Below are 55,049 nucleotides of genomic sequence, written 5' to 3' on the forward strand. Positions count from 1 at the left end.
TTGGCGGCTACCGCCGCAGTGTTCATGTTCTGGCAGCGGGAGCCCGAGGGCCTCGTGGTCGGTATCTCGAACCTGCCTGACTCGTTGAACCCCGTGCTGGAGCAGAATCTCCAGGGCATGAACGCCAATGAACTGGTGTTCGATGGTTTGGCCAACTTCGAGGTCGACGCCGCCTCGGGCAAGCTCAATGCCGAGCTGGCGCTGGCCGACTCCATCAGCCAGGACCCGGTCACCAAGACCACGTACACGGCGATCCTCAAAGACGTGAAGTGGCACGACGGCGCTGCCGTCACCGCCGCCGACGTCGCGTACTCCTTCGCCGCTTACATGGCGCCCGAGAACAAGTCGCCCAAGCGGGATTACCTGAACTCGTTCATCTCGTCGGTCAAGGCGCAGGACGCCAAGACCGTCGTCATCGAGTTCCGCAAGCCCATCCCCGAGTTCCGGGCCATCCCGGTGCTGACCTTCAAGATCATTCCCGAGAATTACAAGGGCACCAAGCTGTCGACGAATCTCCGCTCTGGTGAAAAGGAGCGTGCCTTCGCGACCGCCCCGGTGGGTACCGGGCCCTTCGTCTTCGAGAGCTGGGAAATTGGCAAGTGGCTGACCTTCAAGGCCAATGCGAGCTATCTGCGCCACCCCCCGGCCACGTCGACTCTGGTCCTGCGCAGGGTCCTCGACCCGGTGATCCGGCTCAACGAGTTCCGTGAGGCCCGCATCAACCTGATCCTAGAGACCTCGCCGGCCGATCGTCCCATGGTCGAGAAGATGGGCGGCGTCCAGTTCAGCTCCTTCATGCCCTATGCGTTCTATCAGGTCGCGATCAACAGCAAGAAGCCCACTTTCGCCTCGCCCACCGCGCGCTTTGCGCTGTCTGCCGCGGTGGACCGCAAGGCCCTGGTTCCCGGAGTCACTGACCGCGACGATCTGACCATCGTCAACGACGGCGCCTTCCCCTCGGACCTGTTCAGCCGCAACTTCGCGGAATACAACGTGCCTCCCTTCGAGGCCACCCATCCCCACAACCCGGCCACGGCAGCGTCCTTGGCCGAGAAGGCCGGCCTCAAGGGCCAGACCGCCGTCCTGCTGTTCCCCGACTCTCTGGGCGACTTGGGGCAGAAGATGGCCGACAGTCTCGTGGCCCAGTACGCCAAGATCGGCCTGACCGTGGAGGCCAAGCGCACTGGCGATCAGGTGTTCAACCGTCTGGTGTTTGGCGAGAAGAAGTACGACTTGGCCTTGGTCTACGCCGAGGGCTTCGACAACCTTTACTCTGACATGGGCAAGTGGTACCGGGGCAACGGTGCATTGAACGTGACCGGCGTCGCCGACCCGGGCCTCGATGCGCTGTTCCAGACCTGGGACAACACCGTGGTGGCCACCGACTGGATCAAGGTCACGCGTGAGCTGCAGACCAAGATCGGCTCGCTGCAGCCTTCGGTGCCGCTGGTTAGCCTCAAGAAGGATGTGTATTCCCGGGCCATCAAGAACATTGTCATCGCCTCGGACAATCCATTCCTCTCGGTTGAGGAATGGGCTCAATGAGGTTCCTACGGTTTCTGGCGCTAGAGCTGGGTCTGCGCGGGGTGGTCTTCACCCTGGTCGGGACCCTGGCCTTGGTCGGCCTCTACCTCGCCTCCATCGGAGCTCCGGCGGACCAGTACCTGAAGACTCTGGGAGCCTTCTGGTCCATGGTGACTCTGGATTCTGATTTCTCGCTCGAAACGGCGGGGTTCAGCGCGCGGGAGATCATCAGCTCGGGAGCGGCCATCACCTTTCCCCTGGCCTTGGTCTCGCTGCTGTTCCTGGTGGTCATCGCCCTGGTGGGTGCCTCGACATCGGCCTCGTCGGCTTACCTGCGCACCGTCCAGGGCGGGCGCAAGTCTGTGGGCTTTGGTGCCGTGGGCGGCTTGCTGGCTTCGCTCTTGTCGGCGGTGCCGCTCTTCGTCGGGTTCTGGTTGCTCTACGGCGCTTCTGGCATGAGCCCCTCACCCATGCTGATTGCGCTGGTGGTGGTGGCCCTTGGCGGTCTTGGCTGGGACGCTACCCGGTTCTTGACCCTCGACATGAAGCGGCAGATCGACACCACCCACACTCTGGTGTTCAGCACCCTGGGGCCGGCGGTCGGCAGAGCCTTGCCCCTGCCTGGGACGGTGACCGGTTACCTCCTGAACTCGGCGGCCCCTCGGTTCATCCCCTACGTGGCGGGCAAAGTGCCGGCCATCATCGGTGGCGTCACCATCGCCGAGATGGTCTTCAACTTTCCTGGTCTGGGGAGCACCTTGCTGGATGCCTTGGTCAACATGCACACCGACACCCTGATCGCCGCGGTGTTCGTGCTGCTCGCTGTGAACGCCATGGTCACTTTTTTGGTCAAGTCGGCCCTCTTCGTCCTGTATCCGCGGTGGTATGAAAAAGCTCTTTGAGACTCTGAGCGTCGCCGCCGTGGTGGCGATGCTGACCCCCTTCCTCTTCGCCTGGGTTCCCGGGGCCGGAGAGTGGACCGTCGGCCTGCCGGCGGCTTATTGGCACAGCTTGGTGACCAGCTTCCGACAGCTGTCCATCACCCTGACCATCACCGTGCTGGTGGCCGGCGTCGTCACCGTGGCTCTGGGCTACTGTTCGATCCTGTGGCCGGTGGTGGGCAAGACCACCGCTGCGGTCCTGGACGCCGTCGAGTCGATTCCCTCCATTCTGGTGGCGCTGTTCTGCTACGCCCCTGTGGCCGTGGCCCTGGCCAGCAACTCGGCGTCGACCTCGACCATTTTGTCGCTGAGTGTCTTCATCTTCGCCGCCACCCTGACCACCCTTCCCGAAGCGGTCCGTGGCGTGGCTCTCCCGCTCGGTGAGCTCTACCACCGCAAGTATTCCGTGTCGCTGCGGGCCTATGGGTTCACCAAGGGGCGGATCTTGGCCGTCCTGCTGAATTCGAAGGACATGCGCGACGTGCTGCGCCGCACGGCCGCCGGCATTCTGCTCAAGACCTTGGTTCTGGACTGCTCGTTCAGCTTCATCATCCAAGTGGGCATGGGCGCCAACGGCACCCCGGCCCATACCAGTCCCGGCGGCCTCATTGCCGCCTGGCGGATGGTCCTCCTGCGAAACACCGACGGCTCACAGGCTCTGTTCTGGCTCCCGGTCATCCTGCTGGTCATGGTGAGTTTCGCGTTCCTGCTCCTTTTGGGACAAGACAAGCAAAAGGAGCACCACGCATGAGCGCCTCTCCCATCCTCGTCAACAATTTCTCCGTCCACCTCAAGGACCGGCTGCTGTTCGACATCGAGCGTTTCGAGCCCGTGCCCGGCACCTCGACGGTCATCACCGGCACCACGGGCTCTGGCAAATCGGTCTTCCTCAAGACCTTGGCGGGTTTGCTCTACGGACCGTTTGCCATGGCGGGGGGCATGAAACTCCACGGCATCGACGCTTACGTCGGCGGCAAGAAGACCAGCCTCGAAACCTGGCGGAGCATTCTCCACATTGGGCTGACCTTCGTTCCCGCCGAGACAGCGCAAGCCATGAATCCGGCCCTGTCGCTGGAGCAGAACCTCAAGATCATTTGCCCCGAGGCCCAGGAACTGGTCGCGCGACGGCTCAAGGAGTACTTCAACCTCGACTTCACCCGGTACGCGAAGCAGTATCCCGATGAAGTTTCCGGCGGTGAACTCCAGCGCATCACCCTGATGATCTTGCTCTCGCGCAAGGCTGACCTGGTGTTGCTGGATGAGCCCACCGTCAACCTCGACCGGCAGCTGCGCAAGCGCTTCATCACCTTCCTTAATGACGAGATTCTGGGTAAGGGCAAGACCATCTTGATGGCCAGCCACGACATCGACTTCGTCCGGGCCTTGCATCTCGACGTCATCCTGCGCCTTGAGAAACAGAAGCTCATCACGCTCGACAAGCTCCCCGAAGACGTCGTGATCGCCAAGGAGAAAGACGACGGCGTTGGCGCCGCCGGTCTCGATCTGAGGGACGTCAGCCAGCACTACATGGTTCGCGGTGTTTTCGGCGACCGACCCAGCTGGGCCTACAAACATCTGGACGTGACCTTCCGCCGGTCCCACATCTATGGCGTCACCGGTCCCTCGGGTTGCGGCAAGACGAGCATGATCAAGGCCATCCTTCGGCTGTTGGATGGCACCAGCGGGACGATCGACCTTGGCGGCCAAGATCTGGTGGCCTTGAAGCCCTACGAGCGCGGCGGTGACCCCGAGGCCTTCAAGCCTTATCGGCGCAAGATCGCCATCGTTCAGCAGGACTCCCGCTTCTCCTTCTTCCCCGATCTGAAGGTGAGGGATTCCCTCAAGGAGATCGGCAAGGTCTACGGCAATCCGGCCCTCTACGCCGAGGACCGGGTGCAGGCGCTGATGGACAAGATCCAGCTGCGCCGCGTGCTCTTGGACAACCTGCCCCGCTCGCTCAGTTCCGGCGAGATGAAGCGCATGGACATCGTCCGCGCGCTGGCCGCCGAGCCTGACGTGATCTTGTTGGACGAGCCCTTCGCCCACATCGACTTTGAGACCCGCGCCCTGGTCATGAAGGCCATCGCCGAGTACTTGAAAGAGAAGGCCGCCATCCTCATCGTGGTCACGCACGAGGATTTCGACCTCCAGTACTTCATCCAAACGGACTACGACTTCTTGAGTCTGGTCGACAACGACCGCCCGGTCTAGTCCGACCCCGCCGCGATGGAAGGTCTCCACGGAGCGCGCCTGCGCCCAGTGGGGACCGTCAGTTCCGTCCTCACCGTCCTCACGGAAACGACGTGGGGGTCTTGCCCCGCAATCTGACCATCAAAGCGTCGTCTCTGGACGTCCGAGGCCAAGCACCTGGGTGGTTCGCTCCGAGCGATGCGACGCACGCCGAGATCAGGGTTCTGAGGTCAGGGCTCGGACGTTGGGCGCGCATCGTCGCCCAATCGGGTCTCCGCTTCGTCGCGGTTGGCGGCAGGCTCAGCCGTGCTGGCTGGAAGGGCCTTGACCACCGCGGGCGTGGAGGGCACGGCGAAACTCGTGGCGCCCCTGGGCGCCGTGGGACTGGCCGGTTTCGTCGCCGATCCGTGGGGAGCGGCCCCGCCCGCCGCTGCGGGCAGGCTGTACTCGACGGCGCGCATGGCCGCGATCTGGCCGTTCAACTGCTCGATGCGACGCTGGCGCTCGCGCAGCATCTGGGCTTGCCGTTCATTGGCGTCTTGCAGGCGTTGCTGTTCGGTGTAAAGCAAGGCGAGTTGTTCCGCAAACGCCAATTGCTGTGCATGCAGCGGTGCGTGCCCATCTTGCACGGGCAGGCTGCGCAGCCGTTCGATCTCGGCCTCCAGCTCGGCGGGGGGCAGCGCGCACAGGGCCTTGGCATAGGCCAGCGCCTCAGTGACGTTGGCGGGTGCCTTGTGCGGCGCTGCTGGCGCCGCCAGCGCCGCGGGGGCTGGCGCCGGGGCAGCGGCCGGCGCGGGCACCGGCTCGGGGGTATGCACCCAGGGCAGGTCCACCGTGACGGACCATTGCGCCGGTGGCCACAGCTGGGCCGCGCAGCCCGCTAGCTGAAGCACGGTCAGACCAGCGACCAGCGTCAGCGCCATTGCCGGGCGCGCCAGCAGCGCTCCAGCATGCCGTGGTTGGCCTGGGCCGCGGCGTGTCTCGCCACGCGCACTGGGCCACGGTGTCATCGAGATCGGGTCGGGGAACAGGACGTCGGAGTCGGCCCAGACCGTGCACGGCTTGGCGGGCATGTCACACCGAGCTTTCATGGGGCAACTCGATGCGGAACCGGGCTCCCCGTGGCGGCGCGCCGATGGTGGGGGTCGCCGTGTCGCTGGGCTGCGCATCATCGAGCAAGCTGATGCGCCCGCCGTGGGCCTCGATGTATTCCCGCACGATGGACAAGCCGATCCCGCTGCCATGCAGGGCGTGGGGCGCTTGCAATTCGGGTTGGCGCTGGCCGCGGTAGAACGGTTCGAAGATGCGTGCACGGTCGGGCTCGGCGACACCGGGGCCCTGGTCGCCGATGTCTAGCAGAACCCAGCCCGGCTGGAGATGAAAGTTGAATTCGATCACCCCTCCTGGGGGCGAGAAACGGATGGCATTGGACAACAGGTTGGCGAGGGCGATGCCCATCTTCTCCTCGTCCAGCTGCAAGGTCGGCAAGGTGCTCGAAGCAAGCCGTGATGAGTCCGAGGACGCCATGGGTTCGCCCACACGCACCCGCACCGCGAGGTTACGGCCGCGCCATTGCAGGCGCTGGGCTTCGATCTGCGCGTGGACCAGGGCCTGCAGGTCCACCGGACGGCGCTTGAGCTGCCGAGCCTCGAACGCTGCCGCGTTGAAGCGCAGCAGGGCTTCGATGCGTTGCTGCAGCGTCTGCGCGTTTTGGTGCAGGATGTGCGCGACCTCCTGCTGACGCTCGTTGAGCGGCCCCGTCACCCCGTCTTCCAGCAGCGCGACCCCCTCGCGCAGCGCGGCCAGCGGCGTCTTGAGTTCGTGCGAGACATGACGCAGGAAGCGCGCCTTGTCGGCGTCGAGTTCCGTCAGGCGCAGTCGCAGCCAATCCAGTTGCAGGCCGAGCTGGCGCACGTCGCTGGGGCCGCGGATCGCGATCGGCTGGTCGAGCCGGTTCTCTCCCAGCCCCACGATCGCGCGTTCGATCTGCCGCAGCGGGCGCGCCAGCCACAGCCCCAGCCCCACGGCCAAGGCGAGCGTGAGTCCAACCGCGACGCTGACCAGTCCACCCAGGTTGCGCTGGCTGCGTGCCAGGCGTTCGCGCAGGGCCTCGCTGTTCTTCGTGATCAGTTGTTGCACCCGCTGGCCCAGTTGCTGGGTCAGCAAGTCCATGTCGCGGAAAGCACGTGCCACCGCGCGTTCACGGGTCAGCGACTGACGCAGTGCCTGGGCCCGGCCGGCAGGGGTGTCCTTGAGCACGCCGCCTTGCGCCATCAGCGCGCGGATGCGGTCATGCTGCGCGCGCCATTGCGCCGCCGCGGCGTTCAACTGCTCAAAGGCGGCGTCCGTCGCCGCCCGTTGCGTCTCGTCGTCCGATGCGCGAGATTGCGCGGCTTCGTTCAGCAGCAGCGCCAGGGTATCTTGCGCTGCACGGGATTCCTCGGCGTGGCGCAGGCGCAGCGGTTCGTCGTTGAGGATGAGCGATTGCCGCGCCGCGCGCTCCATCGCGGTCGTGTGCGCGGCCAGGGTCTGGGTGGCGGCGTTCAGGCGCAGCGCCCGGGAGGCGCCTTCGCCGTGCTCGTTCATCAGTCGGCCCAGCGTGAACACCGCGCTGATCGCCGCGCCGCCCAGCAACAAGGCGATGAGCATGAAAGCCGCCAGCAGCCAGTGGCGGAAGGCGGCCAGACGCAGGAGTGCGGCGAGCTGCATGACGCTGCGCGACGGCGCGGGCTTGCCCGGTTTCAGGCGCCGGCCTGCGCGGCCAGACTCTGAGCCTGCGCGCTCGCCTCGCGCGCCAGCCGCGTGACGGTGGCCCAATCGCCGCGTGTCAGCACGTCGGCTGGCGTGAGCCAGGAGCCGCCGACCAAGGCCACGTTGGGCTGTTGCAGGAAGGAGCTCAGGTTCTCGGGGCTGACGCCGCCCGTGGGGCAAAAGCGCATGTCAGGCAGCGGGCCGGCCAGGGCCTTGAGCATGTTCAGTCCGCCGGCCTGCGCGGCGGGAAAGAGCTTGACCAGGCCGTAGCCCGCGTCGCGCGCGGTCATCACCTCGCCGGGCGTCATCACCCCCGGAACAAAGGGCAGTTGCGCGGCCTGCACCGCATCCAGCAAGGCGGGCGTCATGCCAGGCGAGAGGGCGAAACGCGCGCCCGCGTCCTTGACCCGCTGAGCTTCCTCGGGGCGAGTCACGGTGCCCGCGCCTACGCAGAGTCCGGGCGCGTGGCGCGCCGCAGCCTCGATGGCCGCCAGCGCGGCCGGGTGACGCAGGGTGATCTCAATCACGTCGATGCCGCCCTCGAGCAGGGCGTCGGCCAGGGGCGCGGCCTGTTTCGGGTCGGTGATGACGACCACGGGAACGATGCGGGAGCGGAAGGCGGGCAGGGACAAGGGCAGGGTCATGGTGGGGCGAGACGATAACAAAACTCAGGAACTCAACCCAGCAGGGGCGAGGCGCCGGCTTCGGCGCGGCCCGCGTGCTGGCGAAAGAGGGCGAACAGATCACGGCCCACGCCGCTGTGCTGCGCGGACAGATCAGGCGCTTGCACCGGGCGCGCCGCCAGTTCTTGATCGGGCACTTCCAGCAGCAGGCGGCCGGCTTCGCAGTCGAGGTCGATCATGTCCCCGTTGCGCACGCGGGCGATCATGCCGCCGTCCAGCGCTTCGGGACTGAGGTGGATGGCGGCGGGCACCTTGCCGGAAGCGCCGGACATGCGGCCATCCGTGACCAGGGCCACCTTGAAGCCTTTGTCCTGCAGCGTGCCCAGCGCGGGCGTGAGTTTGTGCAGCTCGGGCATGCCGTTGGCGCGCGGGCCTTGGTAACGCACCACGGCCACGAAGTCGCGTTCCAGTTGGCCTTGCTTGAACAGCTCCTGCAGTTCCTGCTGGCTGTCCACCACGACGGCGGGCGCGCGCACATGGCGGTGCTGGGGTTTGACCGCCGAGGTCTTGACCACCGCGCGGCCCAGGTTGCCCTGCAGCAGCTTGAGGCCGCCGTCGGCGCTGAAAGGGTCGGCCACGCCGCGCAGCACGTCTGTGTTGCCCGAGGTGGCGGGCACGGGCCGCCAAGCCAGGGCGGCGTAAGGGCCGCTGCCGTCCTGCCAGGGCTCCTGGGCGTAGGCCTGAAGGCCCTGGCCCATCACGGTGCGCACGTCCGGGTGCAGCAGGCCCACGGACAGCAGCTCGCGGATTAAGAAGCCCATGCCACCCGCCGCCTGGAAGTGGTTCACGTCGGCCGTGCCGTTGGGGTAGATGCGCGTGAGCAGGGGCACGTTGGCCGACAGCTCGGCGAAATCGTCCCAGTCGATCAGCACGCCCGCGGCCCGCGCCATGGCCACGAGGTGCAGTGTGTGGTTGGTCGAGCCGCCGGTGGCCAGCAGGCCCACGATGGCGTTGACGATGGTTTTCTCGCTGACCACCTCGGCCATGGTGGCGCTGTTCGCCACATCGCCGGAAGCGGCGGCCTGGGCCAGCGCCACCGCGCGTTGCACGGCCGCGCGCGTGAGCAGCGGGCGCAGCGTGGTCTGCGGGTTCACGAAGGACGCGCCGGGCAGGTGCAGGCCCATGACCTCCATCAGCATCTGGTTGGAGTTGGCCGTGCCGTAGAACGTGCAGGTTCCCGGCCCGTGGTAGGCCGCTTCCTCGGCCTTGAGCAATTCGTCACGGCTCACCTTGCCTTGGGCGTAGAGCTGGCGCACCTTGGCCTTCTCGTCGTTGGGCAGGCCCGAGCTCATGGGGCCCGAGGGGACGAAGACCACGGGCAACTGCCCGAACTGCAGCGCGCCCATCACCAAGCCGGGCACGATCTTGTCGCAGATGCCCAGGCACAGCGCCGCGTCGAACACATTGTGCGAGAGCGACACCGCCGTGGCCAGGGCGATCACGTCGCGCGAGAACAGCGAGAGTTCCATGCCTTCGTAGCCCTGGGTCACGCCGTCGCACATGGCGGGCACGCCGCCAGCCACCTGGGCCGTGGCGCCCGCGGCGCGCGCGGCCGCGCGGATTTGCTCGGGGTAGTTCTCGTAGGGCTGATGGGCCGACAGCATGTCGTTGTAGGCGGTGACGACGCCCAAATTGGGCGCGCGCGCGGCGCGCAGGGTCAGCTTGTCGTTGACCGGCATCGCGGCCCAGGCGTGGGCCGCGTTGGCGCAACCCATGCCTTCGCGGTAAGGGCCGGGCTTGCGTGAGCGCGCCACCATGGCCAGGTAGGCGGCGCGGGTCTCGCGGCTGCGTTCGACGATGCGCTCGGTGACCGTCTTGAGCGTGGGGTGCAAGGGCGTGGGGGCGTTCATGGTTCGTCTCTTTGTTCTGGGAGTCGGAATGACTCGGTCTTTTGGATCGTTGAGTCTGGTTTGTTCAATCGGCGTGCCACACCGCGACCGGTTCGGTCGCGTGGTGCAGCACCAGGGAAATGGGCAGGGTCGTGTCGGACCCGGTGCGCGCGCCTTGCAGCGCGCGTTGGTACACGGCCCACTTGGCCGGTCCCGCGATGGACAGCACGGTGTGGCGGCTGTTCAGCAGCGCGGCCAGGTTCAGGCTGACGCGCGGATGGGGCGCTTGCGTGGGCGTGAGCGCCACCAAGCCGGGCGTGGCCTCGGGCCGCAGCGCCTCGGCCACGCCGGGGGCGTCGGGGAAGAGCGACGCCGTATGACCGTCCTCGCCCATGCCCAGCACGGTCACGTCGGCCGTCAGCGCCGCGTGCGCTGGATGGGCTGCGTCCAGCGGCAGCAGGCGCGCGGCGGCGGCAGGCCCTTGCAGCAAGTGGGCGCGCAGCAGGGTTTCGTTGCGTTCGGCATGGCCATCGGGCAGTTGGCGCTCGTCCACCAGTTGCACGGACACCCGCACCCAGTCCAGCGGCTGCGCTCGCAATTGTTCAAACAGAGCCACCGGCGAGCGTCCGCCGGACACGCGCAGCAGCGCCTCGCCGCGCGCGGCCAGCGCGGACTGCAGCCGCGCGGCGATGTCGAGCGCGAGGGCTCGGGCGGTGGCATGGGGATGTTCCACGGGCAGGGGCATCAATGGTCTCTGTCGTCGGTGAAGCGCTTCGTGCGATCGGACCGCTTCATGTTTCCTCGAACCAGGCCAGGCCTTCGCGTGCCATCAGGGCCGAGCTGGCCGCCGGGCCCCAGCTGCCTGCGGGGTAGGGGCGCGCGGGTTGGTTCGAGGCTTGCCAGCCGCGTTGGATGGGGTCGATCCAGCGCCAAGCGGCTTCCAGCTCGTCGCGCCGCATGAAGTGGGTCAGTCGCCCGTGCACCACGTCCATCAGCAGGCGCTCGTAAGCTTCCGCGCGACGGCGCCGCGAGGTGGACTGCAGATCCAGGCCCAGGTCCACGCGTTGCATGCGCATGCCGCTGCCCGGCTCCTTGACCATCATTTGCAGTTGGATGGATTCTTCGGGTTGCAGCGTGATGACCAGGCGGTTGGGCTGGGCGTCGGGCTGCTCCGCGAACACCGAGAACGGAGGCTGCGCGAACTCGATGATGATCTGACTGCGCCGGTGCGGCATGCGCTTGCCGGTGCGCAGGAAGAAGGGCACGTGGGCCCAGCGCGGGTTGCGCACATGGGCCTTGAGCGCCACGAAGGTCTCGGTCTGGCTCTCGGCGGGCACGCCGTCCTCTTCCCGGTAGCCGGGCGCGGCCTGCCCCTCGGCGTGGCCGGCAGCATACTGCCCGCGCACGGTGTCGCGCAGGATGTCGGCTTGCGTCAGTGGCTGCAATGAGCGCAGCACCTTGAGCTTTTCGTCACGCACATCATCGGGGTCGAGTGAGAGCGGCGGCTCCATGGCCACGATGCACATCAGCTGCAGCAGGTGGTTCTGCACCATGTCGCGCAACGCGCCCGTCTGGTCGTAGAAACCAGCGCGGCTGCCCACACCCACCGACTCGGCGACGGTGATTTGCACGCTGCGGATGTTGGGGCCGCGCCAGAGCGGCTCGAAGATGGCGTTGCCAAAGCGCAGCACCATCAGGTTTTGCACCGTCTCTTTGCCCAGGTAGTGGTCGATGCGGTAGATTTGGCGCTCGGCGAAGTGGCGGGCCACCTCGTCGTTGATGGCGCGCGCCGATTCAAGGTCCTGCCCCAGCGGTTTTTCGAGCACCACGCGCGCGTCCGCGTTGATCAGGCCCTGTGCCGACAACTCGGCGCAGATCGGCGCGAAGAGCCCGGGCGCCGTGGCGAGGTAGTAAACCCGCACGGCCGTGCGCGCGCAGCAGGCGCGCAGCGCGGTGAAACTCTCGGGTCGGGTCGCGTCCACGGTCGCGAAGTCCAGTCGGGCCAAGAATCCGCTCCAGGCCGCGGCATCCAAGGCGTTGTCGGGGATGAAGGGGCGGGCGCGCTCAGCGACAAAGGCGGCGTAGTCCGCCGTGGTCCAGGGCTGGCGCCCGACGCCCACGATGCGCGCCTCGGCGGGCAACCGGCCGTGCAGATGGGCCATGTACAGCGCGGGGATCAGCTTGCGCAGCGCCAGGTCGCCGGCGCCGCCGAAGATGACGAGGTCCAGGGGAAGCGGGGGGTCGGTCTTGGTGTTCATGCGGGGGTTCAGGTCAGGGGCAAACCGCATCTTGGCACGGGCCGGGGCCGGCTGTCAGGAACTGGCGCGCACCACCACCTCGTAAGGCAGGTGCACGCTGTGCTGGGCCGGGAGGCCGCCGCGGATCAGTTGCAGCAGCATCTGCGCGCCGGCTTCGCCGATGGCCCAGCGCGGCGTGCGCACGGTGGTCAAGGGCGGCAGCATCTGGGCGCTGCCCGCCAGGTCGTTGAAGCCCGCGATGGCCAGCTTTTGGGGCACGGCCACACCCAGCCGCTGCGCGGCCAGCAGACCGCCCTGGGCCAGGTCGTCGTTGCAGAAGAAGACCGCGTCCACGTCCGTTTGCTCGCGCAGCAGGCGTTCCAGCAGCTCGGCGCCCAGTGCCAGCGAGGAACGCGCCGGGCTCAACAACTCCAGCGCGGGGTCATACAGACCCGCGGCCCGCAGGCAACGGCGGTAACCCTCGGCGCGTTGAAGAGTGCGCGGGTCGAGCTGGGCGGCGATGAAGGCGATGCGTTTGCGCCCGCGCGCCAGCAGGTGCTCGGTCATGGCCGCGCCCGCGTCCTGTTGCGAGAAGCCCGCGCAATAGACCTGAGGTGCGTCGGTCACTTCCATCAGGTGCACGCAAGGCACGCCGCTGGCGGCGATCAACTGGCGCGCGGTCTCGGTGCGGTCGAAACCGGTGACCAGCAGTCCGGCCGGACGCAGCGCGAGGTAGCTGCGCAGCAGCGCTTCCTCTTCCTGCGCGTCGTAGTGCGTCACCCCGATCAGCGGCTGGTAGCCCGCCGGGAAGAGTGTGCGGTGCACGGCTTCCAGCACGTCCACGAAGAGGGTGTTGGACAACAGGGGCACGAGCACGGGCACTTGGGTGCCGCGTTGGGTGGCCAGGGCGCGCGCCGCGGGGTCGGGCACGTAACCCAGGCGCTGCGCCGCTTCCTGCACGCGTGCCACCAGCTCGGGGGCGACGCCGCGTTCTCCGCGCAGTGCGCGCGAGGCGGTGATCGGACTGACTTCGGCGGCCTGGGCCACATCGTTGAGGGTGACGCGACCGCTGGAACGGCGGCGGCGCGGGTGCTGGCTCAAGGGTTATCCCTGCGAAATTGGAAAGGGCGCATGCGGTAGGATAGCGCTACCATCGCCTGATTTCAAGGCTGACCCGCCGTACAAACCGAAGTCTCAGGGTTTTCATCGAGGTTCCTCTTCACAGTTTCGTCTATCCGTGCGGCACGCCTTGGGCGTGCCGTTTTCACAGAGCATTGGACAGCGCTACCAAATCATGTCTGACACGCCATCTTTCCAACCCGGAGCAGGGTTCGCGCCGCAGCACCTCGTCGTGATGGGCGTGGCCGGCTGCGGCAAATCCAGCCTGGCCCAGGCCGTGTCCCGCCACATGGACTGGCGTTTGCACGAGGGGGACGACTACCACTCGCCCGAGAACGTGCGCAAGATGCGCGCGGGCATCGCCTTGACCGACGACGACCGCGCGGGCTGGCTGCAGCGCCTGGGGCAACTGCTCGCCGCGGAATCCGGTGTGGTGCTGACCTGTTCCGCCCTGCGCCGCGCCTACCGTGACCGCCTGCGCGCCGCCGCTCCCGATCTGCGTTTCGCCTTCATGGGCCTGAGCGAGGAGGCGGCGCGTCAGCGCGTGGCCGCGCGCCCCGGCCATATTTTTCCGGTGAGCCTGGTGGCCAGCCAGTTCCAAACCCTGGAAGACCCCCGTGGCGAGCCTGGGGTGCTGGCGCTCGACGCACTGCAACCCCTGGACCAGCTCTGCCAGCACGTGTGCGACTGGCTGCGCCAGCCGACCTCCCAGACTCAAGCACCCCAGGCATGACACAAGAATCCCTTCCTTCTTCCGCCGCCCAGAAATTCACCGGCCTGCTGATGGCCCTGTGCCTGGCCGTGATGGCGCTGGCGGTGTTCGTCAACGTGGTGCTGCGCTACGGCTTTGGCAGCGGTGTCGCGGCCAGCGAGGAGCTGTCGCGTTTGCTGTTCGTCTGGCTGGTCTGCATCGGCGCCACCGCGGCCTACCCGCGTGGCGAGCACATGGCCTTCACCGCGCTGGTTCGGCGTTTTCGACATGGCGCGGCCATGCCCTGGCTGGCGCGGCTCATCCATCTGCTCGTGGTGGTGGCCTGCGTGATGCTGGCCTGGGGCGCTTGGCAGCAGGTCGTGGTGGGCATGGGCAGCCACAGCGTGGTCTTGCGTTACCCGGCGGCCCTGCTGCCCTTGCCAGCCTTGCTGTGCAGCGTGGCCATCGGCGTCATGGCCTTGCGCGATCTGGTGCGCGGGCGTTTGCCCGATTTCGGCCATGAAGCCGAGGTGGAGTGAGTGATGAGTCTCGAAGCGCAAGCCTTCATTGTTTTTTGCCTGGGCATGGTGGTCTTCATGGGCCTGGGCGTGCCCATGGCCTTTGCCTTGGTACTGACCGGCGCGGGCATGGCCTGGACGCTGGATTTCTGGGACACCCAGTTGCTGGCCCAGAACTTGGTGGCCGGCATCGACAGCTTTCCGCTGCTGGCCGTGCCCTTCTTCATCCTGGCAGGTGAGCTGATGAACGCGGGCGGCATCAGCCGCCGCATCATTGAGATGGCGCGCGCCTGGGTGGGACACATCCGAGGCGGCCTGGGCTTCGTGACCATTGGCGCGGCCATGCTGATGGCCAGCATGAGCGGTTCGGCGTTGGCGGACACCGCGGCGCTGGCGACCATCCTGCTGCCGATGATGAAGGCGCACGGTTACCCCATGGGCCGCTCGGCCGGCCTGATGGCCGCGGGCGGCATCATCGCGCCCATCATCCCGCCGTCCATGCCCATGGTGATCTACGGCGTGACGACCAACACCTCGATCTCCCAGCTCTTCCTCTCGGGTATCGTGCCCGGCATCATCATGGGACTGGGGCTGGTGATTGCCTGGCGCATCGAAAGCGCGCGCATGACCGGTGTGCAGCGTGACGAGCCCATGCCCTACAAGGATCGCTTGCGTGTCACGGCCAAGGCTTTCTGGGCCTTGCTGATGCCCCTCATCATCATCGGCGGCATGAAGTCCGGCGTGTTCACGCCGACCGAGGCGGCGGTGGTCGCGGCGTTCTACGCCCTCATGGTGGCCCTGCTGGTGCACCGTGAAATGACCCTGGCTCAGTTGCACGGCGTGCTGACCCGCGCGGCCAAGACCACGGCCATCGTGATGTTCCTGTGCGCCGGTGCGCAGGTGGCCAGCTACATGGTCACGCTGGCCGATCTGCCGACCGTGTTGACCGGCTGGCTGGGTGGCCTGACCGAAAACCCCAAGCTGCTGATGCTGGTGATGATGGGCGTGCTGGTCGTGATCGGCACCGCGCTGGACTTGACGCCCACCATCCTGATCTTTGCCCCCGTGATGCTGCCCATCGCGGTCAAGGCGGGCATCGACCCGGTGTACTTCGGCTTGATGTTCGTGCTCAACGGCACCATCGGCCTGATCACGCCGCCCGTGGGCACGGTGCTCAACGTGGTGGCCGGCGTGGGCCGCATGCAGCTGGACGAGGTCATCCGCGGGGTCAATCCCTACCTGATCGTTTACCTGGCCATCCTGCTGCTCTTCATCGCGTTCCCGCAGATCGTCACTGCGCCGGTCCTTTGGTTGCGCTGACGACGTTCACTTTCTTTTCACTCGCTTCAAGGAGACACACCATGAAACTGATTCGACGCACTCTGCTGGCCGCCACCGCGGCCGCGCTCCTGGCCGCGCCCCTGGCCGGCCTGGCCCAAGACGTGAAGTCGCGCATCATCCGCTTCGGCTACGGCCTGAACGAACAATCCAATCAAGGCCGCGCCGTCAAGGTGTTCGCCGACGAGGTGGCCAAGGCATCGAATGGCAAGCTGCGCTTGCGCGCGATCGGCGCCGCCGCCCTGGGTTCGGACGTGCAGATGCAGCAGGCCCTGATCGGCGGCGCGCAGGAGATGATGGTGGGTTCCACCGCGACCCTGGTGGGCATCACGCAGGAAATGGCGCTGTGGGACACGCCCTTCCTCTTCAACAACACCCAGGAAGCCGACGCCGTGCTGGATGGCCCGGTCGGCCAGAAGGTGATGGACAAGCTGCAGGAAAAGGGCCTGGTGGGCCTGGTCTACTGGGAAAACGGCTTCCGCAACCTGACCAACAACAAGCGCCCGGTCACCAAGGTGGAAGACATGGACGGCATCAAGCTGCGCGTCATGCAGAACAACGTCTTCCTCGACAGCTTCAAGATGCTGGGCGCCAACGCCGTGCCGCTGCCGTTCTCCGAGCTGTTCAGCGCCCTGGAAACCAAGACGGTGGATGGCCAGGAGAACCCGTACAACACCATCCTGTCGAGCAAGTTCTACGAAGTCCAGAAGTACCTGAGCGTGACCAACCACGTCTACAGCCCCTGGATCGTGACCGTCAGCAAGAAGTGGTGGGACACCTTGTCCAAGGATGAGCAGAAGATCCTGTTGGACGCCGCGAAGAAGAGCCGTGACTTCGAGCGCAAGGACACCCGCGCCGAAGCCGCCCAGGCCCTGGCCGAGCTGCGTGCCAAGGGCATGCTGATCAACGAGTTGACGCCGGCCGAGACCGACCGCATGCGCGCGCGCCTGACCCAGGTGAACGCCAGCATCGCCACCGGCGTGGGCCAGGCCCTGTGGGACGAAACCCAGGCTGAACTCAAGCGCCTGCGCGCGAAGAAGTAAGCCGCTTTCCTAGCTTGGCCCAAACGCCCGGTGCTTGTCGCGCCGGGCGTTTTTCATTGAGCGGTGTGGTGTTCTCGCCAAGGCCAGCGCCCGAGACCTTGCAAAATTTACGCGCGGGCAATGCGCTCAAGCACGCACGCTCAATGTCATGCGCTCTTGGTATTCGCGTGGCGTGCAGTCGAGTTCTCTCCGAAAGACCGTGTACATGTACTGCAGCGAGGTGAAGCCGCTGCGCACAGCGACATCCGAACTCGATGCGTCCCGCCGCGCGAGCATTTCCTTGGCGACGTCGAGCTTGTGAGACAGGATCGCCTGGTGCACGGTGCAGCCCAGGTCGCGACGAAAGTGCTCCTCCAGCGCCGAACGCGAGATGCCCACGTACGCGGCGACTTGTTCCGTCTTGATGCCTTGGCATGCGTATTGCCGTATGAAATGGCGCGCGCGCATCACGTAGGCGTTGGACAGGGGCTGATGGCGCGAGGACGCCAGCGCGTTGACCCCCACCGGCGGAACCAGCACCCTGTGCCCGGGCAGGCGCACGCCGCCCAGCATCTGGTGCAGCAGCTGCGCGGCAGTGCGACCCATCTCTTCCGTGCTTTGGATGACCGATGACAGGGGAATGCGGCCCAGCGTTCGCGCCAAGGGGTCGTTGTCGATGCCGATGATGGCCACCTGCTCGGGCACGGCGAGATCGGCCAGCAGGCAGGCCTGCAGCAGATGGCGCGCCCGCGCGTCGGTCACGGCGATGATGCCGACCGGCTTGGGCAGCGCCCGCAGCCAGTCGATCAACTGCGCGCTGGACTGATTCCAGGACATGGCGCTGGTGGCCAGGCCTCGGTAAATTTCGTCTGGCGCGCAGGCGTTCGGTTGATCGGCCTGGCGCAACCGCAAATAAGCGCGCTCGCGTTCCAAGGCCCATCGGTGAGCCGGCGAGACAGGCACGCTGTAGAGGGCGAAGTTCTCCAGACCCGCGTCGATCAGATGCTTGTACGCCAGCGCGATCAACTGCGCGTTGTCGGTCGCGACGTAGGGATGCTGGCTCGGATAGGCCGTTTCATCCTCGTAGGAGGCGCCTATCGCGACGATGGGCAAGCGACAAGGACGCAAGGCATCGGCGACGTCGGGGTCGTCGAAGTCCGCAATGATGCCGTCGCCATCGAAGTGCTCAATGCCCGCGAGACGACAGCGGAAATCATCCTCGAGAAAGAGCTCCCAAGTGACCCGCGTCGAACGCAGATAGTCGCCGATGCCGACGATGATGTCGCGGTCATAGACTTTGTTCGCGTTGAACAGTAGCGCGATCCGGTGGATGCGCGGATGCGCGGGCGAGTGGCTGTGCATGATTCCTGACGCGGTCTCGCGTGACGCCGCCTTGTCTCCTCGGTGTTGGCCTGGGACGGCCCCATCAGGCCGCGCCCCTATCGTTAGTCATTAGGTGAAACCACCAACGCCGTTGGCGCTCCGCGCGTCCTGCGGCGAATGATAAATAAACATTAGATTCTTTGGCCGATTTCACAATCGACCGCGCGCGAAGCCAGGGCTACGATGAAAACGCCCTGCGAAATTCTTGCATGAAGGATCGCCCGCAAGAAGCGGTCGATTCGCGCATGCAGCGCGGGTTGAACCGCATGCAGTGGCCGCGCTTCAAGACACGGCGCGGCCATTCGGTTCATCGATCCCTACAAAACAGGAGTGAGACAAATGATTTTCAGCAAACGTCGTTCCGTGTTGGCTTCATTGGTTTGTGGTGCCGTCCTCGCCAGCTCGTTGCTCGGCACGCTGGCGCACGCCAGCAAGGAGCGTCCCGAGATCGGTTTCAGCATCGACGACCTGCGCGTCGAGCGCTGGGCGCGTGATCGCGATTACTTCGTGGCCGCGGCCACGCAGCTTGGCGCCAAGGTGTCGGTGCAATCGGCCGACGCCAACGAGGCGCGTCAGATCGCCCAGATCGAGAACATGATTTCGCGAGGCGTGGACGTGATCGTCATCGTGCCCTTCAATTCCAAGGCCCTGACCAATGTCGTGGCCGAGGCGAAGAAGGCGGGCATCAAAGTGCTGTCCTATGACCGCCTGATCCTCGATGCCGACGTCGATGCCTACATCTCCTTCGACAACCACAAGGTTGGAGAAATGCAGGCGCAAGGCGTCTTCAGCGCCCGTCCCAAGGGCAACTATTTCCTGCTCGGCGGCGCGCCGACCGACAACAACGCCAAGATGCTGCGCGAAGGACAGCTGAAGGTGCTGCAGCCCGCGATCGACCGAGGCGACATCAAGGTGGTCGGCTCGCAATGGGTGCCGGAATGGAGTCCGTCCACCGCGCTCTCGATCATGGAGAACGCGTTGACGGCCAATGGCAACAAGATCGACGCCGTGGTGGCTTCCAACGACGGCACGGCGGGTGGCGCCATCCAGGCGCTGGCCGCGCAGCGCCTGGCGGGCAAGGTGCCGGTCTCGGGGCAGGACGCCGACCTGGCCGCCGTCAAGCGCCTGATCGCCGGCACGCAGACGATGACGGTCTACAAGCCGCTCAAGCAGATCGCGAGCACGGCAGCCCAACTGGCGGTGGACCTCGCCAAGGGCAACAAGCCGACGTACAACTCCCAGTACGACAACGGCAAGAAGAAAGTCGATACCGTGCTGCTGCAGCCGACCGTGCTGACCAAGGAGAACATCGACCTGGTGATCAAGGACGGTCTCTACACCCAAGCGCAGATCAGCGGCAAGTGAACAGCCGCTTGCGATCGCAGGGCGGGTGCGTCGCCTGACACACCCGCCGCGCTTCACGCGTGGAGAAAAACATGACACAACCTTTGCTGGTGATGCGTGGCATCGTCAAGGCGTTCGCGGGTGTCAAGGCGCTCGATGGCATCGACCTGACGGTCATGCCGGGTGAGTGCGTCGGCCTGTGTGGCGAGAACGGCGCGGGAAAATCCACGCTGATGAAGGTGCTCTCGGGCGTCTACCCGCACGGCACCTGGGATGGAGAAATCCTCTGGGACGGCGCGCCGCTCGAAGCACGTGGCATCCGCGACACGGAACGGGCCGGCATCGTCATCATCCACCAGGAACTGATGCTGGTGCCCGAGCTTTCGGTGGCCGAGAACATTTTCCTGGGCAACGAAATCACCTTGCCAGGTGGGCGCATGAACTACGACGCGATGTACCAGCGCGCCGACGAGTTGCTGCGCGGACTGAACATCCATGGCATCAACGTGGCCCAGCCGGTGATGAACTACGGCGGCGGGCACCAGCAGCTGATCGAGATCGCCAAGGCGCTGAACAAGCAGGCCAGGCTGCTGATCCTCGATGAGCCGTCGTCTTCCTTGACTGCCACCGAGACGCGCATCCTCCTGGACATCGTGCGCGACTTGAAGAAGCGCGGCATCGCCTGCGTCTACATCTCGCACAAGCTCGACGAGGTCGAGGCCGTGTGCGACACCATCACGGTGATCCGAGATGGTCATCACGTGGTCACTGCGCCGATGAGCGGGCTGAGCACCGACCGCATCATCACGCAGATGGTGGGACGCGAAATCAGCAACATGTTTCCCCGCGAGCCGCACGACATCGGCGAGGTCATCTTCGAGGCGCGCCACGTCACCTGCCTCGATGTCAACAACCCGCGCCGCAAGCGCGTCGACGATGTGTCCTTCACGCTGCGCCGTGGCGAAATTCTGGGCGTGGCGGGACTGGTCGGCGCGGGACGAACCGAGTTGATGCAGGCCATTTTTGGCGCCTACCGTGGCGCGAGTCGCGTCCAGGTCCTGCTCGATGGCAAGCCCGTTCGAATCCGCGCGCCGCTGGACGCGATCCGCGCGGGCATCGCGATGGTGCCGGAAGACCGCAAGCATCACGGCATCGTGCCGCTGATGAGCGTCGGGCACAACATCACCCTGGCCGTGCTGCAGCGCTTCGCGCACGGCGGACGCATCGAGGCGTCGGCGGAACGGGACACGATCCGCGCCGAAATGCTGCGGCTGTCGGTGCGCGCGGCGCATCCCATGCTGCCGATCGCCAGCCTCTCGGGCGGCAATCAGCAAAAGGCCGTGCTCACGCGCATGCTGCTGACCCACCCGCGCGTGCTCATCCTCGACGAACCGACGCGCGGCGTCGACGTGGGCGCGAAGTACGAGATCTACAAGCTGATTTTTCGTCTCGCGCGCGAGGGCATGGCCATCATCGTCGTCTCGTCCGAACTGCCCGAAGTGCTCGGTCTGAGTGATCGCGTGCTGGTGATCGGCGAGGGTGAGCTGCGTGGCGATTTCATCAACGACAACCTGACGCAGGAAGACATCCTCACGGCCGCGATCCAACCGGCGCGGCCTTCCTCCCCCAGTGAAGTGATTGCAGCATGAGCTCCGAAACCCTGACTCATTCCGCCACCGCGCCGCAAGAAGCGGTCGGCGGCTCACAGCGTTACCGACAACTGTTCGTGCGCTACAAGATCCTGGCCTTGCTGATTGCGGTGGCCGTGATCTGGATCTTCTTCTCGGTGATGACCGAGGGCTCCTTCATCACGCCGCGCAATGTGTCCAATCTGCTGCGCCAGATGTCGATCACCGGCATGCTGGCCTGCGGCATGGTCTTCGTGATCATCGCGGGCGAGATCGATTTGTCGGTCGGTGCCTTGCTGGGCCTGCTGGGCGGGTTGGCCGCCATCTTGGACGTGGCCTTCGGCTGGCCGATCTGGTACACCCTGCCGACGGTGCTGCTGATCGGCACGGCGGCCGGACTGTTCAACGGCTGGCTGTCCACCTATGGCGGCATTCCCTCCTTCATCGTCGGCCTGGGTGGCATGCTGGCCTACCGCGGCATCCTGCTGGGCGCGACGGGCGGTTCAACCATCGCGCCGGTCTCGGAGGAATTCGTCTTCATCGGGCAGGGCTACTTGCCGCGCCTGCTGGGCCACGCCCTCGCGGTGCTGCTGTTTGTGCTGCTGGTTGCGCTGACCGTCACGCGCCGTCGCAGCCAGCAGCGCTATCAGCTGGCCGTCGCCCCGGTCTGGCAAGACGTCGCCAAGGTCGTCGTCATCGGCGTCCTGATCGCTGCTTTCATGACCATGCTGGACCAGTACGGCGGCATTCCGGTGCCCGTGCTGCTGCTGCTCGTGATGCTGGGGGTCTTTTCCTGGATCGCCACGCAGACGGTGTTTGGCCGGCGCATCTACGCGGTGGGTTCCAATCTGGATGCCACCCGTCTGTCGGGCATCAACACCGACCGGGTCAAGCTGGCGGTGTTTGGTCTGATGGGGCTGATGTGCGCCTTCGCCGGGATGATCAACACCGCGCGCCTGGCCGCGGGCTCGCCGTCGGCGGGGTCCCAGGGCGAGCTGGACGCCATCGCGGCCTGCTTCATCGGTGGCACCTCGATGCGTGGCGGTTCCGGCACCGTCTATGGCGCGCTGATTGGCGCGCTGGTGATGGCCAGCCTGGACAACGGCATGTCCATGCTCGACGTCGATGCTTACTGGCAGATGATCGTCAAAGGCGCCATCCTGGTGCTCGCGGTGTGGGTTGACGTGCTGTCGCGTTCGAGCCGTCTCTGAGCAGACGGTATCTCGGTTCTTTCCTGACTTCAGCTTTTGACTGACTGAAACTGAAGAGTGATCTCATGACTTACGCAATCTATCCAGCTCTGCTTGACAAGAACGTGGTGGTGACTGGCGGCGGCAGCGGCATCGGCGCGTCCATCGTGGAAGCCTACGCCCAGCAAGGCGCGCGCGTGACTTTCCTGGACGTGGCGCGCCCGGAATCCGAGGCCTTGGCCTCCTCGCTGGCGGGTTCCAGGAACGCGCCCGTGTTTCGCTTCTGCGATCTGACCGACATCAACGCGCTGAACGCGACCTTCGCCCAGATCGAGGAGCAGGCGGGTCCAGTCGAGGTGCTCGTCAACAACGCGGCCAACGACGATCGCCATCGTCCCGGCGACATCAGCGCCGCTTACTGGGACCAGCGCATTCAGGTCAACCTGCGGCATCAGTACTTCTGTGCGCAGGCGGTGATGGGCGGCATGAAACGGCTGGGGCGCGGGGTGATCCTGAACCTGGGCTCGATCTCCTGGTACCTCGCCCAAGCGAATCTGTCGATCTACATGACGGCCAAGGCGGGCATCGAGGGCATGACGCGGGGCCTGGCGCGCGATCTGGGTGGGTACGGCATCCGCGTCAACTGCATCGTGCCCGGCGCGGTCCGCACGCCCCGCCAGATGAAGCTGTGGCAAACACCCGAAAGCGAGGCCCAGCTGCTCGCCGCCCAGTGTCTGCACAAGCGCGTGGATCCACTGCATGTGGCCCGCATGGCGCTGTTCCTGTCATCCGATGACGCGGAGTGCTGCACGGCGCGCGAGTATTTCGTCGATGCCGGCTGGTACGGCGGCTGACGTGATTGCGTTGAACCCACCGCGCCCGCAATGCCTTTGGCCCGTCGCCGCCACCCTGGGTGAAGGCGTGGTCTGGCATGCCCAGGAAGCCGCTGTCTATTTCGTCGACATCAAGCAGCGCCAGCTGCATCGTTTCGACACGGTGACTGGCGCGCGGCGCGATTGGGAGGCGCCGGGCCAGATCGGTTTTGCCTTGCCGCATGCCGATGGGGGTCTGGTCTGCGGTGTGCAGGGGGGCCTGCATCGTTTCGATCCACGCAGCGGGACATTCAGCCTCTGTGTGCCAGTCGAGACCGATCGGCCGGGCAACCGACTCAACGACGGTCATGTGGACGCCGAAGGGGCACTCTGGTTCGGTTCCATGGATGACGCCGAAACCGAAGCGAGCGGGGTGCTCTACCGCATCGGCCGCGACGGCGTGCTGAGCGTGCGTGACACGGCGTATGTGATCACGAACGGCCCGGCGTTCAGTCCCGACGGTGCGACGCTCTATCACAACGACACGCTGCGGCGCGTCGTGCACGCCTTCGATGTGGGAACCGAGGGGGTGCTGAGCCGCAAGCGGGTGTTCACCCGCATCGCGGGCAGCGGGTATCCCGATGGCATGGCGGTCGATCGCGAGGGGTGCCTGTGGGTCGCGCTGTTTGGCGGCGGGCGCATCGAGCGTTTCTCGCCGGACGGCGGCCTTCTGGGCGCGGTCCACTTCCCTTGTTCCAACATCACCAAGCTTGCGTTCGGCGGCGACGACTTGCGCACGGTCTATGTCAGCACCGCGCGCAAGGGCTTGGACGAAGCGGCTTTGGCGCAGCAGCCCCTGGCGGGTGGCCTCTTCATGTTCCAAACGGATGTGCCGGGGCTGGCGCCCACCCCCTGCACCGTGCCGCTGGACTTCTGACGGTTCAGGCCTGGGCGGCGATGTCCTTCGTCAGCACTTCGCCGCGCAGCGAATGTGGGTAGGCCAGCGTGATGTTCACGTCCACCATCTGGCCGATCAGCCGCGAGGGCGCGGCCTGCATGGCCGGTCCCATCGCAAAGTTCACCGCGCGGTTGCAGACGGTCTTGCCGGTGAGTTCATTCGGGTTCTTGCGCGAAGGGCCTTCGACCAGGATGCGCTGTGTCGTGCCGACCAGCTTCTGGCTTAGCCGACGCATATTGCCCTCGATCAGGGCCTGAACTTCCTGCAAGCGCCGTAGCTTGACGTCGTGCGGCGTGTCGTCCTGCAGATTGGCCGCCGGCGTGCCGGGGCGCGGGCTGTAGATGAAGCTGAAGCTGTTGTCGAACTCCATGTCCTCGATCAGCTTCAGGGTCTTGGCGTGGTCGTCCTCGGTCTCGCCGGGGAACCCGACGATCAGGTCGGTGGCCAGCGCCAGATCCGGGCGCGCGGCGCGCAGCTTGCGCACCGTGCTCTTGTACTCCAACGCGGTGTAGCCGCGTTTCATCGCCATCAGGATGCGATCGCTGCCGTGCTGCACGGGCAGGTGCAGGTGGCTCACCAGCTTCGGGATGCGCGCGTAGGCCTCGATCAGGCGCGGCGTGAATTCCTTGGGGTGGCTGGTGGTGTAGCGGATGCGCTCGATGCCCGGCATTTCGGACACCAGCTCGATCAGACCCGCGAAGTCCAGACCGTCCTTGACCCAGGCGTTCACGTTCTGGCCCAGCAGCGTGATTTCCTTCACGCCTTGCGCGGCCAGGCCGGCCACCTCGGTCAGCACGTCGTCCAGCGGGCGATGCACTTCCTCGCCGCGCGTATAGGGCACCACGCAGTAGCTGCAGTACTTGGAGCAGCCTTCCATGATGCTGACGAAGGCACTCGCACCCTCGGTGCGCGCGGGCGGCAGGTGGTCGAACTTCTCGATTTCGGGGAAGCTGATGTCGACTTGGGGGCGACGCGTGGCCTCGCGTGCGTTGAGCAATTCAGGCAAGCGGTGCAGGGTCTGCGGGCCGAAGACCACGTCCACGTAGGGCGCGCGGGCGATGATGGCCTCGCCTTCCTGGCTGGCGACACAGCCGCCCACGCCGATCTTCACGCCCTTGGCTTTGAGGTGCTGCACCCGGCCCAGGTCGGAAAAGACCTTTTCTTGCGCCTTCTCGCGCACGGAGCAGGTGTTGAAGAGGATCAGGTCGGCCTGCTCCACGTCGTCGGTTTTTTCATATCCCTGGGCGGCGCCCAACACGTCGGCCATCTTGTCCGAGTCGTACTCGTTCATTTGGCAGCCGAAGGTCTTGATGAAGACCTTCTTGGCGGGCGCCGTCGGCGCGGGGGCAGGAGCAGGGGAGTCCGAGCGGTTCATGGTGTGTATCCAGAGGCTGGGTCATAGACGAAAGCGAACCCGCGATGATACCGGGGCGGTGGCGCGCCTGCACGGCGGCGTTTGGGATTGGGCTATAATGCTCGGCTCTTGGAGGTGTAGCTCAGTTTGGTCAGAGCGCAGGATTCATAACCCTGAGGTCGGCGGTTCAACCCCGCCCACCTCCACCAAGATAGATAAAGCCAGCCGTCGTGAGACGGCTGGCTTTTTGTTTGGGGCGCGCGGCGTTTACGGCCTTTTTAGTTCCAGTCTTAGTGCCCGTCTTAGCGCTCGTGGCTCGTGGCCCTGCCCTGTTCCTGCCGCCGCCGCTTGCACTGCTTGCTCCGTGTGGGCATCCGCGGGGTGCAAGACTTCCAGCGCGACTTCTTCCAGCGTGACATCGGCGGGGCTGCCAAACACCGTCGTGGCCCCGATGAAAGAAAGTTGGCCCAGGCGGGTTTGCACGATCAGCGGCAGGCTGGGGCTGTCGCTTCCGTTCCATGCATCGTGCTTGCCGATGGGGTAGGCCAGCGTCTCGCGCAGCAGGGCCTCCAATTGCGGGTCGGCTGTCATCTGAATCTGGCGCCGCAGCAGGTGCAGGTAGTGCGAGCGCCAAGCGGCGAGGTTGAGGATGCGCGGGGCCATACCGCCCGGGTGCAAGACCAGGCGAATCACATTCACCGGCGGGCGCAGCAGCGCCGCGTCAACCCCCTCGAACAGCGCGGGCACCGCGGCGTTGGAGCGGATGATGTTCCAGTGCCTGTCGATCAGGTAGGCGGGAAAGGGTTTGTGGCGTTCCAGCGTCAGATCCACGATGGCGCGCAGCGAGTCGAACGCGGCATCCTCGAAGTTGCGAGCCTGAAAAACGGGCGCGAAACCGGCGGCGATCAACAGGTCATTGCGCTCGCGCAGCGGGATGTCCAATTCGTCGGCCAGTCGCAGGATCAGCTCTCGCCCAGGCTGCGCGCGTCCGGTCTCGATGAAGCTCAGGTGGCGCGAGGAGACCTCCGCTTGCACCGCCAGCGCCAGTTGACTCAGGTGCCGCCGTTCCCGCCAGGTCCGCAACTGCTCGCCGATGGCGGGTGGGGCTGGGTACGTGCGGGTGTCCATGGCGCAATCATGCTAACCGAGGTCGGGCGGGGTGGCCCATTACCTGGGCGTAATCGACGCGCAGCCGTCCAAGAACCACACTGCGCAGGTGTCGACGGTTTTCCATCCAAGTCTTCCATCCAATTCAATCCATGGTCAATCCATGGTCAATCCGTCTTTCAACCCCGATTCAAGGAAAGGTCACGATACCGATGCGCGCTTACCGAATGGACGAATTTGACAGCCTTGATGGGCTTGTTCTGCACGATCAGCCTGTGCCGCAGCCAGGCCATGGCCAGGTGCTGGTCAAGATCCATGCGCGCGCGCTGAACTACCGTGATGTGCTCATCCAGCGCCAGCGCTACGCCTTCCCGGCCCTGCGCGGCGTGGTTCCGCTCTCGGACGGCGCAGGCGAAGTCGTGGCGCTGGGCGCGGGGGTGACGTCAATGAATGTCGGTGACCGCGTCGCGGCCTGTTACTTCCCACGCTGGCAAGCCGGCAGGCTTGAGATGCCGATGGCGATGGACCAGTTCGGTTGCCAGCGGGATGGCATGCTGGCCGACTGCGTGGTCGCCGATGCCTCGGCGTGGGTCCATCTGCCCGCGCACCTGAGTTACGAACAAGGTAGCACCTTGCCTTGCGCTGCGGTCACCGCCTGGAACGCGCTGACGGGAGGCCGGTCGCTCATGTCCGGTGACACAGTCTTGACCCTCGGGACCGGCGGTGTCGCGTTGTTCGCACTGCAGTTCGCCAAGACCCTGGGGGCGCGTGTGATTGGCATCACGTCGAGCTCGCAGAAGGTGGCGGTGTTGCGCAGCTTGGGCGCGGACGAGGTGGTCGATCGCACCCAGCATCCCGATTGGGCGAATGAGGTTCGCCGTCTGACGCAGGGAGCGGGCGTTGACCATGTCGTGGAGACGGGCGCCATCGATACCTTGCCGCAGTCTCTGGCCGCCTGCGCGGCCAATGCTGAAGTGGCGCTGGTGGCTGCCTTGGGAGCCGGTGCCTTGGACGCCTCGGCGCTGCGAGGTTTGGTGACGATCCGCCGCGTGTTCGTCGGCAGCCGCGCGAGCTTCGTGAGCATGAACCGCGCCATCGGCCAGCATCGGCTGGAACCCGTGATCGACCGCGCATTCAGCTTCGACGAGGCACGCCTGGCTTACGAGCACTTCGCCGCCCAGAAGCACGTGGGCAAGGTGGTCATCACCAGCGAGTGACAGCGCACAAGCCGTCTCGCACTGTCCCTGCACGATTCAAGATTCAAAGGAACACCCATGATCCATCCCCAACAGTTGGCCGAGCGCTATGCCGCCCTCTGGAATGAGATCGACCCGATGCGGCGCAAAGCAGCCATCACCCAACTTTGGACGGCCAATGGCCGCCATTTCGTCAAAGCCCAGCAGGTGTTCGGCCATGAGGCACTGGAGCGCCGCGTGCAGGCGTCCCACGAAAAAAATGTGCGCGACGCGGGCTGTCAGTTCCGCATCTCTGGCGATGCGCAGCAATTGCCGGGTGTCGTGACCTTCCATTGGGAGATGGTGCTCGCGGCGACGGGCGTGGTGATGGCCGCAGGTCTGGAGTTTTTGGCGCTCGATGCCGAGGGCCTGATCGTCAAGGACTACCAGTTCATACTGGAGTAGTTTCCTCGGGCCGTCATTGTCTAGAACCGGTAACGCAGGCCGACGAAAATGCCGTCGCCCGTGGGTAGAAGGATGAGCGGTGTTTGCCGCTGCGTGGACAGATAGCCCATGCCCGTGCCGATCGCGCCGCCGGCGAGCACATCGCTCAGCCAGTGCCCGTGCGCGGTGACGCGCCCACGCGCCATGTAGATGGGCAGGGCCACCAGTCCCCAGGCAGGTGAAACGCCGCCTTCCGGATCGGCATCGGCCCTGGCTTGCCCCGCGATGATCAAGGGAGTCACAAACGCGGCCATCAACGCAGTTTCTCCGCTGGGGAAACTTCGATGGTTCGTACCCTGCCGCCATTGGTTGGGATTGTCTGCTTCAGAGGGGCGTGAACGCTGGAAGGTGCGCTTCATCGCCTCGGTGACGACCGCGGTGGTGGCGATGCTGTCCACGGCTTGCCAGGCCACGCGGCCGTTTGGCGAGGTGTTGCCTTCCCAGAGCGCGTAACTGACCGTGCCGCCGATCACCAGCGAGTCGATCAGCAACTGGTTGCGGCGCGAGAAGATGCCACTGGCTTCGTATTCGTCGCAGCGGTCCATGCCCAGAATGCCTCCGTTGGGGCCATCGCCCTTGCAGCCAGCCGCCCGGGCATTCGGTATCAGGCTGGCGAACAGCACCAGTACCAGGGTGGGCAACACAGAACGGCGCAATCCGCCTGCGATGAAAGCGCGAGTCCGAGTGGGGGAGGGGATGGAAGAGCAGGTTGGCATGGGTTGTCCTAGGGCAAGTTCCTCAGAGTCTGCGGGTGCTTGATGAAGACGTCCTTAAAGAACCACGTGCTCAGTTGCGCCCCTGCAAGTACCTCGGTCGATTAAAGTCGAAAAGAAACAAGGCAACCAGCGCCTGCGTGGATTCGTGGCGCTTTCGCCATCACGGGTATGGAGCTTGCTTGCATGGAACGGCGCGCCCCCGGCCCACCCGAGTGACCCGAACCAATCGCATATTCAGCCATCCATGGAGAGTTTGATGAAGTTGCCACTGTTTGCGCGCCTGCTCATCTTGGCCAGCGCCATTGTTCTGGCCGGGTGTGCCAGCACCCAGGACTGTTCCAGTGCGCTGCCCAACGCCAGCTACACCGGCCCGTACAAGGGGGTGGACAACCAGTTGAGCGTGGCCGACCTGAGCCGCGATTTGCAATGTGCCCAGAACTTCAAGACCACCAAGTACCCCGGTGGTTTTGTTGCCATTTATGGCAGTTCACGCATCGGTGAGACCAGCCGATTGCCCGACCCCGTGCTGGCCCGGCAGAGCGAGGCGCTGTATGCGGACGTGATGACCTTCGCGGAGTCCTGGACCCGCAAGCATGGCAAGCAATACCCGGTGATGACGGGGGCGGGGCCAGGGCTGATGGAGGCGGGCAACCGCGGCGCTCTCAAGGCCGGGGGGCCGAGCATCGGTTACACCACCTATTACGACCCGGCGCCACGGGGCGACGCGAACGAAGTGTTTTGGAAATACAAGGGCCAGGACCTGATCACCGATGGCCTGATCTTTTCCAGCGTCGGCATCCGCGAGTACGCCATGTTCCTGCATTCCGCGGCCATCGTGATCGGTCCCGGAGGCACCGGGACCGAGTGGGAACTGTTCCAGATCCTGGAGATGACCAAGAGCGAGCAACTGCAAGCCGTGCCCATCTACCTGGTGGGGAACAAGGACGTGCACTGGAAAAGTTTCTACGACAGGCTGGATGACATGGTCCGCCGTGGAACTGTCCGCCCCGGCGAAGTGACGAAGCACTTCGAGCATGTGGAGCGCGCCGTGGACCTCATCCCATTACTGGAAAAACGCCTGGCACTGCCTTGAGCACAGCGCCCTGACGCATCCCTGCTCCTGATCCTTCGCGGTGCTGAGCAGGGGCGTCGGCGAACGGGCCAAGGCTAAGCGCCGCGCGCGGCCTGCCGCTCAGCTTGCGTGAGCACCCGGGGTGTGACGATGGGGGTGCGGCCATCGTCCTCAAAGAACGGGGAGGCCTTGGATTTCCCGAGGATCTTGCCTTTCAACATGAACGGCAGCACGGTCAACACAGCTTTGAGATTGAATTTTTCGGGGGTGCCCGCGGGGGGTGTGCCCTGGGCGTCACGTCCCATGATCCGGCTGCGAACCTGCCCGAGTGCCGGATCGAGTGCGCGTGTTTCTCCGGCCGTGTAGACGCATCGCAGAAAGCCGGCCCAAGGTTCGCCAGGGCGCGTGTTGACCACGGGTGTGTTGCAGCATGAGGTGGAAAAACGGTAAGTTCCGGTGGCCGTCAGCCGCGTGCACCGCAGATGCTCACGGCCCTGCAAGATCTCCACGTCCGCGGGATACGCGGGGATGACCTCCGTTCCACCGTTCGCGTCCAGCAGATCCGTGCGACGCAGGTGCCGCAAGTACATCTGGCAATCTTCGCAATAGCAGACGAGACGACCGGGCGTGTTGCGGGGCAAACCATGGAGCTTGGCCCGAAATTTTCCGCATTCACACTGAATTTCCATGGAGCAGTCTTTCTGTTCAGGGGCACTGAGCATGTGCAGTCGAACTCAGCTGAAAGTTTAGTTGCAGCTTCTAATTGGCTGCAGTTGATCGGGTGCCTGAGCCGCCCGGGTGATGCTCAGTGCATCGGACGGCCCAGGCGTTGGCTGGCCCACGATATCGCGTAGTTCACGAGACAGTAAAGCAGCGCCACAACGAGGTACACCGGGACCAGGGAATGGTAATTGGCGATCAGAACTTTGGCGTTCTGCAAGAGTTCACCGTAGGTAACGATGTAGCCGAAGGTGGTGTCCTTGACGACGATGACCAATTGCGCGACCAGTGCCGGGACGATGTAGCGCAGGGCCTGGAGAAAAACGACATGAAAGAAAACCTGGGTGTCGGTCAGCCCAAGGCTACGCGCGGCATCGGTCTGGCCGCGGGGAACGGCAAGCACGCCGGCGCGGTACACCTCGGCCACTACTGCGGCTGCGCTCAGACCGACGGGTAGCGTCAACATCCAGTAGGTGCTCAGCTTGATGCCGGCTTGCGGCAGCGCCAGGAAGCACACATAGATCAGCAGCAGTGTTGGCGTGCTTCGCAGAAATTCGATCACCGCAATGCTGGGCCAACGCAGGAGTCGCAGTCGCGCCAAGCGTCCTAGCAACAGCAACAAGCCGAGGGTCAAGGCGATGACGGCGGCCATCGCCGCCGATGCCAGCGTGCCCAGCAGGCCCTGGCCCAGGAAGGCCCAGGTCGTCGGCCAAGCAAAGAACTCCCAGAATCGGGCGTCGAGCTGCCCGGCGGAATGGAACCGGAACACGGTACCTGCAGCCAGCAGGATCAGCACCATCGCCGCGATGACGCTTGCCGTACGCGTGAGTGCCAGAGCCTTGGGGCTGGGCGAGGCAAAGAGGATCTCTTCCAGCGGGCGGCTCATCGCAGTATTCGCACCTTCTTTTCCAGGGTCGCGCCTGCCCAGGCGATCAGCAACCCGGTCACCACGTACATCGCGGCCGCCACCGCGAACGCGGCCAAGCCCGCCGCGGAGTCCGTCGCGATCTTGGACACGAGTGCCGTGAGTTCCCGGCCTGGAAGCGGTACCTGCGATGCCAGTGAGGTCGACAACATCAGCGCGATGAGCAGCGAGGTCATCGGCTGCACCACCGCGCGCAGTGCCTGTGGCAAGACCAAGGCAAAGATGATCTGCATGGGCCGCATACCCAGGCTGAGTGCGGCCTCGATTTGACCGCCGGGGATGGTGTTGATGCCCGAACGCAGGTAATCCGCCGTGAACGCCGAGCAGACCAGCGTCAAGGTCAGGATCACGCTGGGTTCATAGTCGATCACCACTTCGAGATCGGGCAAGGCGAACACAATGAAGATCAGCAGCGCGACACTGGGAATGTTGCGGAAGATCTCGACGTAGACGTTCAAAACGAAGCGCAGCGGCGGCAGAGGCAGGAGCCGAAGCACCGTCACGATCATGCCCAGCAAAAAGCCGGGCACGAACGAAACGATCGTGAGCTTCCATGTCAGGAAAAGGGCCTGCCCGAAGGCAGGCCCGTGGTCGGCCAGGAGCCTGGGAACATCGCCCATGGTTCACATTGCGTTCAAGGGATGGCGGGCGGCGTGGGAACGGCCGTGCTGCCGGTGCGCTGTCCGATGGAAACCGTCCAGAGTTTGGCCCAGGTGCCGTCGGCCTCCAACTTCTTCAGGAAATCATTGATGAAGGCCACGCCGTCCGAGCCCTTGGGCAGACCAACCCCATAGCTGTCCTGTGCGCCAAAGGGCGCGCCTGCGAGCTTCGCGTCCCCGGTCCCGAGGCTCAAGGCGTTGAGTAGCAGCGTGTAGTCGGTCACGTAGGCGTCCACGCGTCCCTGGCGCAGTGCGTCCAATGCCTCCTGGTGCGTTTGGAACTCTTGCACGACGCCCTTGGGCGCGTACTGCGCCAGGATCGTCGGCCCCGTGGAGCCAGCTTGCGTGGCCACCTTCTTGCCGGCCAGATCGTTGTACGACTGGATCGTCTTATTGTTGGCCTTGACCAGCACGCCGGCTTGCGAGCTGTAGTAGGGGCCTGCGAAGGAAATCTTCTCGGTGCGGGCGGGGGTGATGGAGTAGGTGGCGATCACCATGTCCACCTGATCGTTGATGAGTACCTGCTCGCGTGTGGACGAAGTCACTTGCGTGAACTGGACCTTGGCCCCATCGCCCAGGATGTAGCGCGTGATGAGCTGGGCCAGACCGGCGTCGAAGCCGCGGGTCTTGCCGTCTTTCTCGTTGAGCAGCGAGAACAGATTCGAAGTTTGCAAGCCGCCCAGCCGCAGCGTGCCAGCCTGCTTGATCTTGCTGGCCCAAGCATTTGAGCGAATGGTCGCCGCGCTGGCGACTGGCCCTTGCGCAATCAGCGCGTCGAACGCCGCGGCGTTGATCGGCGTGCCTTGTGCGTACAGCGAACCACCGGAGACGAGCACCAGCGTCACCACAGCGGTTTTCAGAATGGATTTCATCGACATGCAGTCCTCTTGAGGGGTGTGTTGCGTGAAGCAATATATCGCAGCGATGGAGGGCGCGGGTGGGTCACGGGGCGTACCTCCCATTGTCTCGCTATGGTCTTGAGCTTGATCCGCGAGAGTTCGGGGGCATCAACGTCCTTAGGTGGGCGATGCCGACCACGCCCTGGGTTTCCTTGCCGCTGCCAGGCAACCGTCGGTTTCAAACGCACTGATGTGAGCAGGTGTGAGTTGATCGCAGAAAATCCCACCCAACCATCCCCAGTGGCCCCGCAGGGCCAGGGGTTCGTGCTCTTGAGCGGTGTCACGCGCCGCCTTCATCAGTTTGCACTGAGCTAGGTTCGATCGTCATGCAAGCGCCTGTTTCTCGCTCTATCGATACCGCCATGCTGGAGGGGTTGCCGCGCAGGTCGGGTGTGTACTTCTTCTGGGGCAGTGGCACGCTTCCTTTGTACATCGGCAAGAGCGTGGATATCCGCAGCCGAGTTCTGTCTCACATCCGCGCCGAGGACGAGGCGGAGATGATGGCCCAGACCCAACGCATTGACTTCATCGAAACCGCCGGTGAGATGGGTGCATTGCTGTTGGAAGCGCATCTCATCAAGAAGCTTTGCCCGCTCTACAACATCCGCTTGCGGCGTCAAAAAACGCTGTGTTCGATCCGTTTGGACGAATCTGGCTCGGTCCTCATCCCTGAGATCGTCTCTGGCCACGACACCGAAATCGCGGGTGCGGACAATCTCTACGGTCTGTTTGGGTCTGTTCACGCGGCCAAGGAAAAGCTGCGAGAGCTGGCGCAGCAACATCGCCTGTGCATGGGCTTGCTGGGACTGGAGAAGATCAGTCGACGGGGTTGCTTTGGGCTTCAGCTCAAAACCTGTCTAGGCGCCTGCGTGGGCAAGGAGGATCGCAGTGCGCATGACCAGCGCTTGCGCTCGGCGCTTCAGGACCACAAGGTACAGGCGTGGCCTTATGCAGGCGCGGTTGATCTGGTGGAACAGACGGATGGGTGGACTCAGCGCCATCGCATCCAGGGTTGGCGGTTTCTGGGGACCTGGTGCTCCAAGACAAACACCTTCACGGCGCATGAACGCCATGGCTTTGACCTGGACACCTACAAGATCCTGGTGCGGCCCATCCTGCTCGGGACTCTCAAGATCGAGCCCGTGTGACGCAGTAGTTGGAGATGATCCAATGATCAACCGCACGGGATCAACGGTACGGGATCAACGGTACGAACGATCGGTAGGATTTCTCAATCTTCGCGCCGAGCTGAAATTCGTGGAGCGAGACCGCGTATTTGCCTCGATAGAATCAAAGATCACGCACATCGGCCCCATGCCGCGTTGCGTGAAACATTCCATTCACAACAACTGAGTTCAGAAACATGGCAACTGCAAAGAAAAAGTCTTCCTCCTCCGCTGCGAAGAAAACCGCAAAGGCTCCCGCCACAGCCGTGGTGCGTCCCATCAAGGACACCTTCACCAAGGGCGCGCTCGCCAGCCATCTGGCTGAGCAAGCGGGTGTCGAGCCCAAGGCCGTCAAGGCTGTGTTGGCCGCCTTGGAAGCCACCATGCTGGGCGCGATCAACAAGAAGGGCGCGGGCGAATTCACCTTGCCCGGACTGCTCAAGATCGGCGTGCAGAAGGTGCCCGCCAAGCCCAAGCGCAAGGGCATCAACCCCTTCACGAAGGAAGAACAAGTGTTCGCCGCCAAGCCCGCGACCGTGCGCATCAAGGCCCGCGCCTTGAAGAAGCTCAAGGACGCGGCGCTCTGATCTAACCCGCCACTTGTTCTTGGCAATTAAAGTCGAAAACAAGCCTCTCGCATTGCCGCGGTTTTGTGGACTATCGACTTCATGGACCGTTTCCGAGAAGTCGAAAACATTCCTTTCCGGGTTTCTAGCAAACAGCGCGGCGTCTGCATAGCGGCGACGGTTGCTGCCGGTCGCTATGCAATGCTGAGAGGGCTGTTGCAGCCACATAGCGGTCGCCAACTGGCAGAGGAGGTTCAGACCTTTTACGTTCGAGCTAATCCGCCCGCCGCAGCGTTTCAGTGACTCAGCGAGGTGTTAGCCATCATCGCGTTGGCATAGGGTGGCGATTTCCGAGTAGAGCTCGATCCTGGCGTGTGGCTCACGCGCGCAGTGGTCTATGAGGTGATGGCCGGAGTGTCTGACGACATGGTGCACCGTGGAGGCTCGGTCGGTACCTCCGCAGGAGTACCGCTGAGCAATCTCCGGCGGAACCACGTTGTCTTTTTCTGCTGAAACAACAAGCAGGTGTCCGGTGTAGTGGTGTATGAGCTCAAATGCATCGGAGTCAGCCCAGCTGCGAGGCGTGCGCAGTATGTGACTGAACTGTGGCCCAAACGGCACTTTGTACGCCTGCGCTGAATAGGCTGCGGGTATCGCGAGGCAAAGACGAGACACTGGCATCTCAGCAGTCGTTTTTGCGGCAATGTAGGCGCCCATACTGAAACCGATAAGCGTGAGGGTTGAGGGCGACAGTTGTTGAGAGCTGACGACTTGCAGGGCCTGCTGCACACGCTCCTCCAACGTGGTGCCCGATTGCTGCCCTCCCGTGCGGCCGTGCCCGACAAAGTCAAAACTTACTGTCTCTATGCCTTGCACATAGAGAAAGGTACGCAACTCTCGAAATCCCTCCGCTGTCGAGCTTCCACCTCCATGAAGGAGCATGGCTGTGCGAGTGGCTCTCGGCGGCGTCCAACGGTCTCCCACAACCACGGTGTGCCGGTACGCCACCTCGAATTCGAGAGTCTCTACGGACTGCATGGCCTGGTTCTTGATGCCTAACTATTGAACACGACGATGATCTACACCCATGTCCTTACGGACTTGGCCGCCCGCGCGTTGCGCGATTCCTGCCCGAAACGGGCAATTGATCCGAAAACCTCCGATTGAATAACGACCAGCAGGCGACATAAACGCCCGCTAAGCCGCACCAATGCTGGAGGGCTGTTTTCGACTTCAGCAAAAACTCGGATCATCCCCGCCAGGCCGCATAAAACCGCGGCCCTTGTTTTCGACTTTATTAACCTGTTTTCGACTTTAATTGCTCGGAACAAATCTGATCCCGTCGACCGCTCAAGCCTGCAAGAACAGTTGATAGGCCGGATTGAGGGTCTCTTCCACATGCGCGTAACCCAGCGTGGCAAGGAATTGCTTGAAGGCCTTGTCGTCTGACTTGGGCACTTGCAGTCCGACCAGCGTGCGCGCGTAGTCCGCGCCTTGGTTGCGGTAATGGAAGAGGCTGATGTTCCAGTTGGGCTGCATCAGGCTCAGGAACTTCAGCAAGGCGCCCGGTCGCTCGGGGAAGGTGAAGCGCAGCAGGCGTTCGTCCTTGGCCAGGGCCGAACGGCCGCCGACGAGATGGCGGAGGTGCTCCTGCGCCAAGTCGTCGTGCGAGATGTCCAAGGTGGTGAAGCCGTTGCGCTTGAAGTTCGCCGCGATCTTGCTGCTTTCGCCGGCCGCGCTCGTGGTCAGGCCCACGAACACATGCGCCTTCTTCGCGTCGCTGATGCGGTAGTTGAACTCGGTCACGTTGTGCGGCCCGCCGGGCAGCTGGCCCACCACTTCGCAGAAGCGGCGGAAGCTGCCGCGCTCCTCGGGCATGGTGACGGCGAACAGGGCTTCACGCGCCTCACCCACTTCGGCGCGCTCGGCGACGAAGCGCAGGCGGTCGAAGTTCATGTTCGCGCCGCAGAGGATGGCCGCGTAGGTCTGTCCCTTGGTCTTGTGTTCGGCCACGTATTGCTTGATGGCCGCCACGGCCAGCGCGCCCGCCGGTTCGACGATGGAGCGCGTGTCGACGAAAACGTCCTTGATGGCGGCGCACACGGCGTCGGTGTCCACCGTGATGTAGCCATCCACCAGTTTCCTCGCGAGGCGGAAGGTTTCCTCGCCCACCTGTTTGACCGCGGTGCCGTCCGAGAACAAGCCCACGTCGGGCAGCATCAGGCGCTTGCCCGCTTTCACGGACTGCATCATCGCGCAGGAGTCCTGCGTCTGCACGCCGATCACCTTGACCTCGGGCCGCACGGTCTTGATGTAGGCGGCCACGCCCGCGATCAGCCCGCCCCCGCCGATGGCGACGAAGACCGCGTCCAGCGGTCCCTGGTGCTGACGCAGCATCTCCATCGCCACCGTGCCCTGGCCCGCGATCACGTCCGGGTCGTCGAAGGGATGGACGAAGGTGAGGCCATTCTTCTTCTGCAGCGTCATCGCATGGGCGTAGGCGTCGGAGTAGCTGTCACCCTGCAGCACCACTTCACCGCCGAGCGCGCGCACGGCCTCGATCTTGACCTGCGGCGTGGTGGTCGGCATCACGATCACGGCACGCGCGCCCAGCTTGCTCGCCCCCAGCGCCACACCTTGCGCGTGGTTGCCGGCGGAGGCGCAGATCACGCCTTTCTTCAGCTGCTCGGGCGTGAGGTTGGCCAGCTTGTTGTAGGCGCCGCGCAACTTGAAGCTGAACACGGGTTGCTGGTCCTCGCGCTTGAGCAGCACGGTGTTGTGCAGGCGGCGGCTGAGGGTCTTGGCCTTGTCCAGCGAGGTTTCCACCGCCACGTCGTAGACGCGGGCGTTCAGGATTTTCTGCAGGTAGTCGGCGGGGGTCAGGGGGCGTGGCGCGCGGGCGGGGACTTTTACGGTTTTCATGCGTGGGGCGATTCTGCTCAGAGAGACGTCGGTGGGACCAGGGCTGTCCGCTGGGGGGTGCGCGGGCAGGGCGGTGGCGCAGGGATAATTCGCGTCAACGCAGGGCAAGGCAGGTGGCCTAAGCCCCCATTTTGACAAGGAAACAAGCAATGGAATGCACGGTGAGCTGGACGGGCGCGAGCGGCACGCGCTCGGGCATGGGTTTCGTGGCCGAAACAGGCAGCGGCCACGTCCTGATGATGGACGGCGCGCCGGATGCGGCCAAGCCCGAAAACGGCGGTCAGAACCTGGCGCCGCGCCCGATGGAGACGGTGCTGGCGGGTGCGGGCGGCTGCACCGCTTATGACGTGGTGCTGATCCTCAAGCGCGGGCGGCACGATGTGCGCGGCTGCACGGTCAAGCTGACCAGCGAACGGGCGGACACGGACCCGAAGGTGTTCACCAAGATTCACCTGCATTTCACGGTGACGGGCAAAGGCATCCCCGAAACGGCGGTGGAACGCGCGATCGCGCTGTCGCACGACAAGTACTGCTCGGCCACTATCATGCTGGGCAAGACGGCGGAGATCACGACGAGCTTCGAATTGAAGGAAGCCTGAGTTTTTGGGGCGATTTCTTTCGCCCCGGTTCCGGTGCTTCCTTGTTTGCGCACCGCAGGCTCACGGGCTGGGGCGACCGCTCCTCATGAGACGCTGCGCGTCTCCGAAATCGTCGGGTTCACCCCAGCCCGTGAGCCTGCTCGGTTGCTTGGCTTCCCAGAGTACACAAGCCTGTCGACTCCAAGCGCGTTGGAGGTGGGCCAGTCGCGCCGCCGATTTCGGAGCGCGAAGCGCTCTATGAGGCGGACGGCTGGCCCGCCTGCAACGCGCGTGCAGGCTCGTGAAGTTTAGGGCTTCAATGCCCTCGCCCTTCCCGATACCGCCCGCTGGTCTTGCGCGGCAGCGGTGACGCCTCACCCAGCCGTGCCAGCGTCAGCCCCGCATGGGCCTGTGTGATGGCCAGGCCCAGAGCGTCCGCCGCGTCCGGCCCGGGCAGGCCGGGAAGCTTCAGCAAGCGCTGCACCATGGCCTGCACTTCCGCTTTCGCGGCTCGGCCGTGGCCGGCCACGGCCTGCTTCATCTGCAAGGCGGTGTACTCGGCCACTGGCAGCTTGCAGTTCACCAGGGCTGTCAGGCAGGCGCCACGCGCCTGGCCCAGTAGCAGGGTCGATTGAGGGTTGACGTTGACGAAGACGATTTCCACCGCGGCCTGCGTGGGCTGGTAGCGCGTCACCACCTCGGTGATCCCATCGAACAGCACCTTGAGCCGCGCGGGCAGGTTGCCTTGCTCTTCCTTGGCGGTGCTGATGGTGCCGCTGGCGACGTAGCGCAGATGCTGCCCCTGAGCCTCGATCACGCCGAAACCCGTGGTGCGCAGACCCGGGTCGATGCCCAAGATACGCAGCGGTGTCGGCGTGGGTCCGGGTGGGGTTGGGGCGCTACTCATGCGAGCCGCAGGCAGTCGGGTTTCATGGCGGGAGCTGGGCGAACCATAACCGGGACTCGATGACGCCCGACCGGTCGGCGAGGTAGTTGGAGTTGGGCAGCTTCTCGAAAAAGCGCGGGCGCGGCAACATCACCGCCAAGCGAGCCGCTTCATCGGGCCCCAGCTGCCAGGCGTTCTTGCCGTAGTAACGCTGCGCCGCAGCCTGCGCGCCAAACACCCCTTCGCCCCATTCGACGTGGTTCAGGTAGATCTCCAGGATGCGGCGCTTGTCCAACAGCGTCTCGAGCATCAACGCCAGCACCAGTTCCTGCCCCTTGCGCAGCAAGGTGCGTTCGCCCGACAGAAACAGATTCTTCGCCAATTGCTGGGTGATGGTCGAGCCGCCCACCACCTTGGGCTGGCGCACCGCCTGTTGGGTGGTGCGCTGCGCGGCGGAGCGCTGGGCCTGCATTTCCGCGCGGGCCTGGGCCGCGGCGTTGCGCATCCAGGCCTCCTGCAAGGCCACCCAGTCCACGCCAGGGTGGCTGACGAAGCCGTCGTCCTCGGAGGCGATCACCGCGCGCTTGAGGTGGGAGGAAATTCGCTCGTAGCTCACCCATTGCTGTCGCCAGCGCAGCGGCTTGGGCTTGCGCACCACCGCCTTCTTTCCATTCGCGGTCACGGGCGCGGGCGGGTCCGCGCGGCTTTCCTGCCAAAGACGCCACAGCTCGGAGCGCTCGAACGCGGTGGATTGCGGATCGACGCGCGTCATCAGCGCGATGCGCGCGAAAAAAAAGAGCTGAAGCGCGAGCCCCGCGATCAGCAGCAGGAGCAGCCAGCGCCAGAGGGCTCGCAAGGGCGAGGACAGGGGAGCGCGCATGGAACGTGACGTGTGGGAGGAAGCGGAAACAGGGTGACGATGGATCGCGTGCTGGCGGTAGGCGGAATGGCCCGTCCTCTTGTCCTGGGCGCCGAGCGCTGGCGCGGGCATCGCGGCCCGATCCCCTGGCAATTCGTCCAGGGCGTGCAACAGCGACGGACTGGCTTCTGGATGCAGGTCGAATCGGCTTTCATCGAAATCCGGTTCATGGCCGCGCGCGCCCGTGCCCTTGCGTCCGTGAAACAGCCATCGCGACAGTCGCTTCAGCATGCGTGGAAATCTTGCGCGGCGCCAGGGCCATCAACGCGCGGGCGCGTTGCTCACCTGGGTTTGCAGCGTCGCGTCTTGCGCGAAACGAAAGCGCGACACGACCACGATCTGGTCGGCCTGTTTGCGCATGGCCGGCGTGAACGCGCCAAACGGCGAAGCCGCTTGGGCGATGGCCTGGGCGCGCCGGTCCAGCTCACGGTTGCCTGAACTTTGCGCCACTTCGGCGCCGACGATGCGGCCTTGCGCGTCCACCGTGAGCGCCATGGTCAGCTCGCCGTACAGCTTGCGTCCCGCCACGTTCGGGAAGTTCGCCGTGCCCTTGGCTTCGATGGCGCGGCGCAGGCGGTCGTAATACTGGGCGTAGGCCGCTTCCCGAGTGGCCGGGCCGATGTAGTGCTTGCGCGGGCGGGCGCTGTCCTGTTGGATGCGGCGCTCGATTTCCGCCAACTGCTTGAGCAGCAGGCGGCGTTTTTCTTCCTGGGCGGTGGCGGCCTGGCCCGCCGCGTCGCTCTGGGGCGCGGGCGCGGGCAGGCTGGCCAGCTGCTCCCGCACCTGGGCCAGCAGCAGGTTTTGCTGCGCTTGCAGGCGCTGCAGTTGTTCGCTGGTTTCCTGGTCCAGGGTGTCGCCCTGGAGGTCGATCTGCGTGGCGGGCAGGGGGTTGGTGGCGCGCCCCGCTTCCAGTTCGCCGCCGCCGGCCAGCTTGCTCTGGGCAATCGCCTTGGCGTCTTCGTCCCGTGCGTCCTCTTCGTCACTGCGTGCGTTGACCAGAATCACTTCCAGCGGCGTATCGCTGAAGGCGCGTTCGAAGGCCTCGGGCGCGACGAAGCGCACGGTCAGCAGCACGGCGTGCAAGCCCAGGGACACGCCCAGCGCCCATTGCAGCGTGTTGAGCTGGAAGGTGGGTAGCCGCATGGGTTTGGATGGGGGCAAATTCACGGGGCTGGATTATCGCCGCAGCGTGCCGGCGGGAGGCTCGTCAGCTCCCGCTTGCCGGAGGTGGCGCGTCCTCGGCTTCGGGCGCCTCGTTGACGTCCACTGCGATGGCAATCGGGCCCGCGGCCAGGGTGTCGTCGTCCTCGCCCTCGCCCTCCACGGCATCGGCGTTGTCCCCCACTTCGCCATTGGCGTCAGTGTCCAGCCGCGCGATCACGGTGCCGCCGACATCCAGCGCCACTTCGTCAATGGCGCCGAGCTTCACCCGCACGCGCGCGCCGCGCGGCAGGCCTTGCGTGCCCAGAACAGGCAGCACCAGAGGCAAGGTGTCGGCGCGCGCCAGGTTGTCCTTGAACACCGTGGCGTCGAGTTCGCCGATGCCTTGCTGTGCGAGGTACTTCAGCGTCCAGTAGCGCTCGATGGTGGCCTGGTAGCCGTTGTAGGCGGTGTAGGCCGCGTCGAAAGCGCTGATGATGGCGAACAGTTCGGCGTCCTTGGGGCGGAAGGGCGCGGCGAGCGCGGCCGTCTTGCCATGGCGCGCGCATGCAATGATCTGCCACTGGTTCACCAGGTCGGTGTAGCGGCGCAGGGGCGAGGTGCTCCAGGCGTAGCTGGGCACGCCGATGCCCGCGTGCGGCAGGGCCTTGACGCCCATTCGCACCTTGACGCCGGGCGCCAGGCTGGCTTGGCTGCGGTAGATGGCGGGCACGCCCAGCTCGGCCAGCCACTGGCCCCAACTGCTGTTGGCCAGGATCATGGCCTCGGCCACGATCAGGTCCAGCGCCGCGCCGCGCTGGCGCACGCTGATCTGCACCTGCTCCTGACCCTGCGGCTCGCCCGTGCTGCCATGCAGGCGAAAGTTGTAGTCCGGTCGATTGAAGGTTTCGGGTTTGCCGCGCACGATCTCGCGCTGCGCTTTGAGGTGTTTCGCCAGACGGTGCAGAAAGCCCAGCTCCGCGCGCAGCGCGGGGGTCAACAGGGCCGCATGCGAACCCGCCTCGGGGGTGATGGCGTGCGTGAAGCCGGGGTCGCTCAGCCATTGCTCCGTCACCACGCCGTCCAACTGGTCGTGGCGCAGGTTGTGGGCGATGGGCACGCGTTCCAGCTTGGTGTCGCTGTCCACCAGTTCCAGCGTGTCTTCCTTGAAGCGCGCGTAGAGCGACACCGCGGGGCAGGCCTGGCCTTCTTGCAGGGTGTAGCGCTGCACCACCTCGTCGGGCAGCATGGTGATTTTGTAGCCCGGCATGTAGACGGTGGACAAGCGGTCGCGGCCCAGCTTGTCGATGGCGTCGCCGCGTTGCACGGCCAGGCCCGGCGCGGCGATGTGCACGCCCACCGTCACCATGCCCGAGCCCAGGCCCTGCACCGACAGCGCGTCGTCGATTTCCGTGGTCTGCGAGTCGTCGATGGAATAGGCCTGCACACTGGCCGTGGGCAGTTCGTCCTTGATCTCCGGTGCCACGAGGTTCGCCGGAAAACCGTAGCCCTTGGGGAAGTTGTCGAACAGGAAACGGCGCCAGTGGAACTGGTAGGGCGAGTCGATGGCACCCGCCGCCTGCAGCAGGTCCAGCGGCGCCTTCTGCGTGGCGCGTGCCGCTTCGACCACGGCCTTGTACTCGGCGGCGTTCTTGTCCGGCTTGAATAGGATTTTGTAGAGCTGCTCGCGGATGGGCGCGGGGCAACTGCCCTGGGCGAGCTGCTGCGCCCATTCGCCGATCTGGATCTGCAACAGACGCTTTTTCTCGATGGCGGCCAGGGCCTGCTGGATGATTTCCGCCGGGGCTTTTTTGTAGCGCCCCTTGCCCGCGCGGCGGAAGTAATGCGGCGCCTCGTGCAGCCGCAGCAGGGCGGCGGCCTGCTGGGTCAAGGTGGGGGGGTCCTGGAAATACAGGGCCGCAAGTTCGGCGAAACCGAAGTCCTCCTCGGGCGCGAACTCCCAGGCCAAGTCCAGCTCGATGCCCTGGGCCAGCGGCTGGGCCTCGGCCAGCAGTGCAGCCGGCGCGGGCTTCTCAAACTTCAGCAGCACATTGGCCGCCTTGACCTTGACCCGCTTGCCGGTGTCCAACTCCACCTGGAGCGAGGCGTCGGCTTCGGAAAGGATGCGGCCGGCGAGGAACTTCCCGGCTTCGTCGAACAATGCAAACATGGGGGGATTGTCCCATGGGGGATGAAGGGTTCCGGTCAGACCGCTTGCGGCAGCGTCGCTGCCATAGACGATTGATAAAATTTCGGCGCTCGGTCTTTAGGGCAGGGCGCTTTCGATGAGTTGAAGTCAAGAAGAAGTTGCTGTGTTGGGCTCGTCAGGCAATCCGGCTCTCGTTTTGGGTCTTTGAGCCAGACCGTCCTTTTAATTCAGATATAGAGAACAGAATGAAAAAGATTTTGACTGGGGCCATGATCGGCATGACGCTGACGTGCTCTGCTTTTGCTCAATCCGTCTATGTTGGCGTGGAAGGGGGCGCAGTTGCTTTTAAAGATGAAACTGACGACATCGCAACAACATATGTCAACGACTACAACGCCTACAGTGCCCGCGTTAAGCAGGATGCTGGTACCGTGGCGTTGCGGCCCTTTGTTGGTGTGGAGCTGACGGAGAACATCGCGTTGGAGTTCGGCTTAATGAGCTTCTCGCAGGACACCTCGGTGGAGGGCTCTTACTCTGGTGGCTACTACAAAGAGTCTTGGGAAAGAGCTTGGCGAACCGTCGATTTCTCTGCCCTGCTGCGTCCGGCGGCTGATTCCGAATTGCATGGGCTTTTTGCCCGTGTTGGCGGGCATTCCACGAAATCCACTTATGAATTCAAGAGTTCATTGGGCGGCAGGGACAACGATTCGGAAACCAAATCCGGCGCACTCTTTGGCTTGGGCTATGACTGGTTCTTTGGCGAAAGCAGGGCACACCACGCCTTGCGCCTCTCGTTCACGCACTACGGCAATGTTGCGGGTCTCGAGGACGATGCCCTCAACATCCTGAGTGTTGGGTACTTCTACAAATTCTGAATGTAGACATCGACCGCACGTCGTTGCCCATCAAAGCAGGCCGCTGCCTATGTGTTAAGGCAAGCGGCCTGTTTCATCTACAGACGCTGGAGCCGCGACAAACGGCATCATCCTGCCTGCAGCAACACCACCAGCGCCCCCGCGCCGCCCTCGGCGGGCCGGGCTTGCACGAAGGCCAACACGTCCTTTTTCTGCGCCAGCCAGCCTTGCACCCTGCTCTTGAGCACCGGCGTCTTGCCGGGTGAGCCCAGGCCCTTGCCGTGCACCACGCGCACGCAGCGCAGCCCTTGTTTGCGGGCCTCGCGGATGAAGGCGGCGAGTTGTTCGCGGGCTTCCTCGGTGCGCAGACCGTGCAGGTCAACCTGGGCCTGGATGGCCCAGTCGCCCTTGCGCAGCTTGCGCGTCACGTCGGGACCGATGCCGCTGGCGCGGTAGCTCAGGTGCTCGTCCGTGTCGAGCAGGGTGGAGACGTCGAATTCGTCGCTGATCGATTCCCCCAGCACGGCGGCTTCGTCCCGTTGACGCTGGAAGGGGATGGGCGCGGGTTTGTCGGTCTGTAGTTCGGCGCGTCGGGTGCCGCCGTGCTTGGCGGCCAGCTTGGGCGGCAGCGCCTGCACCGCCCCGGCGGCGCGGCGGAACAAGTCACCGTCGCTTTGGCTCTGACGGGCGCGCTTTTTCTCCTCGGCCAGCCGCTCGGCCTCCTGCTTGGCCTGGGCGTCGAGCGCTTTTTTGACCTGCTTGAGGTCGCTCAAGCTGTGCAGCTTGGTGTTGAACTTCGCCTTCATGGCCCCGGTTGTACACCAGCGTCCGAGGCGTTTCGCGCACGCTCCACATCAGGCTTCACAGCAGCCCGCGCTCCGCCATGGACAGCGCCTGCCCGGGCGCGACGATCACATGGTCCAGCACGCGCACATCCACCAGGGCCAGGGCGCTTTGCAGACTGCGCGTCAACAGCTCGTCCGCGCGCGAGGGCGAGACGCTGCCGCTGGGATGGTTGTGCGCCAGCACCACGGCCGCCGCATGGTGGTGCAGGGCGCGCAACACCACCTCGCGAGGGTAGACGCTGGTTTGCGCCAGCGTGCCGCGAAACAGCTCTTCCAGCGCGAGCAGCCGGTGCTGGCTGTCCAGCATCAGCACGGCGAAGCATTCGTGGGGCTTGGCTGCGAGGTGCAGCTGCAGGTAATGCTTGACGGCCTCGGGCGTGTCCAGCGTGGAGCGGGCACGCAGTTGCTGGGCCAGCGCGCGGCGGGCCAGTTCCAGCACTGCCTGCAGTTCGGCGCGCTTGGCTGGCCCCAGGCCCTTGACCCGCTGCAAGGCCTCGCCGCCGCTTTGCAGCAGACCGGCGATGCCGTCAAAGCCGTCCAGCAAGTCTTGCGCGAGTTGCAGCACCCCCTTGCCCGCGATACCCGTGCGCAGCAGCAAGGCCAGCAGTTCGGCGTCGGAGAGCGCGCCTGGCCCGCGGGCCAGGAGTTTTTCGCGCGGGCGGGATTCAGTCGGCAAGTCTTTCACCATGGGGTGGGTATTCCTGGGCGGGTGGTTGGGGCTGCGCCCGCTTTCTACAATGGCGGATTCGCTCCGGCCAGGGTCTTGGCTTTTTGCGCCTGCACCGTTTCAGTTTTCCACTTTTCAACCGGCAAGTTTTTCATGAACGCCACGCCCGCGCGGGTTGTCCCCGGCTCTTTCCTGACGCTGCATTACCGCCTGGCTGGCCCGGCCGGTGACATCGTCAACACCTTTGGCGGCAAGCCCGCCACCTTGACCATCGGTTCGGGTGAACTCGCGCCCGCCATCGAGGATGCGCTGCTGGGCTTGGAGGAGGGCGTGCACACCACGCTGGACCTGCCGCCCGGTGTGTACGGCGAGAAGAACCCCGAGATGCAGCAATGGCTGTCGCGCAAGGAGTTGCGTGAGCTGGGCGACCCGAACGAGGAGTACCGGGTGGGCGACGTGGTGCAGTTCCCCACGCCAGACCGGCAGGGCCAGTTCGGCGGCGTGGTGGTGCAGACCGGCGATCAGGCGGTGCTGTTCGACTTCAACCACCCGCTGGCGGGCCAGCCGGTGACGTTCGAAGTGCAGCTGATCGGTGTGTTGTGATGGGTGCGGTGAACGTGGGGGTCATCATGGACGTGAATGCCGAAATCTTGCTCGCTGAACCGCGCGGGTTTTGCGCGGGCGTGGACCGGGCCATTGAAATCGTCGAGCGGGCACTTGCCAAGTTCGGTGCGCCAATTTATGTGCGGCACGAGATCGTGCACAACACCTATGTGGTGAATGACCTCAAGGCCAAGGGTGCGATCTTCATCGAGGAGCTGGACGACGTGCCGCCGGGCGCGACGCTGGTGTTTTCCGCCCATGGCGTGAGCCGCGCGGTGCAACGCGAGGCCGAGCGCCGGGGCTTCCAGATCTTCGACGCGACTTGTCCGCTGGTGACCAAGGTCCACGTCGAGGTGGCCAAGCTCCACAAGGAAGGCTACGAATTCATCATGATCGGCCACAAGGGGCACCCCGAGGTCGAGGGCACGATGGGGCAGCTCGACAGCGGCATCCACCTGGTGGAGGACGAGGCCGACGTGGCGCGCGTGCGGCTCGCGCAGAGCGAGAAGCTTGCGGTGGTGACGCAAACCACGCTGTCGGTGGACGATGCGGCGGGCATCCTGGCGGCGGTGAAGGCGCGGTTCCCGCAGGTGCGCGAGCCCAAGCAGCAGGACATTTGCTACGCCACGCAGAACCGGCAGGACGCGGTGAAGGTGCTGAGCGGGCAGGTGGATGTGCTGGTGGTGGTGGGCAGCCCGACCAGTTCCAACAGCAACCGCTTGCGCGAGGTGGCGCACAAGCGCGGCGTGGCGGCTTACATGGTGGACAACGCGGACGAACTGCAGGCGGACTGGTTCGAGGGCAAGGCGCGGGTGGGCCTGACGGCGGGCGCTTCGGCGCCGGAAATCTTGGTGCAGCAGGTGATCGAGCGCATCAAGGCACTGGGCGCGGTGGCGGTGCGCAAGATGGATGGGGTGGAGGAGACGGTGAAGTTTCCTTTGCCCAAGGGTTTGAAGGTCTGAAACCTGTTCTTGTAGGTGGCGGCGCGCCTTGGGCCTGGGGGCCGGGGCGCTCATGCGGGGGTGGTCGGCTTTGCCGACTGCGCATCGGCCAGGCCTTGAAGTCCTGTCCGGCATAACTCGCTGCGCGCCTTTGGCGCTCCGCTCAAACAGGATGCCGGAAATCAGCGTACGAAGCGACGCTCACTTCGTGTAGCGCCGCCACGGTCTTCAAGGCCTGGCCGATGCCACCCCCGAAATCGCGCCCCGACCCCCAGGCCCAAGGCGCTGGGTCACTCGTGTTGGCCGGTCGCCCTTCGAGCGCCGACCTTGCTGATCGACCAGGCGTGCGGGCAGGGGGCGAACCCGCCGATTTCGATTTTGCGTTCAGCAAAATCACATGAGGCGTGGTCGCCCCCTGCCCGTGCGCCTGCGGTCGCCACAAACGGATGCCAGCAGACAAAGCAGACAGATAACGCAGCCCTACAATCCACCCCCATCATGCTAGACCTCAACCTGCTCCGCAAAGACCTGGACGGCGTGCTGGCCCGTCTGGAAACCCGCAAGAAGCCGCAGCCCTACCTCGACGCCGCGCAATTCCGCGCCCTCGAAGCCGAACGCAAGACCTTGCAGACCCGCACCGAGGAACTGCAGGGCAAGCGCAACAGCCTGAGCAAGCAGATCGGCGCGCTGATGGGCCAGGGCAAGAAGGACGAAGCCGAAGCCGCCAAGGCCGAGGTCAACGCGCTCAAGGGTGAGTTGGACACGTCCGCCGCGCGGCTGGAGCAGATCCAGGAACAGATGCAGAACCTGCTGCTCGCCGTGCCCAACCTGCCGCACGAAAGCGTGCCCGTAGGCTCCGACGAGCACGGCAACGTGGTCGTGCGCAAATGGGGTGAGCCCAAGCAGTACGGCTTCACCGTCAAGGACCACGTGGACCTGGGCGAACCCCTGGGCCTGGACTTCGACACCGGTGCCAAGCTGACCGGCGCGCGTTTCACGGTCATGAAGGGCCAGATCGCCCGCCTGCACCGCGCGCTCGCCCAATTCATGCTCGACGTGCAAACACAGCAGCACGGCTACACCGAGTGCTACACGCCCTACATCGTCAACGCTGACACCTTGCGCGGTACCGGCCAGTTGCCCAAGTTCGAGGAAGACCTGTTCGCCGCCAAGAAGGGCGGGCAGGAAGGCGAGGCCGAGAACGTCTCGCTCTACCTCATCCCCACCAGCGAAGTCACGCTGACCAACTTCGTGCGCGACGAAATCGTGGCCGAGGCTGACTTGCCGATCAAGCTCACGGCCCACACCCCCTGCTTCCGTTCCGAAGCGGGCAGCTATGGTCGTGACACCCGCGGCATGATCCGTCAGCACCAGTTCGACAAGGTCGAGATGGTGCAGATCGTCCACCCCGACAAGAGCTACGAAGCGCTGGAAGAAATGACGCGCCACGCCGAGGCCATCCTCCAGAAGCTGGGCTTGCCTTACCGCGTGATGAGCCTGTGCACTGGCGACATGGGTTTTGGCGCCGCCAAGACCTATGACCTGGAAGTCTGGCTGCCCGCGCAAAACACCTACCGCGAAATCAGCTCGGTCTCCAACTGCGAGGCCTTCCAGGCCCGCCGCCTGCAGGCCCGTTTCAAGAACGCCCAGGGCAAGAACGAGTTGCTGCACACCCTCAACGGCTCCGGCCTCGCGGTGGGCCGCGCGCTGGTCGCGGTATTAGAAAATTACCAACGCGCGGACGGCTCGGTCGAGGTCCCTGAGGCGCTTCGTCCGTACCTGGGTGGTGTGTCGGTGCTGGCGCCGACATGAGCTGATCGTTTCAGTGCAGGCTCACTTCGCGCAGCGAAGTGAAGCGCAGCGGGCCGGCAGCGGACCTGCACTTGGGCGCTCCGGTATAAAGCGGACCAACCGGTCCCCGACCGAAGGAGCGCCACCATGAACTCACGACTGCGCCGCAGCCTTTGCATCGCTGCGCCGGCCCTGTTGCTGGCCCGTGCTGCCACGGCGGCCGACACCTTGGGCCTGGGCCAGCAAGCGCCGGATTTTTCCTTGCCTGACCAGGATGGCAAAACCCGCCGCCTGGCCGAGTGGCGCGGCAAATGGCTGGTGCTGTACTTCTACCCCAAGAACGACACCCCGGGCTGCACCACCGAGGCTTGCAACTTCCGCGACGATTGGCTGCAATTGCAGGAACTGGGCGCGCAGGTCGTGGGGGTGAGCGTGGACACCAGCGCCTCGCACGCGGCGTTCGCTCAGAAGTACAAGCTGCCGTTCCCCTTGCTCGCCGATGCGCGCGGCGAGGTGGCGGCCCGCTATGGCGCGCTGTCCGACTGGATGGTCGTCAAGATGGCCAAGCGCCAAACCTTCATCGTTGATCCGCAGGGGCGCATCGCCCGCATCTACCGCTCGGTCGACGCGGACCAGCATTCGGCGGAGGTGGTGACCGATCTGCGGCGTCTGCGGTCGCAGCCGCAGCCCAGCGCGACGCCGGCCTGAACGGATCGAAAGGCTGACTGTGCGCCTGCTCATCCTCGAAGACGATCCTCAACTGGGCGAAGCCCTCAGCGGCGGCCTGCGCCAGCAGGGCCATGTGGTGGACTGGTTCACCTCCGGTCCGCCCGCCGACGCGGCCTTGCGCGGCACGGCCTATGACGCCCTGGTGCTGGACTTGGGCCTGCCCGGCACCGATGGCCTGGTTTGGCTGCGCCGCTGGCGCCAGGGCGGGCTGGCCCTGCCAGTGTTGGTGCTGACCGCGCGCGACACGCTGGAGCAGCGCATCGAAGGCCTGGACCTGGGCGCGGACGATTACCTCATCAAACCCATCGCGCTCGATGAGCTGGCCGCGCGCCTGCGCGCCATGTTGCGCCGCGCCACCGGGCGCGCGACCCAGGCGGAGTGGGTGCATGGCGATTTGCGTTACGATCCGGCCAGCAAGCAAGTGCACTGGCAAGACAAGCCGGTGGAACTGACCGGACGGGAGATATCCCTGCTCGAAGTGCTGCTCAAGAATCCCCAGCGCGTGCTGTCCAAGACCCAGTTGCTGGAGCAACTCTACGACTGGGGTGGCGGCGAGCCCGAGAGCAACGCGCTGGAGGTGCACATCCACCATCTGCGCCGCAAGATCGCTCCCGGCGTGGTGCGCACCGTTCGTGGCTTGGGGTATGCCTTGGGCGCCGCGGAGGACCGTGCATGAGTCTGCGCCGGCGCCTGCTGCTGTACTTGCTGATTTGCGCCCCCGTGGCGTGGCTGCTGGCCTTGGCCGCTTCGTTCCTTCAAGCCCACGCCGAAGTCAACGAACTCTATGACACCGAGCTGATCCGATTCACGCGTCAAGTTCAGCTCACCCTCATCGGTCTCAACGCCAGTGGGGGAGCGGGGACCATGCCAGACTCGCCCGTGCGCGGACAGGCGGATCTGGATTCCCTGGCCATCGTGGTCTGGGACCGCGACGGTCAAGTCCTGCTCGCCGACCGCGAAGGCGCGCAATTGCCCTTGCGGCCCGACGGCGCGGGGTTCATCGATCTGGAGCTGAACCAGGAAGCGTGGCGCGCGTATTACCTGCAGTCGGCCGATGGTCGCTGGCTGGTCGCGGCTGGTCAGAGCCTGCACGAGCGTGACGAGCTGGTCTATGGCCTCATCGGCAGTCAGTTGCTGCCTTGGCTGGTGATGTTGCCCATTCTGTTGGTGGCCATGGGCTGGGCCGTGCGCCAGGCGCTCGCGCCCATGCGCGCCCTGAGCGACGAATTGGCGCGGCGCGGCGCCGACGAGCTGCAGCCCTTGCCCGCAGGCGATGCGCCTGCGGAGCTGCGCCCCCTGCTGGAGGCCATGAATGGCCTGTTCGAACGCATCACCGCGACCTTGGCGCGTGAGCGTCGCTTCACGGCCGATGCCGCGCACGAACTGCGCACGCCCTTGGCCGTGCTCAGCGCCCAATGGGATCGCTTGCGCGGCGCCCGCGAAGACGCCGAGCGCGACCAGTCCTTGCGCGCCCTGCGCGCCGGCATCGACCGCATGGCCCGTCTGGTGGACCAGCTGCTGCGCCTGTCGCGGCTGGAAGCCGCCCAGGGCCTGCCGCACTCGGGCGAGCTGGATTGGCCGGAGATCGCCCGCCAGGCGATGAGCGAGGTGCTGCCGCTGGCCGAGCGCCGTGACATCCAGTTGGATTGTCTGTGGCCCGAGCCTCCGCAAGAGCCGCCCAACTGGCAGGGCGATCCTCATCTGCTGGTCGTGCTGCTGCGCAATCTCTTGGACAACGCCACCCGGTATGCGCCGCAAGGCAGCACGGTCAGCCTGGGCTTCGAAGGGGACCGGCTGCGCGTGAGCAACGCAGGGCCGGCGCTGTCGGACGAGTTGCTGGCCCGCCTGGGCGAGCGTTTCCATCGCCCCGAGGGCCAGGCCGAGAGCGGCAGCGGCCTGGGGGTGTCCATCGCCCGGCGCATCGCCGAGCTGCATGGCTTGACCTTGAGCTATGGTGCCCGCGCCGATGGCACGGGCGTGGAGGTCGTGCTGGCCCGAGCTTGATGGAGTCGGATCGCGGCCTGATGGGGAGCTGAGTTGGCCTGGGATCAGTCGCCCCGGGCCTTGCTCAACAGGGCGCGGATTTCCTCGCGGCGGCCGGTGTCGGCAATCTGACGGCCTGGGCGCGTCGGAGCCTGCAAGGCCCGCTCCAGGTAGCCGATGCCTTCGGCCTTGCGCTTGTTCTCAATCAGGAATTCACCGTAGAAGAAGTTCGCGTCGATGGCCGTGGGGTTGATCTCCAGCGCCTTCTTCAGCAGGGTTTCGGCCTTGGCCTTGTCACCAAAGCCCAGCGGCCAGCCCGGCACCTTGTAGTACAGCACGCCCAGGCTGCCGTAGGCCGAGCCATCGAGCACTTGGCCATCGATGGCGATCGCTTGTTCGTACAGGGCCTTGGCCTGCTTGACCAGGCTGAGCGCGCCCAGACCGCCTTTTTCTCCGGCCAGGGAGCTCACGATGATGCCTTCCCAGATCAGCGGTTCGCTGCGCCCCGCGTAGGTCGTGCTGACCTGGTGGGCTTTCTGGGCCAGGGTCTCGAAATGCTTGGCGCGTTCTGAAGCGGGCGTCTGGTAGCGGATCACTTCCCAGTCACGTTGCAGGTCGGCGACGGCGTCATCCACCGGGGCGGCTTGCGCGTGGTTCAGGAACATCAGCGCGAAGGCCGCGAGCAGGGGGAAGAAGACCGCGGCGAGCGCGGGGCGGTTGAGGGAAAGGCGGGCGGCAGCGTAGCCCGTGTTCGGTGTGGTGTTCACGAAGTGGCTCCTTGGATGGCGTTTGTTTGCGTGAGGTGGCGGCGGTGTTTGTCGAAGCTGCCGTCCAGCAGGGGGCCGACGGCGCCGTTGAGGCGCGCGGCCAGCCGTTCGGGCCAGCCGATGTAGCGTTCGGCGGCCTCGTCACGGATTAGTCCGACCAAGGCCTGCGCCACGGTCTCGGGGCTGTCGCTGGCGGTGCCGGTGGCGCGGTTGTAGGCTTCGGCCTCGCCGCTGTTGAAGGCTGTGCGCGTGCTGCGTGGGGCCAGCAATTGGACCTGGACCGGGGTGTCCGACAGCTCGCGCCGCAGCGATTCCGCGAAGCGGTGCACGCCCGCCTTGCTCGCGCCATAGAGGCTGAAGCCCGGCAAGCCGATGGCCCCCAGGGCCGAACCGACGAAGACGATTTGCGCCTGGGGCTGGCGTTGCAGTTGCGGCAGCAGCGCTTGCGTCAGCAGCATGGGTGACAGCAGGTTGGTCTGCAGCACGTGCTGCATGCGCGCGGCGTCCAGTGTCTGCAGCGCGCCGAAACCGGACTCGCCCGCCGCGTGCACGACCACGTTGATGTCGAGCACGGCGCAGCTCTCGGCGACGTGTTCGATGTCCCGCGGATCGTTCAGATCGGCGCGTACCCAGTGCCGGCCCGGTACGCTGGCTTGTGGGGAGCGGCTGACGCCCAGCACTTTCGCGCCCGCCTGGCGCAGGGCGTGGTCCATGGCCGCGCCGATGCCACCACTGGCGCCGGTCAGCAGCACGCGTGCGTCCTGGAGCTTCATGCCAACACTCCTTGCGCTTCGTGCGTGGCCTTGCTGCTGGCAGTCGTCGCGGTGCTCGACTGGGGCAGGGGCAGGCCGCGGAAGACGTCGCCATAGAGCTTGAAGAACGCCCGCGCGGCATGCACGATGTCAGCTTGATCGGCCGGGTCGTCGATCTGGTCCATCAGCAGCGCGAAATGCGCCGTGTGCTCCTGGTCCAGCGTGCCGTGGGAGCGCAGGTAGCTGAAGGCGCTGTCGGGCAGGCCCAGCGGTTTCTGGATCGCATCGGCCGCCTGCAGCGCCAGGGCGACGCTGGTGCCTTCCAGCACGTGCACCATGCCGAAGAAGCCCAGGGGGTTGCGGCGCGCGATGGTGTCGTAGGCGTAGGCCACCATGACTTCCGTGGCGTGCGAGGGCTGGCCGTGGCGCACGGCTTCGGCGTCAGCGCCGCAGGCGCGGATGTCGTTGAGGATCCACTCGTCGTGGCCGATTTCTTCCTCGATGTACTCGTCCATCGCGTCGTTGAGCCAGGCGTGGTGCGCGGGCAGGGCCGCCTTGGCCGCGCGCAGCAGGGGCACGGTGTGCTTGACGTGGTGGTAGGCCTCGGTCAGGAAGGCGATGTAGCTGGGCAGGGACACTTCCCCGCGCAGGAGCACGCCTTGGATGATGGGGGCGGCCAGCAGACCCAGGCGGGCGTGGGCGGTGTCGTTCAGGAGACGGTTGTGAAAGCTCATGGGGGAGGTCCTCAGGAAGTCAGGGTTTCGGGATGGAGGGCGCGCATGTCGCCATGCGCGTGCAAGATGGCGGCGCGTTGCGGGCGCCCGTTGGCGGTGGCGTAACCGGTTTGCGCGCTGAAGGCGCCGCGGCCCCGCGTCCAGCGCGCCACCCGCGCGTAGTCGGGCAGGGCGGCGTTGGCCGCGTCGACCGCGGCTTGCAATGCCGCGTCGGGGAGGTTGTCCTGCAACGGCCAGAGCACCGCCCACAGGCTGGGTTCGCCATCCCCAAAGACCACGGCTTGGCGGACCACGGGCTGGCTGCCCAGCGCCGTCTCGACCCACTCGGGTGAAATATTGCGGCCGTAGGCGCTGATCAGCAGGTTCTTCTTGCGACCTTGGATGTGCACGTGGCCGTTCGCGTCGATGTGCCCGAGGTCGCCGCTGGGCCACCACTCGGGCGCCGGGGTCGCGTCACCCAGGTAACCCGCGAACAGGCTACCCGCGACCTCGATCTCGCCATCGGCGGCCACGCGCAGCCGCGCATGGGGCAGAGGACGGCCCACGCTGCCGGGCTGCTGAGCGCCCGGCAGGTTCAAGGTTTGCACCGACGCGCCTTCGGACAGGCCATAGCCTTCGTAGGCGGGGATGCCCAGGGCCTGGGCGGCCGCGATCAGCGGCGCGCCCACGGCGGCACCGCCCACGGCGACGAACTTCAGGCCAGCCGGTGCGCGCTGGCCAGTTTGGCGCAGCAGGCCGACCCAGGCGCGCAGCATCTGCGGCAGCAGG

At 65.3% G+C, this 55,049-nt stretch carries 54 protein-coding genes and 1 tRNA gene (1 of these 55 running past the window's edge); 27 read left to right on the forward strand and 28 right to left on the reverse strand.

From position 1 onward, the window contains the following. The 4 genes from HGR_RS10175 to HGR_RS10190 all read left to right on the forward strand — a co-directional run. Positions 1 to 1,545: ABC transporter substrate-binding protein (locus tag HGR_RS10175; RefSeq protein ID WP_039853176.1), on the forward strand; the 1,545-nt coding region annotated here is incomplete at its 5' end. Next, positions 1,542 to 2,426, forward strand: coding sequence for an ABC transporter permease family protein (locus HGR_RS10180; protein WP_006298152.1), 885 nt, complete (start codon positions 1,542 to 1,544; stop codon positions 2,424 to 2,426). The genes HGR_RS10175 and HGR_RS10180, both read left to right, overlap by 4 nt. Beyond that, entirely contained in the window at positions 2,410 to 3,216 is an 807-nt protein-coding gene (locus HGR_RS10185) for a hypothetical protein (RefSeq protein ID WP_006298153.1), read from the forward strand. Before HGR_RS10180 ends, HGR_RS10185 begins: the two co-directional genes overlap by 17 nt. Next, positions 3,213 to 4,676 (forward strand): ATP-binding cassette domain-containing protein, encoded by a 1,464-nt coding sequence (locus HGR_RS10190; protein ID WP_006298154.1) that lies wholly within the window; start codon positions 3,213 to 3,215, stop codon positions 4,674 to 4,676. Before HGR_RS10185 ends, HGR_RS10190 begins: the two co-directional genes overlap by 4 nt. Before the next feature lie 209 nt (positions 4,677 to 4,885). Here the strand turns inward: HGR_RS10190 and HGR_RS10195 are convergent, their stop codons facing one another. From HGR_RS10195 to HGR_RS10225, 7 genes are all read right to left on the reverse strand, one after another. Then, the gene (locus HGR_RS10195) at positions 4,886 to 5,746 is read right to left on the reverse strand and encodes a hypothetical protein (RefSeq protein WP_138922478.1); all 861 of its coding nucleotides are present in this window, start codon (positions 5,744 to 5,746) and stop codon (positions 4,886 to 4,888) included. Beyond that, the gene (locus tag HGR_RS10200) at positions 5,730 to 7,364 is read right to left on the reverse strand and encodes an ATP-binding protein (protein WP_006298156.1); all 1,635 of its coding nucleotides are present in this window, start codon (positions 7,362 to 7,364) and stop codon (positions 5,730 to 5,732) included. The genes HGR_RS10195 and HGR_RS10200 overlap by 17 nt, the downstream gene beginning before the upstream one ends. A 32-nt stretch (positions 7,365 to 7,396) precedes the next feature. Further along, on the reverse strand, positions 7,397 to 8,050 hold the full coding sequence (locus HGR_RS10205) for a bifunctional 4-hydroxy-2-oxoglutarate aldolase/2-dehydro-3-deoxy-phosphogluconate aldolase (RefSeq protein ID WP_006298157.1): 654 nt from the start codon (positions 8,048 to 8,050) through the stop codon (positions 7,397 to 7,399). A gap of 32 nt (positions 8,051 to 8,082) precedes the next feature. Then, a complete protein-coding gene (gene edd, locus HGR_RS10210) occupies positions 8,083 to 9,939 on the reverse strand; it encodes a phosphogluconate dehydratase (protein ID WP_006298158.1) in 1,857 nt (618 codons plus the stop codon). Between the two features lie 64 nt (positions 9,940 to 10,003). Then, a complete protein-coding gene (pgl, locus tag HGR_RS10215; RefSeq protein ID WP_006298159.1) occupies positions 10,004 to 10,663 on the reverse strand; it encodes a 6-phosphogluconolactonase in 660 nt (219 codons plus the stop codon). A 46-nt stretch (positions 10,664 to 10,709) separates the two neighbouring features. Further along, positions 10,710 to 12,176 carry a glucose-6-phosphate dehydrogenase gene (gene zwf, locus HGR_RS10220; protein WP_006298160.1) on the reverse strand — a complete coding sequence of 489 codons (1,467 nt, stop codon included), beginning with the start codon at positions 12,174 to 12,176 and terminating at the stop codon, positions 10,710 to 10,712. 54 nt (positions 12,177 to 12,230) lie between these two features. Next, positions 12,231 to 13,256 carry an HTH-type transcriptional regulator GntR gene (locus HGR_RS10225; protein ID WP_006298161.1) on the reverse strand — a complete coding sequence of 342 codons (1,026 nt, stop codon included), beginning with the start codon at positions 13,254 to 13,256 and terminating at the stop codon, positions 12,231 to 12,233. Between the two features lie 193 nt (positions 13,257 to 13,449). On the opposite strand from HGR_RS10225, the gene HGR_RS10230 reads away from it, so the two are divergent. Genes HGR_RS10230 through HGR_RS10245 form a run of 4 tightly spaced genes read left to right on the forward strand, consistent with a single transcriptional unit; the run spans position 13,450 to position 16,864 of the window. After that, on the forward strand, positions 13,450 to 14,007 hold the full coding sequence (locus tag HGR_RS10230; RefSeq protein ID WP_050797440.1) for a gluconokinase: 558 nt from the start codon (positions 13,450 to 13,452) through the stop codon (positions 14,005 to 14,007). Further along, positions 14,004 to 14,504 (forward strand): TRAP transporter small permease, encoded by a 501-nt coding sequence (locus tag HGR_RS10235; protein WP_006298163.1) that lies wholly within the window; start codon positions 14,004 to 14,006, stop codon positions 14,502 to 14,504. The genes HGR_RS10230 and HGR_RS10235 overlap by 4 nt, the downstream gene beginning before the upstream one ends. 3 nt (positions 14,505 to 14,507) lie before the next feature. After that, positions 14,508 to 15,803 (forward strand): TRAP transporter large permease, encoded by a 1,296-nt coding sequence (locus HGR_RS10240; RefSeq protein ID WP_006298164.1) that lies wholly within the window; start codon positions 14,508 to 14,510, stop codon positions 15,801 to 15,803. 41 nt (positions 15,804 to 15,844) lie between these two features. Further along, positions 15,845 to 16,864: a TRAP transporter substrate-binding protein gene (locus HGR_RS10245; RefSeq protein ID WP_006298165.1), complete on the forward strand. Its 1,020-nt coding sequence runs from the start codon at positions 15,845 to 15,847 to the stop codon at positions 16,862 to 16,864. Positions 16,865 to 16,990: 126 nt separating this feature from the next. Here HGR_RS10245 and HGR_RS10250 read toward each other — a convergent pair whose 3' ends face one another. Then, complete coding sequence (locus HGR_RS10250) at positions 16,991 to 18,205, reverse strand: XylR family transcriptional regulator (protein ID WP_006298166.1); 1,215 nt, start codon at positions 18,203 to 18,205, stop codon at positions 16,991 to 16,993. A 360-nt stretch (positions 18,206 to 18,565) separates the two neighbouring features. Between HGR_RS10250 and xylF the strand changes: the two genes are divergently transcribed. From xylF to HGR_RS10275, 5 genes are all read left to right on the forward strand, one after another. Beyond that, positions 18,566 to 19,591: a D-xylose ABC transporter substrate-binding protein gene (gene xylF, locus HGR_RS10255; protein ID WP_006298167.1), complete on the forward strand. Its 1,026-nt coding sequence runs from the start codon at positions 18,566 to 18,568 to the stop codon at positions 19,589 to 19,591. A gap of 59 nt (positions 19,592 to 19,650) precedes the next feature. Beyond that, a complete protein-coding gene (xylG, locus tag HGR_RS10260) occupies positions 19,651 to 21,219 on the forward strand; it encodes a D-xylose ABC transporter ATP-binding protein (RefSeq protein WP_454550583.1) in 1,569 nt (522 codons plus the stop codon). Further along, positions 21,216 to 22,409, forward strand: coding sequence for a sugar ABC transporter permease (locus tag HGR_RS10265; RefSeq protein ID WP_006298169.1), 1,194 nt, complete (start codon positions 21,216 to 21,218; stop codon positions 22,407 to 22,409). Before xylG ends, HGR_RS10265 begins: the two co-directional genes overlap by 4 nt. A 65-nt stretch (positions 22,410 to 22,474) precedes the next feature. Beyond that, complete coding sequence (locus HGR_RS10270) at positions 22,475 to 23,242, forward strand: SDR family NAD(P)-dependent oxidoreductase (protein ID WP_006298170.1); 768 nt, start codon at positions 22,475 to 22,477, stop codon at positions 23,240 to 23,242. Next, positions 23,220 to 24,137, forward strand: coding sequence for an SMP-30/gluconolactonase/LRE family protein (locus HGR_RS10275; RefSeq protein WP_006298171.1), 918 nt, complete (start codon positions 23,220 to 23,222; stop codon positions 24,135 to 24,137). The genes HGR_RS10270 and HGR_RS10275 overlap by 23 nt, the downstream gene beginning before the upstream one ends. A gap of 4 nt (positions 24,138 to 24,141) precedes the next feature. On the opposite strand, the gene miaB is transcribed toward HGR_RS10275, so the two are convergent. Beyond that, positions 24,142 to 25,533 (reverse strand): tRNA (N6-isopentenyl adenosine(37)-C2)-methylthiotransferase MiaB, encoded by a 1,392-nt coding sequence (miaB, locus tag HGR_RS10280; protein ID WP_006298172.1) that lies wholly within the window; start codon positions 25,531 to 25,533, stop codon positions 24,142 to 24,144. Between the two features lie 110 nt (positions 25,534 to 25,643). Here miaB and HGR_RS10285 point away from each other — a divergent pair. Further along, positions 25,644 to 25,721: transfer RNA gene (locus HGR_RS10285), tRNA-Met, on the forward strand. A gap of 58 nt (positions 25,722 to 25,779) precedes the next feature. Here the strand turns inward: HGR_RS10285 and HGR_RS10290 are convergent. After that, positions 25,780 to 26,640 carry a helix-turn-helix domain-containing protein gene (locus HGR_RS10290; RefSeq protein WP_006298173.1) on the reverse strand — a complete coding sequence of 287 codons (861 nt, stop codon included), beginning with the start codon at positions 26,638 to 26,640 and terminating at the stop codon, positions 25,780 to 25,782. Between the two features lie 191 nt (positions 26,641 to 26,831). Here HGR_RS10290 and HGR_RS10295 point away from each other — a divergent pair, with 191 nt between their 5' ends. Continuing rightward, entirely contained in the window at positions 26,832 to 27,836 is a 1,005-nt protein-coding gene (locus HGR_RS10295) for a zinc-dependent alcohol dehydrogenase family protein (RefSeq protein WP_006298174.1), read from the forward strand. 57 nt (positions 27,837 to 27,893) lie between these two features. Then, complete coding sequence (locus tag HGR_RS10300) at positions 27,894 to 28,259, forward strand: hypothetical protein (protein WP_006298175.1); 366 nt, start codon at positions 27,894 to 27,896, stop codon at positions 28,257 to 28,259. 20 nt (positions 28,260 to 28,279) lie between these two features. Here the strand turns inward: HGR_RS10300 and HGR_RS10305 are convergent, their stop codons facing one another. Further along, the gene (locus HGR_RS10305) at positions 28,280 to 28,939 is read right to left on the reverse strand and encodes a phosphatase PAP2 family protein (RefSeq protein ID WP_039853192.1); all 660 of its coding nucleotides are present in this window, start codon (positions 28,937 to 28,939) and stop codon (positions 28,280 to 28,282) included. Positions 28,940 to 29,270: 331 nt separating this feature from the next. Here HGR_RS10305 and HGR_RS10310 point away from each other — a divergent pair, with 331 nt between their 5' ends. Beyond that, positions 29,271 to 30,107, forward strand: coding sequence for an LOG family protein (locus HGR_RS10310; protein ID WP_006298177.1), 837 nt, complete (start codon positions 29,271 to 29,273; stop codon positions 30,105 to 30,107). A gap of 74 nt (positions 30,108 to 30,181) precedes the next feature. On the opposite strand, the gene HGR_RS10315 is transcribed toward HGR_RS10310, so the two are convergent. The 4 genes from HGR_RS10315 to HGR_RS10330 form a co-directional block, all read right to left on the reverse strand. Then, positions 30,182 to 30,808, reverse strand: coding sequence for a DUF6151 family protein (locus tag HGR_RS10315; RefSeq protein ID WP_319946213.1), 627 nt, complete (start codon positions 30,806 to 30,808; stop codon positions 30,182 to 30,184). 83 nt (positions 30,809 to 30,891) lie between these two features. Further along, entirely contained in the window at positions 30,892 to 31,692 is an 801-nt protein-coding gene (locus tag HGR_RS10320; protein WP_006298179.1) for an amino acid ABC transporter permease, read from the reverse strand. Further along, complete coding sequence (locus HGR_RS10325; RefSeq protein ID WP_006298180.1) at positions 31,689 to 32,351, reverse strand: amino acid ABC transporter permease; 663 nt, start codon at positions 32,349 to 32,351, stop codon at positions 31,689 to 31,691. The genes HGR_RS10320 and HGR_RS10325 overlap by 4 nt, the downstream gene beginning before the upstream one ends. 14 nt (positions 32,352 to 32,365) lie before the next feature. Further along, positions 32,366 to 33,268, reverse strand: coding sequence for a glutamate ABC transporter substrate-binding protein (locus HGR_RS10330; RefSeq protein WP_039853183.1), 903 nt, complete (start codon positions 33,266 to 33,268; stop codon positions 32,366 to 32,368). A 347-nt stretch (positions 33,269 to 33,615) separates the two neighbouring features. Between HGR_RS10330 and HGR_RS10335 the strand changes: the two genes are divergently transcribed. Next, positions 33,616 to 34,437, forward strand: coding sequence for an endonuclease (locus HGR_RS10335; RefSeq protein ID WP_138922479.1), 822 nt, complete (start codon positions 33,616 to 33,618; stop codon positions 34,435 to 34,437). A gap of 142 nt (positions 34,438 to 34,579) precedes the next feature. On the opposite strand, the gene HGR_RS18090 is transcribed toward HGR_RS10335, so the two are convergent. Further along, entirely contained in the window at positions 34,580 to 34,735 is a 156-nt protein-coding gene (locus HGR_RS18090; RefSeq protein ID WP_406564776.1) for a hypothetical protein, read from the reverse strand. On the opposite strand from HGR_RS18090, the gene HGR_RS10340 reads away from it, so the two are divergent. Then, positions 34,722 to 35,042, forward strand: coding sequence for an HU family DNA-binding protein (locus tag HGR_RS10340; protein ID WP_006298183.1), 321 nt, complete (start codon positions 34,722 to 34,724; stop codon positions 35,040 to 35,042). The genes HGR_RS18090 and HGR_RS10340 overlap by 14 nt on opposite strands. Before the next feature lie 294 nt (positions 35,043 to 35,336). Here the strand turns inward: HGR_RS10340 and HGR_RS18095 are convergent, their stop codons facing one another. Together HGR_RS18095 and ilvA are read right to left on the reverse strand one after the other, a co-directional pair. After that, a complete protein-coding gene (locus tag HGR_RS18095) occupies positions 35,337 to 36,059 on the reverse strand; it encodes an alpha/beta hydrolase (RefSeq protein ID WP_006298184.1) in 723 nt (240 codons plus the stop codon). Positions 36,060 to 36,371: 312 nt separating this feature from the next. Continuing rightward, positions 36,372 to 37,943, reverse strand: coding sequence for a threonine ammonia-lyase, biosynthetic (gene ilvA / locus HGR_RS10350; RefSeq protein ID WP_006298185.1), 1,572 nt, complete (start codon positions 37,941 to 37,943; stop codon positions 36,372 to 36,374). A gap of 149 nt (positions 37,944 to 38,092) precedes the next feature. On the opposite strand from ilvA, the gene HGR_RS10355 reads away from it, so the two are divergent. Beyond that, the gene (locus HGR_RS10355) at positions 38,093 to 38,542 is read left to right on the forward strand and encodes an OsmC family protein (protein WP_006298186.1); all 450 of its coding nucleotides are present in this window, start codon (positions 38,093 to 38,095) and stop codon (positions 38,540 to 38,542) included. A gap of 295 nt (positions 38,543 to 38,837) precedes the next feature. Here HGR_RS10355 and ruvC read toward each other — a convergent pair whose 3' ends face one another. From ruvC to HGR_RS10375, 4 genes are all read right to left on the reverse strand, one after another. After that, the gene (gene ruvC / locus HGR_RS10360; protein ID WP_039853198.1) at positions 38,838 to 39,386 is read right to left on the reverse strand and encodes a crossover junction endodeoxyribonuclease RuvC; all 549 of its coding nucleotides are present in this window, start codon (positions 39,384 to 39,386) and stop codon (positions 38,838 to 38,840) included. A gap of 64 nt (positions 39,387 to 39,450) precedes the next feature. Next, entirely contained in the window at positions 39,451 to 40,263 is an 813-nt protein-coding gene (locus HGR_RS10365; RefSeq protein ID WP_039853200.1) for a transglycosylase domain-containing protein, read from the reverse strand. A gap of 324 nt (positions 40,264 to 40,587) precedes the next feature. After that, a complete protein-coding gene (locus HGR_RS10370) occupies positions 40,588 to 41,469 on the reverse strand; it encodes a TonB family protein (protein WP_006298189.1) in 882 nt (293 codons plus the stop codon). A gap of 64 nt (positions 41,470 to 41,533) precedes the next feature. After that, a complete protein-coding gene (locus HGR_RS10375) occupies positions 41,534 to 43,636 on the reverse strand; it encodes a ribonuclease catalytic domain-containing protein (protein WP_006298190.1) in 2,103 nt (700 codons plus the stop codon). A 224-nt stretch (positions 43,637 to 43,860) separates the two neighbouring features. On the opposite strand from HGR_RS10375, the gene HGR_RS10380 reads away from it, so the two are divergent. Further along, entirely contained in the window at positions 43,861 to 44,490 is a 630-nt protein-coding gene (locus HGR_RS10380; RefSeq protein ID WP_006298191.1) for a hypothetical protein, read from the forward strand. Positions 44,491 to 44,597: 107 nt separating this feature from the next. On the opposite strand, the gene HGR_RS10385 is transcribed toward HGR_RS10380, so the two are convergent. Further along, positions 44,598 to 45,275, reverse strand: a complete 678-nt coding sequence (locus tag HGR_RS10385) for a Smr/MutS family protein (RefSeq protein WP_006298192.1) — start codon at positions 45,273 to 45,275, stop codon at positions 44,598 to 44,600. A 55-nt stretch (positions 45,276 to 45,330) separates the two neighbouring features. Next, positions 45,331 to 46,002: a RadC family protein gene (radC, locus tag HGR_RS10390; protein ID WP_006298193.1), complete on the reverse strand. Its 672-nt coding sequence runs from the start codon at positions 46,000 to 46,002 to the stop codon at positions 45,331 to 45,333. 132 nt (positions 46,003 to 46,134) lie between these two features. Here radC and HGR_RS10395 point away from each other — a divergent pair, with 132 nt between their 5' ends. The 6 genes from HGR_RS10395 (at position 46,135) to HGR_RS10420 (ending at position 52,049) form a co-directional block, all read left to right on the forward strand. Continuing rightward, on the forward strand, positions 46,135 to 46,584 hold the full coding sequence (locus HGR_RS10395; protein WP_006298194.1) for an FKBP-type peptidyl-prolyl cis-trans isomerase: 450 nt from the start codon (positions 46,135 to 46,137) through the stop codon (positions 46,582 to 46,584). Further along, entirely contained in the window at positions 46,584 to 47,546 is a 963-nt protein-coding gene (gene ispH / locus HGR_RS10400; RefSeq protein ID WP_006298195.1) for a 4-hydroxy-3-methylbut-2-enyl diphosphate reductase, read from the forward strand. The genes HGR_RS10395 and ispH overlap by 1 nt, the downstream gene beginning before the upstream one ends. A gap of 477 nt (positions 47,547 to 48,023) precedes the next feature. Beyond that, entirely contained in the window at positions 48,024 to 49,337 is a 1,314-nt protein-coding gene (serS, locus tag HGR_RS10405; protein ID WP_006298196.1) for a serine--tRNA ligase, read from the forward strand. 126 nt (positions 49,338 to 49,463) lie between these two features. Continuing rightward, complete coding sequence (locus HGR_RS10410; protein ID WP_006298197.1) at positions 49,464 to 50,024, forward strand: peroxiredoxin; 561 nt, start codon at positions 49,464 to 49,466, stop codon at positions 50,022 to 50,024. 19 nt (positions 50,025 to 50,043) lie between these two features. Further along, a complete protein-coding gene (locus HGR_RS10415) occupies positions 50,044 to 50,721 on the forward strand; it encodes a response regulator (protein WP_006298198.1) in 678 nt (225 codons plus the stop codon). Continuing rightward, positions 50,718 to 52,049 carry an ATP-binding protein gene (locus HGR_RS10420; RefSeq protein ID WP_006298199.1) on the forward strand — a complete coding sequence of 444 codons (1,332 nt, stop codon included), beginning with the start codon at positions 50,718 to 50,720 and terminating at the stop codon, positions 52,047 to 52,049. Before HGR_RS10415 ends, HGR_RS10420 begins: the two co-directional genes overlap by 4 nt. A 44-nt stretch (positions 52,050 to 52,093) precedes the next feature. Here the strand turns inward: HGR_RS10420 and HGR_RS10425 are convergent, their stop codons facing one another. The 4 genes in view from HGR_RS10425 to HGR_RS10440 are tightly spaced (at most 11 nt apart) and all read right to left on the reverse strand, a layout consistent with a single transcriptional unit that may run on beyond the window. Continuing rightward, a complete protein-coding gene (locus HGR_RS10425) occupies positions 52,094 to 52,795 on the reverse strand; it encodes a tetratricopeptide repeat protein (RefSeq protein WP_006298200.1) in 702 nt (233 codons plus the stop codon). After that, a complete protein-coding gene (locus HGR_RS10430; protein WP_006298201.1) occupies positions 52,792 to 53,568 on the reverse strand; it encodes an SDR family oxidoreductase in 777 nt (258 codons plus the stop codon). The genes HGR_RS10425 and HGR_RS10430 overlap by 4 nt, the downstream gene beginning before the upstream one ends. After that, a complete protein-coding gene (locus HGR_RS10435; protein WP_006298202.1) occupies positions 53,565 to 54,281 on the reverse strand; it encodes a TenA family transcriptional regulator in 717 nt (238 codons plus the stop codon). Before HGR_RS10435 ends, HGR_RS10430 begins: the two co-directional genes overlap by 4 nt. Before the next feature lie 11 nt (positions 54,282 to 54,292). Then, positions 54,293 to 55,049: the 3' portion of an AMP-binding protein gene (locus HGR_RS10440; RefSeq protein WP_006298204.1), read on the reverse strand. 683 nt of this gene lie beyond the right edge of the window; the window shows 757 of its 1,440 coding nt (coding positions 684-1,440); its start codon lies beyond the right edge, outside the window; it ends in the stop codon at positions 54,293 to 54,295.

Origin of the sequence: Hylemonella gracilis ATCC 19624 (assembly GCF_000211835.1) — a bacterium.
Lineage (GTDB): Bacteria > Pseudomonadota > Gammaproteobacteria > Burkholderiales > Burkholderiaceae_C > Hylemonella > Hylemonella gracilis.

What these genes read in the sequence shown, in the direction of transcription:
- HGR_RS10435 (WP_006298202.1), bottom strand. Translation starts at nt 54,281, where the DNA reads ATGAGCTTTCACAACCGTCTCCTGAACGACACCGCCCACGCCCGCCTG.
- HGR_RS10235 (WP_006298163.1), top strand. Translation starts at nt 14,004, where the DNA reads ATGACACAAGAATCCCTTCCTTCTTCCGCCGCCCAGAAATTCACCGGC.
- HGR_RS10205 (WP_006298157.1), bottom strand. Translation starts at nt 8,050, where the DNA reads ATGACCCTGCCCTTGTCCCTGCCCGCCTTCCGCTCCCGCATCGTTCCC.
- HGR_RS18095 (WP_006298184.1), bottom strand. Translation starts at nt 36,059, where the DNA reads ATGCAGTCCGTAGAGACTCTCGAATTCGAGGTGGCGTACCGGCACACC.
- HGR_RS10200 (WP_006298156.1), bottom strand. Translation starts at nt 7,364, where the DNA reads ATGCAGCTCGCCGCACTCCTGCGTCTGGCCGCCTTCCGCCACTGGCTG.
- HGR_RS10315 (WP_319946213.1), bottom strand. Translation starts at nt 30,808, where the DNA reads ATGCTCAGTGCCCCTGAACAGAAAGACTGCTCCATGGAAATTCAGTGT.
- HGR_RS10270 (WP_006298170.1), top strand. Translation starts at nt 22,475, where the DNA reads ATGACTTACGCAATCTATCCAGCTCTGCTTGACAAGAACGTGGTGGTG.
- ispH (WP_006298195.1), top strand. Translation starts at nt 46,584, where the DNA reads ATGGGTGCGGTGAACGTGGGGGTCATCATGGACGTGAATGCCGAAATC.
- zwf (WP_006298160.1), bottom strand. Translation starts at nt 12,176, where the DNA reads ATGAACACCAAGACCGACCCCCCGCTTCCCCTGGACCTCGTCATCTTC.
- HGR_RS10295 (WP_006298174.1), top strand. Translation starts at nt 26,832, where the DNA reads ATGCGCGCTTACCGAATGGACGAATTTGACAGCCTTGATGGGCTTGTT.
- HGR_RS10250 (WP_006298166.1), bottom strand. Translation starts at nt 18,205, where the DNA reads ATGCACAGCCACTCGCCCGCGCATCCGCGCATCCACCGGATCGCGCTA.
- miaB (WP_006298172.1), bottom strand. Translation starts at nt 25,533, where the DNA reads ATGAACCGCTCGGACTCCCCTGCTCCTGCCCCCGCGCCGACGGCGCCC.
- HGR_RS10190 (WP_006298154.1), top strand. Translation starts at nt 3,213, where the DNA reads ATGAGCGCCTCTCCCATCCTCGTCAACAATTTCTCCGTCCACCTCAAG.
- HGR_RS10395 (WP_006298194.1), top strand. Translation starts at nt 46,135, where the DNA reads ATGAACGCCACGCCCGCGCGGGTTGTCCCCGGCTCTTTCCTGACGCTG.
- HGR_RS10380 (WP_006298191.1), top strand. Translation starts at nt 43,861, where the DNA reads ATGAAAAAGATTTTGACTGGGGCCATGATCGGCATGACGCTGACGTGC.
- HGR_RS10430 (WP_006298201.1), bottom strand. Translation starts at nt 53,568, where the DNA reads ATGAAGCTCCAGGACGCACGCGTGCTGCTGACCGGCGCCAGTGGTGGC.
- HGR_RS10300 (WP_006298175.1), top strand. Translation starts at nt 27,894, where the DNA reads ATGATCCATCCCCAACAGTTGGCCGAGCGCTATGCCGCCCTCTGGAAT.
- HGR_RS10275 (WP_006298171.1), top strand. Translation starts at nt 23,220, where the DNA reads ATGCCGGCTGGTACGGCGGCTGACGTGATTGCGTTGAACCCACCGCGC.
- HGR_RS10310 (WP_006298177.1), top strand. Translation starts at nt 29,271, where the DNA reads ATGAAGTTGCCACTGTTTGCGCGCCTGCTCATCTTGGCCAGCGCCATT.
- HGR_RS10330 (WP_039853183.1), bottom strand. Translation starts at nt 33,268, where the DNA reads ATGTCGATGAAATCCATTCTGAAAACCGCTGTGGTGACGCTGGTGCTC.
- HGR_RS10355 (WP_006298186.1), top strand. Translation starts at nt 38,093, where the DNA reads ATGGAATGCACGGTGAGCTGGACGGGCGCGAGCGGCACGCGCTCGGGC.
- HGR_RS10370 (WP_006298189.1), bottom strand. Translation starts at nt 41,469, where the DNA reads ATGCGGCTACCCACCTTCCAGCTCAACACGCTGCAATGGGCGCTGGGC.
- HGR_RS10420 (WP_006298199.1), top strand. Translation starts at nt 50,718, where the DNA reads ATGAGTCTGCGCCGGCGCCTGCTGCTGTACTTGCTGATTTGCGCCCCC.
- HGR_RS10385 (WP_006298192.1), bottom strand. Translation starts at nt 45,275, where the DNA reads ATGAAGGCGAAGTTCAACACCAAGCTGCACAGCTTGAGCGACCTCAAG.
- HGR_RS10240 (WP_006298164.1), top strand. Translation starts at nt 14,508, where the DNA reads ATGAGTCTCGAAGCGCAAGCCTTCATTGTTTTTTGCCTGGGCATGGTG.
- serS (WP_006298196.1), top strand. Translation starts at nt 48,024, where the DNA reads ATGCTAGACCTCAACCTGCTCCGCAAAGACCTGGACGGCGTGCTGGCC.
- HGR_RS10375 (WP_006298190.1), bottom strand. Translation starts at nt 43,636, where the DNA reads ATGTTTGCATTGTTCGACGAAGCCGGGAAGTTCCTCGCCGGCCGCATC.
- HGR_RS10195 (WP_138922478.1), bottom strand. Translation starts at nt 5,746, where the DNA reads ATGAAAGCTCGGTGTGACATGCCCGCCAAGCCGTGCACGGTCTGGGCC.
- xylF (WP_006298167.1), top strand. Translation starts at nt 18,566, where the DNA reads ATGATTTTCAGCAAACGTCGTTCCGTGTTGGCTTCATTGGTTTGTGGT.
- pgl (WP_006298159.1), bottom strand. Translation starts at nt 10,663, where the DNA reads ATGCCCCTGCCCGTGGAACATCCCCATGCCACCGCCCGAGCCCTCGCG.
- HGR_RS18090 (WP_406564776.1), bottom strand. Translation starts at nt 34,735, where the DNA reads ATGGGACGCACCACGGCTGTGGCGGGAGCCTTTGCGGTTTTCTTCGCA.
- HGR_RS10265 (WP_006298169.1), top strand. Translation starts at nt 21,216, where the DNA reads ATGAGCTCCGAAACCCTGACTCATTCCGCCACCGCGCCGCAAGAAGCG.
- HGR_RS10410 (WP_006298197.1), top strand. Translation starts at nt 49,464, where the DNA reads ATGAACTCACGACTGCGCCGCAGCCTTTGCATCGCTGCGCCGGCCCTG.
- edd (WP_006298158.1), bottom strand. Translation starts at nt 9,939, where the DNA reads ATGAACGCCCCCACGCCCTTGCACCCCACGCTCAAGACGGTCACCGAG.
- HGR_RS10335 (WP_138922479.1), top strand. Translation starts at nt 33,616, where the DNA reads ATGCAAGCGCCTGTTTCTCGCTCTATCGATACCGCCATGCTGGAGGGG.
- HGR_RS10245 (WP_006298165.1), top strand. Translation starts at nt 15,845, where the DNA reads ATGAAACTGATTCGACGCACTCTGCTGGCCGCCACCGCGGCCGCGCTC.
- HGR_RS10180 (WP_006298152.1), top strand. Translation starts at nt 1,542, where the DNA reads ATGAGGTTCCTACGGTTTCTGGCGCTAGAGCTGGGTCTGCGCGGGGTG.
- HGR_RS10290 (WP_006298173.1), bottom strand. Translation starts at nt 26,640, where the DNA reads ATGGACACCCGCACGTACCCAGCCCCACCCGCCATCGGCGAGCAGTTG.
- HGR_RS10325 (WP_006298180.1), bottom strand. Translation starts at nt 32,351, where the DNA reads ATGGGCGATGTTCCCAGGCTCCTGGCCGACCACGGGCCTGCCTTCGGG.
- radC (WP_006298193.1), bottom strand. Translation starts at nt 46,002, where the DNA reads ATGGTGAAAGACTTGCCGACTGAATCCCGCCCGCGCGAAAAACTCCTG.
- ilvA (WP_006298185.1), bottom strand. Translation starts at nt 37,943, where the DNA reads ATGAAAACCGTAAAAGTCCCCGCCCGCGCGCCACGCCCCCTGACCCCC.
- HGR_RS10230 (WP_050797440.1), top strand. Translation starts at nt 13,450, where the DNA reads ATGTCTGACACGCCATCTTTCCAACCCGGAGCAGGGTTCGCGCCGCAG.
- HGR_RS10185 (WP_006298153.1), top strand. Translation starts at nt 2,410, where the DNA reads ATGAAAAAGCTCTTTGAGACTCTGAGCGTCGCCGCCGTGGTGGCGATG.
- HGR_RS10320 (WP_006298179.1), bottom strand. Translation starts at nt 31,692, where the DNA reads ATGAGCCGCCCGCTGGAAGAGATCCTCTTTGCCTCGCCCAGCCCCAAG.